Raw genomic sequence first — 57,671 nt, forward strand, 5'->3', positions numbered from 1 at the left:
GCCGCTGCGGATCCTGGGCGCCCGGATGCTCGATCTGGAAGAGGTTCTCGCATCCGGTGGGTCGGGCCGGCAGCCGCATGCGATCGCCGTCGCGGCCGCGATGGTCGAGCGGGACTCACGGATGAGTCAGGGCTTGCACGCGGCGCTGGACGACGGAGGTCTGCAGGTCGTCGGGTGGGGCGAGGGCTGGCCGAAGGGACCGGGGTATCGGGTGGATCCGGTATGGCATCGGCTCAGTGCCGCGGCCCGCGCGTTCAAAGCCCAGGCACTGGCCGCGACCGGTATCGCGGCGGCGGGCGACGACGTCGGCAGCGTGGAGTTCCTCTGTACCGGCGCCGCGTGGTGGCCGCCGGTGGTTGCCGACCTCAGTCCGGTCAACTGATCGATCAGGTCCTCGCCATCGGTGTGCGGGTAGCGGGCTCCCCTGGTGAACCTGCTGTCCGCGCCGGCGGAGATCCGAAAGATATCAGCGGACGGTTGGTTCCGGCGGATCTGCCGGGCCGCCGGAAGTCAACTGCCCGAATCGCTCCCGCGACGTCTCCGCGTGCGCGACCCGGCGCAGGGTCGCCATCAGTGCGTCGCCGAGAACCGTGCCGACCACCGCGCCCTCCACCAGGTCTTCCGTGGACGGTGCGGCCGCGAGCGCGTCGATATCGGCCCGGGCGATGCGCTGGGCCGCCGCCGCGTAGACCGGCAGCGCCTCGACCGCCCACTCGTGCCCCAGTGCGCGATACATACAGACCGTCTCGATCAAGGCCGCGACCAACGGCGACCCCGGGGGTGGCCGCCAGCCGAGCTCGGCGACCACCTCTGCCACCCGGCCGGCGGCCCAGGAGCGAGCGGTATCGTCGGCGGCTGCCGGCGGTGCCTGTGGCAATCCGTGCTGGGCGACCCCGAGGATGTCATGGGGGGCGGTATCCGGTTCGCCCATCGCGGCAAGCACGTCGCGAATACCGGAGACCGAGAGTCCGCCGATATTTATGAGTGCCCGGACCAGGGCGAGGCGCCGGAGGTGCGCGGGGCCGTAGCGGGCCTGGTTGGGGCTGGTGAGTTCACCGGGTGGCAGCAGTCCCTCGCGCTGGTAGAACTTGATGGTCGCGATCGGAATCCCGGATTCCCGGCTCAGCTCCGCCATCCGCATACGTTGTGGCCTTTCGTTCGTGCCCGTCGCTGCATCATGCCGGGTTCGCGGGTCGGGGCGTGGGCCGGGAGCGGGCCCGGGCGACCGCGAATGCGGCGGTGAAAGCCAGATGGACCACGAGGAAGACCGCGGCGAGGTCGCGCGCATCCCCGCTGAGCACGCCCCAGACATCGTTGAGCGCCACGACGCCGAATCCGATCAGGTTCGCCAGGACGACCGTGTTCGCGATCGAGGCAGGCTCCGCGCGCCGCGCCATCCAGTTCAGGACCGCGATCCCCAGGAACGGCCCGCCCAGCAGCCGCAAAAGTGCGATCAGTTCGGGGGAGGCGTCGTCGGGGACCGCGCCGATACCGAATTGCGCGGGAACGAGCAGAAGGGCGAGGCCGATGGCAGCGAGGTAGGCCGCGGCGAGGGTGAGCAGTGTTCTGAGCATTCGGATAGGTCCTGTTTCGTGACGGAACCCTGATTTATGGATAGCTACTCTAGCCATAATGGAAAGATACGCTATCCACTTCGCGGCGTCCAGATCTCGGAGGGGCGGAGGCGGGATCGACAGGGCCGACCGGTGGCGGCTTGCGCTGTGGCGGTATTGGATTCAGCGTGATCGAGACCGGCGACGGGTTCCCGGGCTCTCCTTAGTGTCGTCCCTACCAGCCGGGTTTCGGCACGATCCCGCCCGGCCCGACGATGCCGTACCTCACCGTGCGGCGCGATCCGGAGAGCTCGATGAGAAAACGCGTAGCCCTGTCCGGGGTGTTCGCCGTGTTGCTCGCCCTGACGGCATGCGGTAACCAGGGACCACACGGTGGCGCGGCGGGTCCGCCGCAGCCCGGTGGCACGCTGCGCTACGGACTTTCCCAGGCGCCCACCTGCTCCGACCCCGCGCAGGCGGGTACCAACCAGACGATCTACGTCGCACGCCAGGTCGTGGATTCGCTGACCGACCAGGATCCGGCGAGCGGTGAGATCAGGCCCTGGCTCGCCGAGCGGTGGGAAGTGAGCCCGGACGCGCGAACCTTCACATTCCATCTGCGTGCGGGCGTGACATTCAGCGACGGCAGCGCACTGACCGCGGATTCGGTGCGTGCCACGTTCGATTCGATCGTGCACACCCTCGGCGGCGTCAAGGCGCCGCTGGGGGCGACCTATCTGGCGAACTACACCGGCACCCGGGTGCTGGATCCGCGCACCGCCCGGGTGGAATTCGGCACGCCGAATGCCCAGTTCCTGCAGGCGACCTCCACCCCGCAGCTCGGGATCCTGGCCGCCTCGACCACCGCGCGTCCCGCCGAGGAGCGCTGCCTCGGCGAGGTGGTGGGCAGCGGTCCGTTCACCTATGCGGAGTACCGCCAGGGCGATAAGGCAACGCTGGCCAGACGTGCCGGATACCGTTGGGGCTCCGCGGTATTCGCACATCAGGGCGAGGCATACCTCGACCGCATCGAGTTCACGGTGGTACCGGAATCCGGGGTGCGCACCGGCAGTCTCGTCTCCGGGCAGCTCGATACCATCAGTGACGCGCTACCACAGGACGCGCCCCAGATCGAGGCCACCGGTGGTCGGGTGGCGACCGCGTCCAATCCCGGTATCACCTTCGGTCTGCAGCCCAATGTGACCCGCGGCCCGCTGCGCGACCGGGCGGTCCGGACGGCGCTGCTCGCGGCGATCAACCGCCAGGAGCTCGTCGATACCGTGCTGGGCCCGCAGTTCCGCACCGCCAGCAGCCCCCTCGCGCACACCACACCCGGCTACGCGGATCTCTCGGCCGATCTCGGGTTCGACCCGGACAAGGCGAAACAGATCCTGGACCGAGCGGGCTGGGTGCCCGGTCCCGACGGCATCCGCGTGCGCGACGGAGCGCGGTTGTCCTTCGCGGTGCTGTTCAGTCAGGTGTTCGCGGGCAACCAGGCCGTCCTCGAACTGGTCCAGCAGCAGGTGCGCGCCACGGGTATCGATCTGCGCCTCGACCTGGTCAGCGGCCCCGAGTACACGGCGCGGCAGAACGCCAAGGATTTCGACACGGTGTACTACAACAGCACCCGCGCCGACGGCGATATCCTGCGCACCGGGTTCGGCCTGGGCGGGCGCAACCTCAATGCCCGTGGCCCGATTCCGGAGCTCGACGGGGTGCTCGACGCCCAGCTGGCCGAGACCGACGGCCCGGCCCGCGCCCGGCTGATCGGTACCGCGCAGCGGCTGCTGCTCACCGAGGGGCTCTGGGTCCCGACCGTCGAACTCTCCCAGGCGATCGGGGTTTCCCCGGTGGTGCAGGGACTGACATTCGAGGCGTCGGCTCGGTTGCAGTTCTTCGATACCTGGCTGAGCGGCCGGTGACGCCGATGATCCGGTACGTGCTGATCCGGGTCCTGCAGGCGGCGGGCGTCCTGTGGGCGGCGTTCACCGTGACCTTCGGGGTGCTGTATCTGCTCCCGGCGGATCCGGTGCAGCTGGCGGTGGACGCCACTCCGGGAACTCCGGTCGACGCGGCCGCGGTGGCCGAACTCCAGGCCCGGTACGGCCTGGACCGGCCGGTATGGGAACAGTACTGGACCGCGCTCACGCACGCGGTGCGCGGGGATCTGGGCTTTTCGCTGACCACCGGGCAGACGGTGGTCGCGGCCATCGGCGAAGCGGTGCCCTCGACGCTCGCGCTGGCGGGTACGACCCTCGTGTCGGCCGTCGTCTTCGGTGGTGGGCTGGCCCTGGCCGCGGCCTACACCGAACGCGGGTGGTTACGAGAGCTGCTCACCGCGCTACCGCCCATCGGTACCGCGATGCCCACGTTCTGGGTCGGGCTGATCCTGCTGCACCTGTTCTCGTTCCAGTTGCGGTTGGTGCCCGCTTTCGGCGGCACGGGGTTCACGGGGACGATCCTGCCGGCGGTCACCCTCGCCGTGCCGGTGGGCGCGGTGATCGCGCAGGTGCTCCACAGCAATCTGGTCGACACCTGGCGACAGCCGTTCGTTGCCGTCGCCTACGCCAAAGGGGCCTCGCGGATGTGGGTGCAGTGGCGGCACGTCCTGCGCGCCGCGATCGGTCCGGCGCTTACCGTCGCGGGCGTCTGGGTGGGCACGGTGCTGGCCGGATCGGTGATCGTGGAGACGGTTTTCGCGCGGGCGGGGATCGGCCGGCTGACCCAGACCTCGGTGCTGAACCAGGACATCCCGGTGGTGCAGGGCATCGTGGTCTTCTCCGCCGCGGTGTATGTGCTGGTCAACCTCGTAGTCGACCTGGTGTATCCGCTACTGGACGCACGGGTGACGGACAGTTCACGCGGTAAGGCGGTCGCGTATGCCTGAGTCGAGCACCGTGCGGAAGCCGCGCCTCGCGAGCCCGGCGCGATGGCGGACCGGAGCAGGCGTCGCACTCTCGGCCGGGGTCCTGGTACTCGTGCTCGGCTGGGCGGCGGCGCCGGGATGGTTCGCCGGCGGCGATCCGCTCACCGGCGTGCCGGCCGAGAAGTTCCGCGGACCCGGTCCGGGACATTGGTTCGGCACCGACAATCTGGGACGCGACCTCTACACCCGGGTCGTCCACGCGGCGGCCTTGTCGCTGACGGCCACCGTGCTCGCGGTGGCGATCGGCCTGGTCGCCGGTTCGCTGCTCGGGCTGCTGTCGGGTGCGGTCGGCGGCCGTTTCGACGGCGCGGTCATGCGGGGTGTGGATGTGCTGCTGTCGATCCCGGAGCTGCTGCTGGCGCTGGCCCTGGTGACGGTGCTCGGTTTCGGCACCGGCAATGTCGCGCTGGCGGTGGGAGTGGCGCTCATCGCGCGCTTCACCCGGGTGATGCGGGCCGAGGTACTGCGGGTGCGGCGCGCACCGTACGTGGAGGCGGCCTTCGCCTCCGGGGTGCGCTGGTACACCGTCCTGTTACGGCACGTCCTGCGTAATGCCTACGCCCCGGTGGCGGCGCTGGCCGCGGTGGAATTCGGGATGGCGGTGCTCGCGGTGTCCTCACTGAGCTTCCTCGGCTACGGCGCGACTCCACCCACCCCGGAATGGGGTTCGCTGATCTCCGAGGGACGTAACTATCTGGCCACCGCCTGGTGGCTCACCACCCTGCCCGGTCTGGTCATCGTCGCGGTGGTGCTGGCCACCCAACGGCTCGGACGGGTCCTCGCACAGGAGGGATTGCGGTGACAGCACCCGAATATCACGGGGTTCGATTCGGTGACCGGCCGCAGGACCGGCGTCGGCGACCGGACAGCGGGCCGGCCGCGGCCGTGCGCCGGCTCGGCCGATTCCTGGGCGCGGGCTGGTCCTTCCACGCCGATCAGGCCGGGCGGATGCCCGGACTGTTTCTCACGGGCGGGCAGCTGTGAGCGGATCGCGGGGCGAGCAGAGGCCGATCGATACCGGTGATGTTCTGCTGCGGGTCGACCGGCTCGCCGTCGCCTACCGGGCCGGCGATATCGTGACCGAGGCCGTCGACGAGGTGTCGCTCACCGTGCGGGCCGGCGAAACCGTTGCCGTGGTCGGTGAATCCGGATCGGGGAAGTCCACCCTCGCGCACGCGATCATCGGACTGCTCGGCGGCGGCGGTGAGATCACCTCGGGCAGTATCGAATTCGCCGGGGAACGGATAGACCGTCTGTCGCCGAAGGCGTGGCGGCGGATACGCGGAGCCGGGATCGGACTGGTGCCGCAGGACCCGGCGATCTCGTTGAACCCGGTACTGCGGGTCGGTGACCAGGTGGCGGAGACGCTGCGCATCCACGGCCGCGCCGACCGGCGCACCGCCGGGGCCCAGGCGGTCCGGATCCTGACCGACGCCGGACTGGATCGGCCGGAACTGCGGGCGCGGCAGTTCCCGCAGGACCTCTCCGGTGGTCAGCGGCAGCGGGTGCTCATCGGTATCGCGCTGGCCTGCGGCCCCCGGCTGATCATCGCGGACGAACCGACCAGCGCCCTCGACGTCACCGTGCAGCGCCGGATCCTCGACCACCTCGCCGGACGCACCGCCGAAGCCGGCGCGTCGGTCCTGCTGATCACCCACGACCTCGGCGTGGCGGCCGATCGCGCGGACCGGATCGTGGTGATGCATCGCGGCCGGATCGTGGAAACCGGGACCGCCGAAGAGGTTTTCACCCGGCCTCGGCACGAATACACCCGCCGCCTGCTGGCCGCGGTGCCCAAGACCGATGGTCCGGCGCGCCCCACACGATCGCCTGCCACACCCGCACCGCTGCTTTCGGCACACGGGCTGTACAAGACCTTCCGGATCACCCGCGGTACGAGCCTGGCGGCGGTGGCCGATGTCTCGGTGACCGTGCGGCGCGGCGAAACCCTGGCGCTCGTCGGGGAATCCGGGTCCGGCAAGTCGACCACCGCCCGGATGATCGCCCGGCTGGAGCGGCCCGACCGCGGCAGTGTCGAATTCGACGGCACCGATATCGCCGCCCTGCGCGGTGCGCGATTGCGGGAGTGGCGGCGGCGTATCCAGATCGTGTACCAGAACCCCTACGCCTCGCTCAATCCCAAACTGAGCGTCGAGGCGATCGTCGCCGAACCGCTGCGGGCGTTCGGTCTCGGGGACCGGGCGGGCCGCCGGGCCAGGGTGGCCGAACTGCTGGACCAGGTGGCGTTACCGCCGGACAGCGCCGCCCGGCGTCCGGCGGAACTGTCCGGTGGCCAGCGGCAACGGGTGGCCATCGCCCGCGCCCTGGCGCTGCGCCCGGAGCTGGTCATTCTCGACGAACCGGTTTCGGCCCTGGATGTTTCGGTGCAGGCCCAGATCCTGGGCCTGCTCGACGATCTGCAATCCGAGCTGGCGTTGAGCTATCTGCTGATCTCCCACGACCTCGCCGTCGTGCGCGGCACCAGCGACCGGGTCGCGGTGATGCGGGCGGGCCGGATCGTCGAAACCGGCCGGACGGCAGAGATCTTCGAGGCTCCCCAGCACGAGTACACCCGGGAGCTGCTGCTCGCCGTGCCCGGTGCCGCGGGCCGGCACCGGCCGAGAGAAAGGACCGCGTGATGCCACAGGGGTCTCCGCTGCTGACCGCCGTGGAATTGGCGGGCACCGGTGTTCATCCCGCGTCCTGGCGGCGTGCCGATTCGCGGGCGGAGGAGTTGTTCACCGCCGGGTACTGGGTGGATCTCGTCGGCGCCGCCGAACGGGCCGGCCTGGACCTGGCCTTCCTGCCGGATTCCTTCGCGCTGCAGGCCGAGGGTGTGCGGGGCCGTCCGGAGGCAGCCGGGATCGCGGCCCGGGTCGCCCCGGCGACCGGGCGCATCGGGTTGATTCCGCAGGTCCCGGTCACTCATACCGAACCGTTCCATGTATCCAAGGCGGTCGCCTCGCTGGACTACGCAACCTCCGGCCGGGCCGGTTGGGAGGTCACCGTCTCGCCCGGTGTGCAACAGGCACGGCTGTTCGGCCGCAAATCCGAACAGCCGGAGGTGTCCCTGTGGCACGAGGCCGATGAGGCGATCGAGGTGGTCACCCGCCTGTGGGACAGCTGGGAAGACGACGCCGAGATCCGGGATGTCCCGACCGGCCGGTTCATCGACCGCGACAAACTGCACTACATCGATTTCGTGGGCGACCATTTCACGGTCAAGGGCCCGTCCATCACGCCCCGGTCCCCGCAGGGGCAGCCGCTGGTCGCGGTGCGGGCTTCCGGAGCCGACGCCACCCGGGTGGCGGTGCGCCGCGCCGACCTGATCCGTATCCGCGCCGATGATCCGGCCGCGGCCGCCGAAACCCGGGCGGCGCTGCGGACCGCCGTCGCGGCCGCGGGCCGGGACCCCGACCTGATCCGCGTCCTGCTCGATATCGAGGTGCATATCGCGGCGACCGCGGAAGTCGCGGCCGACGAGGTCGCGCAGCTGGAACAGTGGATCCCCACCCCGGCCGCCGGGACACTGCGGCATATCGGGACGTCCGGCTCGCTGCGTGCCCTGCTCGATACCGCGCACCGGCAGGAGAGCGCCGACGGAGTGGTCCTGCGACCCCTGGCGTTGCCCGCTTTCCTGGAACGACTTTCGGCTCCGCTCACCACACTGCGCGGTCGCCTGGGGCTGCCGCGCCCCCTCAACCGGTACACGACCGAACGGGTATGACATGGCGATATCGAGACCAGGCAGACAGGTTCACCTCGCCGCCCACTTCCCGGGCGTCAACAACACCACGGTATGGAACGACCCCGAATCCGGCAGCCAGATAGATTTCGATTCATTCGTACATCTGGCCCGCACTGCCGAACGCGGACTCTTCGATTTCTTCTTCCTCGCCGAAGGACTGCGGCTGCGCGAACATCGCGGCCGTATCCACGATCTGGACGTGGTCGGGCGACCCGATACGTTCACAGTGCTCAACGCGCTGGCCGGGGTCACCACCCGACTCGGTCTGGCGGGCACCATCAACACCACCTACAACGAACCGTTCGAACTGGCGCGCCAATTCGCCACACTGGATCACCTGTCCGGCGGCCGGGCCGCCTGGAATGCCGTCACCTCCTCCGACGCGTTCACCGGGGAGAATTTCCGCCGGGGCGGCTACCTTCCGCACGCCCAGCGCTACACCCGGGCCGCCGAGGTGATCGCGGCGACCCGGGCGCTGTGGGACAGCTGGCCCGACGACACGGTGATCATCGACCGGGAGCGCGGGGTGTTCACCGGCCCGATACCGGAGTTCCGGTATACGGGAGAACAATTCGATATCTCGGGCCACTACGTGCTTCCGCGCAGCCCGCAGGGTCATCCGGTGCAGATCCAGGCGGGAGATTCCGACGAAGGCCGGGAATTCGGGGCCGCCACCGCCGACGCCATTTTCAGCCGGCACGGCGAACTGGCGGCCGGACAGCGCTTCTACACCGATATGAAGAGCCGCCTCGCCCGTTACGGCCGGCAACGCGATGATCTGCTCATCCTCCCGGCCGCCACCTTCGTCCTCGGTGACAACCGTGCCGACGCCGAGGAGCGCGCCCGGCATATCCGGCGGCAACAGGTCGGGCCGCAGACCGCGATCTCCTTCCTCGAACAGGTGTGGGGCCGCGACCTGTCCGGCTACGATCCCGACGGCCCGCTGCCAGATCTGGACCCTGTCGACGACGCGAACATCACCCGTGGCCGGGTGCGGCACGCGAAGGACCCCCTCGCGGTGGCACGGGATTGGCGCGCGCGGGCGGAGGCACAGAAACTCAGCATCCGTGAGTTGATCATCGAGGTCACCGCCCGCCAGCAGTTCGTCGGCTCGCCCGCCCAGGTGGCCGCCGATATCGACCACTATGTCCAGCAGGACGCGGCCGACGGGTTCATTCTCGTACCGCGCCTCACTCCACACGGCCTGGACGAATTCGTCGACAGAGTGATCCCGGAACTCCAGGAGCGCGGCAGTTTCCGCACCGAGTACACCGGCACCACCCTGCGCGACCATCTCGGCCTGCGGCATCCCCATCGGAGCGGCGAACAGGTGAAAGCGTCATGACGATACCGCTGTCGGTGCTGGACCTTTCCCCGATCAGCACCGGATCCGATGCCCGGCAGGCGATCCGCAACACGATCGATCTGGCCCGGCAGGCCGAAGCATGGGGATACCGGCGCTTCTGGGTCGCCGAACATCATTTCGTGGCGGTGGCGTCCTCGTCACCGACCGAACTCATCGCGCTCATCGCCGCCGCCACCGAGACGATCCGGGTGGGATCGGCCGCGGTCCAGGCGGGGTTCCGGACCTCGGCTTCGGTGGTGGAGGCGTTCGGCACCGTCGACGCGCTCTACCCGGGCCGTCTGGATCTCGGACTGGGCCGTTCGGCGCACCGGATTCCGTCCGGACCCGCCGCGGCCGCACCGCCGCCCGCGCGGCCGACCGTGGTCCGCGACGGCGTCGTGGTACCGCCGCCGTTTCCGCCGGGGCAGATCCGCGATACCCGCCGGCTCGCGGCGTCCCTGGAAGTCCTACGGCTTCCGGGTGCCGAACCGCTGGACTACGGCCGGCAGGTCGCGGAGATCCGCGCCTTACTCGACGGCACCTACACCACCTCCGACGGCGTGCACCTGCGGGCCGTGCCGGGGGAGGGCGCGGATGTGCAGCTGTGGCTGTTCGGGAGCAGCGGCGGTGAGAGCGCGCAGCTGGCGGGGCGGCTCGGTCTGCCGTTCGTCGCCAGCTATCACGTCTCACCGGGAACAGTGCTGGAAACCGTCGAGGCCTATCGGGCCGCGTTCCGGCCGTCCCCGCGCTTCCCGCGGCCCTACCTGGTGGTCTCCGCGGATGTCGTGGTCGCCGAGGACGAGGCCCGGGCCCGCCACCTCGCCTCCACCTACGGGCACTGGGTGGCCGGTATCCGCAGTGGGGCCGGGGCGGGCGAATTCCTGGACCCCGATACCGCCCCGCCGCTCACCGATGATCAGCGACAGCTGGTGGACGACCGGTTGCGCACCCAGTTCGTGGGAACCCCCGGTGCCGTGGTGGCGCGGCTGTCCGCACTGCGGGATCTGACCGGCGCCGACGAACTGGTGGTCACCAGTGTGACCCACCGGCACGAGGACCGGCTCACCTCGCATCGGCTGCTCGCCCGGGAATGGGGCCTGTCCGGGGCGCGCGCCGCCTGACACGGCACCGGGAAACGGGACGGCGGACCTGCCCTGACAGGTCCGCCGTCCCGTTTCCGTTGCCGCCCGGCGAGAGTCAGACGCCCGCGGGGGCCGGCGCGAATCGGCTCGCCGGTGTGGGCAGACCGAAATGATCGCGCAGGGTGGTGCCGGTGTACTCGGTGCGGAACAGGCCGCGCTCCCGCAGGATCGGCACCACGGTCTCGGTGAAGATCTCCAGCCCGCCGGGATAGTAGGGCGGCATCACATTGAAACCGTCGGCCGCCCCGGACCGGAACCATTCCTCGATGGTGTCGGCGACCTGCTCCGGCGCTCCGGCGAACACCCGGTGCCCGCGGGCGCCGGCCAGCCGGTGCAGCAGACCGCGCAGCGTCGGGCGTTCGCGGCGGACGATACCCGCGACGACCTGGCGGCGGCTCGCCGCGTTATCGGTGACGTCGCCGGCGTCGGCGAACAATTCCACCGGCACCGGTTCGTCGAGCGGCAACCGCCGCAGGGAGGCACCGGCCAGCGATTCGAGCTGTCCGAGACCGTATTCGGGCACCGTGAGTTCGTTGAACTCCCGTTCCAGCCGCTTCGCCTCGGCCTCGGTGCCGGCGATGAACGGGCTGATCCCGGGCAGGATCTTCACCTGTTCGGGCGCACGGCCGAATTCCCGGGCCCGGCGTTTGATATCGGTGTAGAAGGCCTGGGCGTCGGTGAGTTGCTGATGCGCGGTGAAGATCGCCTCGGCATAGCGGCCGGCGAAGGCGCGACCGTCGTTGGACGCTCCGGCCTGAACCAGGACCGGACGGCCCTGCGGAGTGCGGGCCGCGTTGAACGGGCCCCGGACCCGCAGATGCTCACCGGCGAAATGGATGGGATGGATCTTGTCCGGATCGGCGTAGCGGCCCGCTTCGCGATCGAGCAGGATCGCGTCGTCCTCCCAGCTGTCCCACAACGCGGTGACCACGTCGACGAATTCGCGGGCCCGGGCATAGCGTTCGGCATGATCGGGATGCCGGTCGAGCCCGAAATTCGCGGCGGCCAGGTCGGTTCCGGTGGTCACGATATTCCAGCCCGCCCGGCCACCGGAGATATGGTCGAGCGAGGAGAAGAGCCGGGCCAGATTGTAGGGCTCGTAATAGGTGGTCGAGGCGGTGGCGATCAGGCCCAGATGCGTTGTCGCCGCGGCGATGGCGGTGAGCAGGGTGATCGGCTCCAGGCCGGGAGCGGCGTTGTAGGCGACATTGGTGCGCAGCGCCGGTCCGTCGGCGAAGAACACCGCGTCGAAAGTGGCGGCCTCCGCGGTGCGGGCGATCTCCTGGTAATAGGTGACGTCGTAGATGCGGTCGGGGCGGCTGGCGGGATGCCGCCAGGCCGCTTCGTGGTGGCCGGCCGGATAGATGAAGGCGTTCAGGCTGAGCCGGCGGGGTTCGGTCATCGGTTGGTGTCCTCTTGCTGGTTGCGGTCGGTGTCCACGCCGAGCGCGGTCAGGAGTCGTTCGCGGTGGTGGAGGAAGGCGGGATCGCCGTGCCGGCGGGGCCGGGTCTGCTCGATCGGGATATCGACAGCGATCCGGCCCTCGTCGAGCACCAGGACGCGGTCGGCGAGCAGGATGGCCTCGTCGACGTCGTGCGTGACCAGCAGCACCGCGGGCCGGTGCCGGGCGCACAGATCCTGCAGCAGCCGGTGCATCCGGAGCCGGGTCAACGCGTCCAGCGCACCGAAGGGTTCGTCGGCGAGCAGCAGTGCGGGTTCCCGGACCAGCGAGCGGGCCAGCGCCACACGCTGCTGTTCGCCGCCCGACAGCTCGCGCGGCCAGGCCTTCTCCCGGCCGGCGAGACCGACTTCGTCCAGCGCCTCCCGGCCGCGGCGGGCGGCGCCGGGGCCGGTGAGCCCGAGGGTGACGTTGTCCAGGACCTTGGTCCACGGCAGCAGCCGGGAGTCCTGGAACACCACGGCGCGTTCGCGCGGAACGTGGATCTCGCCGCCTCCGGTGACATCGGGGTCGAGTTCGCCGAGGGCCCGCAGCAGGGTGCTCTTACCCGAACCGCTACGCCCGAGCAGCGCCACGAACTCACCACGGGCGATATCGAGATCCACGCCGTCCAGCACCGTCCGTTCGCCGAAGGACCGGGTGAGATCCCGCACGCGAACGGTGAGTCCGGTGTCCGCCGGGGCGGTCAGTCCGCGAGTGTCTGCCGCCATGCCAGCGCTCTCCTCTCCAGTGTCCGGACGGCCAGGTCGCCGAACAGTCCCAGTAGTCCGTAGATCACGAGCCCGACCACGATCACGTCGATCTGCCCGTATGTGCGCGCCTGGGTCATCAGATAGCCGATACCGCTGGTGGCGTTGACCTGCTCGACCACGACCAGCGCCAGCCACGAGATGGTGACCGCCAGCCGCAGGCCGGTGAAGAACCCAGGCAGCGAACCGGGCAGCGCGACCCGGCGGATGAAACCCCACCGCGACAGCCCCACCGTCTGCGCCAGTTCCACATAGCGGGCGTCGACACCGCGCAACTGGGCGTGAGTGTTGATGTAGACCGGCACCAGAACCGCGGCGGTGATGACGATGAGCTTCATCTCCTCGCCGATGCCGAACCACACGATGAACAGCGGGATCAGGGCCAGCGTCGGGATCGACCGTTTGATCTGCACCGGTCCGTCGACCACCGCCTCTCCCAGCCGGCTCAGGCCGGAGACCAGAGCGAGCACCAGCCCGATCGAGACCCCCAGCGCCAGGCCGATCGCGGCGCGCTGCAAGGAGGTGAGCAGATTGGACTGCAGGGTCCCCTCGGCTGCCAGATCCGCCGCGGTGCGGAGCACATCCCACGGCGCCGGCAGCGTTTCCGGATCGAGGGCGCCGGATACGGATCCGAGTACCCAGGCGAGCACCAGCAGGGCCGGTCCGATCGCGAAGCCGAACGGTATGGGCCTGCCCGGGCCGAGGCGTACGGGCCGGCGGACGGGACGAGGGGTCGCGGTCCGGGACCTTGTACCGGATCTGGTCCCGGCGGGGAGGTCGATGGTCGCCACTAGCGTTTCTCCTGTTGTTCGAACCGGGCGCCGGCCGCGGTCACGGCCTGCGTGATCACCTCGTCGAAACGCAGATCGAATCCGTCGGCGGCATCGATATCGCGGGGCAGTTCACCGGCCGCGTCGATCACATCGATCGTGGCCTGCTGCTGGTCGACCAACTGCTGATTCAGGTGGGGGAAGGTGAACTCGCCGAGTGAGTCCACGATCCGCCCGGCATCCTCGGCGCTGATCTTCTGGTTCTCGATGTAGTAGGTACGCGCCCATTCGTCGCGATGGGTGTTTGTCCAGTGGAACGAGCGCACGAAAGCCCCGACCAGGGCCCGCAGCGCGGCGGCCTTCGCGGGCTCGGCCGTCGCTTCCCGGCGCGCGTAGAGGTAGCCGAGCCCGAAATAGATGCCCTGGGTCTTCTCGGCCGGAATCACCGTGGCGCCCGGTGTCCGGAGGAACCGGGTGAGCCGCGGCTCGTTCAGCGGGGCGATATCGACCTGACCGGTGCGGACCGCGTCGTTGAAATCCGACAGCTGCAACCGCACCAGTTCGACATCGGAGGTGGTGAGTCCGGCCAGGTCCAGGGCGCGCAGCACAGCGGCCTGCTGTGCGGTGCCCTCCGCGTAGGCGATCTTCTTTCCCCGGAGATCCGCGACCGATGTCGCGGTGACACCCGGTGCGACGGCGAGCTGGATACCGTCGGGATCGGTCTGGTAGGCGGCCACGATCGGCACATCCTGTTTCGCGGCCAGGGCATGGATCGGCGGGACATCACCGACCGGCGCCACATCGGCCGCGCCCGCCCGGAAGGCCTCCAGAATCTCCGGGCCGCCGATGAAGTTGGCGAATTCCACCTTGAACGGCAGTTTCTCCAGCTCACCGGAAGCCCGCAACGCGGTTTGGAACCGTTCCTGCTGATCGGCGACCACCAGGGTGGTGCCCGGCGGGATCTCGGTGGGCAGGGGAGTGCCGAGGGATACCGCGCCCGGTTCGTCGCCGGCCGCGCAGCCGGTGACCATGACCCCCGCCGTCGCGACCGCGAGGATCATCGCGACGGTCCGGTGACGGAAACGCGTGGCGAGACAACGAAACTGTGGCATTCCGGAATTGAACCAACGCCCCGGTGACACCGGAATGATTAAAGCGGCCGCGATTCGAATTATGCGCCGGTCCGGCGCCGGCGGTGGTGGCCTGGTTCGGTCCGGGCGGGCGTATGGGATCATGGGGATTCACGACGGAGGGAATCGACCGTGGTCATGGGCATGGTGCCGGGTGATCGGTGCCCGCGCTTCGACGCGGGAGCGTTCCGTCCTGCCCTCGTGCCGATCGCCGGGTAGTTCCTGCCGTACTCCTGCATCGAAGCGATGCCGATCCGAGGCACCTTCGTCCCCACAGGAGTTCAACATGAGCACGATCAGCTGGAACGAAAACGGATCGGCGTTCTCGGCCCGGTGGCATTCCGAGAACGCGTCCCCGGCGCCCGCCCGCGTTGTCGTGGTCGACGACCGCACCACCGCGAACGCTGCCCACCGGCTCGCCAGGGCCGAGACGGGTCTGCTGTGGCGGGGGGATTTCCACAACGCTCGCCAGCTCATCCGGGCCCTGGAACGCCGTCACCAACGGGGTCCGCGCGCCGGGGCCGGCGGAAGCGATGTGGCGTCCCTCTTCGAGGGGCATCGCGCGCGGCGGGCCGCGCGAGCCGAACTGCTCGGCAGGCTGCTGGTCGTACTGGAGCCCGGCTATTCCCTCGGATTGCGGCGAGCGCCGGATGTGCGAAAAGCCTGCGATCACGCGTACGGCGCCCCTGCCGAGGACCCGGCCGGTAGTGGGACCGGGCGGACCTGTGTCTCGCTGCCGGAACTGCTCGGTGTGCTCAGCGCCTATCAGTGGCACCTGAAGGGCGTCCATATTCCCGCGCTGGATGCGCACATCTACCCGGACTACGGGGTCTTCTCTCCGGTCCGGGGCGAATACGTCGATCTGGTCGCCCGAGCGCCACTGCCCTCCGGTGCCGAGCAACCACTGGTGTTCGATCTCGGTACCGGCACCGGAGTCCTCGCCGCGGTTCTCGCCCGACGCGGCGCCCAGGTGGTGGCCACCGATATCAACCGGCGGGCGGTGACGTGCGCACGCGCGAACCTGCGCCGGCTCGGCGTCGCCGATCGCGCGCGGGTCGTCGAGGCGGACCTGTGGCCGGACGGCCGAGCCGACCTGGTGGTGTGCAACCCACCCTGGCTCCCCGCGCAGCCGACCTCGGCTCTCGAGCTGGGCATCTACGATCCCGGCTCCGATATGCTCCGCCGCTTCCTGAACGGGCTTCCGGACCACCTCACTCCCGGCGGTGAAGGCTGGCTCGTCCTGTCCGACCTCGCCGAACGGCTCGGCCTGCGGACCCGCGACGAACTACTCACACGTATTGCCGATGCCGGACTTCGCGTCGCCGCCCGCTACGACACCTCGCCGCGGCACCCACGGGCTTCCGACCCCGCCGACCCGCTCCATGAAGCCCGGCGGCACGAGGTCACCTCGCTGTGGCGATTGGTGCCGATCGGCCCGCCCGGCGTTCTCAGGATTTCGTGAACACGGCGGTGTACCTCCCGGGCTGCCTCGTCCAGTAGCCCGCAACGGTTCCCGGAACGGGACGTCGATATCACCCGGGCGCGGATGTCCTCGATATCCACTGTGCGCGCAGGGGATTCGATGCCTGCGACTCTGCGCCGACCACCTGTCCCGGTGGCGACGTCGATCTCGCCGCGGAAGCGATCCGGCCGGCCCGGCGGCGGACTGCCGGCTCGGAGGCGTGCCGACGGCAGCCCGCGACCGCTCGCGCCGGTGACACCGGAATGATGCGGGGCGCCCACGATGCCGGATTACGCACCGATCCGGCCCTCGCGGTGGCGGCCTGCCGTCCGGGTTCGGCCCACCGCGTGGGCCCGGAAGGCGTCGAGTAGCGCGATTTTGGCGTCGGTGGGCTGGCCCGCGGCGTGCATGATGAAGTCGCCGGGCCGGTGCTCGTTCCAGAAACTGTTCATCGATCGCTTCGCCACCACCTTGACGCGGAGTTCGGGATGCAGCGCGATCGCGCGGGTCATCGCGGTCTGCTCGTAGAAGAGGCCCGATACTTCGTGCCGCCAGGTGCTGCGCAGCAGCTGGATACCACGGGCGTTGTTGCGCAACAGGAAACTGCCCGAGTTCAGTCCGAGCTCGTCGTGGGTGACGATCAAGTCGTAGTCGTCGTCGCACAGATCACGCAGATCCACATCGAAGTTCGTGATGGCAGCGTCGGCATCGGTCCAGTAGATCCAGTCGTGATCGCCCAGATGCCGTTGTACGGCCGGAATCTTCGACCAGTGCGGCGCCCGTGCGGTGGTGAAGACTCCGGCGTATCCGTAGAACGCGAAGCCGTGGCGGGCGCAGTAGGCGTATTTGTCCTCCGCGTGCGGACGTGCCCAGTGCGCGATCTCCGGTGTCCACAGCGTCACGACCCCGATCGGCGCGGAGCCGTCGGGGAGACTCCACAGCGGCGGATCGCCCGGCCGCGCGATTCGCTCGCGGGCCGGGGGCGGGCTATCGGGAAGGGCCGGGACCGGGCGGACACCTCCCGTCCGAGCGGCCGCACCGCCGGAACGCAGCGATCGCCGGGTCCGGCGGTGCTCCTCGACCACCGCCAGCACCTCGGGGCCGCAACGCCGGATATCGCGGTGTTCACGGACCCAGCGCGCCGCGGCGCGGCCCAGATCCACCGCCTCCAAGCGGTGCCCGGCCACCCAGCGGAGGCGTGCGGCGATATCGTCGACGTCCGGGATCGCCACCGCGCCGTGCGAGGTCTCGCCGAACGGATGCCGGTACGGGCGCCAGGTCGCCGGTTCGACGGGCAGGATCAGGTCGGCGGCATCACGGCAGAGGTCGGCGTGACCTTCGGAATCCAAGGCGATCACCGGCAGGCCGGTGGCCATCGCCTCCAGCGCGGTGGTCGGCGCACCCTCGTTGCCCAGCGCCAGTACGACATCGGCCGTGGCATACCACCGCGAGTCGCTGCGGGCGCGCCCGGTCACCGTTTCGATCTGGATTCGCGGGTCGGCGGCCGTATGACAGTCCGGCCAGCCGCGCCACGACTTGATCACCAGCCGCGCGGCGGGATCGTGTCGAAAGGCCTCCTGCCAGGCGGCGATACCTTCGCGATAATTCTCGGACCGGGTTTCCATCATGCCCACCATCAAGGTGGTGAGCCCCCGGCGCACCGGGCGTTCGCGCAACGCGTGGCGTTGCGTATCCACTCCGGCCGCGACGATGTGCACGGGCGCCGTGACGCCGCAGGCGCGAAAGACATTCGCGACATAGCGGCTCGGCACGATGACGGCGCGGGCCCGATCGAGTTGCCGCACCCAGTGTTCGGGGATCCGGGAGCTCTCGCAGGTGGTCCGGATGAACAGGTCGGTGCCCAGCAGGCAGTCCGCTTCGGGTGCGCCGGGCCATCCGCAGTAGAGCACCGGACCGTCCACGCGGGCCGACGACTTCTCGACCAGCGCCAGGAACTCCGCGGAACAGCCGGCGGGATCCAGACCGAGCGGCGCCACATTGACCCGGACACCCGCGTCGTGCAGGCCGAGCGCCAGGTATTCGTTGGCGCCCCGGTCTCCGCCGTCGGCGGCGAACTCCCCGATGATCGTGAGCGGCGCGGTGCCGAAGCGCCGCCGAGCGCTCGACGCGTGCCGTGCGGCGCGACGGGTCTGCCCGGTCCCGCCCGCGTGAATGCGGGCCACGCTACCGGGGCCCGAAACTGTCAGGGGCCGCCCTGTATCCGTACTCGCCGTACCCGGACGTCTGGTAGCCGTAGCCGTCGTCACCATAGCTGCGGCGCCTGTCACCGCGGTCCGGATGTCCGGGCCGCGGGACCTCGGCGCGGGCGAATTCCGGGAAAACCGCCGTGGCGAGCGCGGCCAGCGCGCCTGCGCCGGAATTACGGAACATGCTGCGGCGCGAAAACATGGAAATTCCTTTCGCTCAGGCGGTGGCGGCAGCGAGCCGTGGGCGCTGCCGGCGCACGCGATGGATGAGGGTGATCGCGATCGCGGCCACCGATATCGCCGTGACCGTGGCGGTTTGGAGCCAGACGTCCCGGGCGGCGAGCGCCGGGGCAGCTGTGCCCCGGAATCCGACGAGGACGACGGCGACCAGGAAGAGAGCGTTACGCAGTACGGCGTAACGGGACAGCAGTGGCCGGAGCCGGTACAGGCCACCGCCGGTGAGGGTCAGGCCACGTCCATGGGCCACGACCGGCGCCACAACAACTGCCGTGAGTACCGTGCCGGCGGTGATCGTCGCGATGATCGCGAATGCACCGGACAGCAGCAGGATCCCGGCGAGCAGTGTCACCGGGGGAATCAGCAGGGCGACCGGTCGCACCAGCCGAGCGGGAATCAGCTGGTATGCGGCGAACCAGACTTCGCGCCGGGTCGCGGTGGAATGCAGCATGGCGACACCCCAGGCGATCAGCACACCGCCCACGAACAACCGGGTTCCCATTTCGAATACAGCCCAGGGCACCGGCAGAACCATGAGGACTCCTTCGGAGTGGGTCTACATGAACTATCGGCAGACTCGCCGGGGCCGGGAACCGCCGGCCTCCGTCGCGTCCGCTGTGGCACTGCGCTTTCGTACCTGTTGTATAGCGTTGGGCAGCTGTTCCGCAAACCGGCCCCTCTTCGCTCATTCGATCCGAGAGCGCGCAGGTCCGGAGATTTCCGGTGTTGGTCCCGTTCGGTCCGGCGTGTTTCCACGCGGGCCGCACACGACGACCGGCAATGGTGTGGCATCCGCGCTTTTCGCTGTCCGACGCGGGCGGCGTGAGTAGGAACGCCGCACCCGGTTGCGTCAGTCCGCTCCGAACCGGAGCCGGCCGCCGTGCGATACCGCGGCGCGGGCGGCGAGCCGGATCCCCGTGCGGGCATCGGTGACATCGCCGACGTAGTACCACTCCATGAGCGCGCGATCGGCGGAGATATCGAGGAGTCCGTAACCGTGGGAGTCGAGTTCGGCGTAATGGATATGCCGGTTGAGTGCTTTGACCGATTCCTCGAGCGCGACGGTGGCGGTGCGCGGGGGTGCGTGGAGCAGATCCCCGATCCCCGCGGACGTCACCGACGGCACCACGAATTCGGTTCCCGCGGTGGGGCCGCCGGGATAGCGTGCCGCGTCGAGTGGTACGTCGGCGGCCCATGAGCTGTGGATATCGCCGGTCAGATAGACGATATCGGCGACCCCGTGGTCGACGAGGGTGGTGAGCAGCCGGTACCGGTCGGCGGTGTAGCCGTCCCATTGGTCGGTGTTGGGTGCGATACCGGAGCGCGGGATGCCGAGGGCTTCGGTGACTGCCGCGGTGGTCCCGGGGTCGAGCGGCGGGAACAGCAACGGGGAGAGCATCACCGAATTCCCCACCAGTTGCCAGCGCGCCGAACCCGAGGTCAGTCCGGTGGTGAGCCACTGCATCTGGGCGGCGCCGGTGATCGTGCGGCCCGGATCGTCGCTGTCCCGGGAGCCCGGCCGCGGCGGGGCGTCCCGGTAGCTGCGCAGATCCAGCATCGACAGCTCCGCCGCGGTGCCGAACCGCAGGCGCCGGTAGAGCTGCACCGCGCCGCCGGAGGTGCGGGCGCGCACCGGCATCCATTCCAGGTAGGCCCGCACGGACGCGGCGCGGCGATCCGCCCAGGAACCCTCGCCGGGATCGTGGTTCTCGGCCCCGCCCGCCCAGGAGTTGTTGGCGGATTCGTGATCGTCCCAGGTGCAGATGAACGGGACCGCGGCGTGCAGGGCCATGAGGTCGGGGTCGGTCTTGTACTGGGCGTGCCGGATCCGGTAGTCGGCGAGGGAGACGATCTCGTGCGCCGGTTCGTGCCGCCGCACCGGGCCACCCGGGCCGCCGAACTGTCCGGCCGCGTATTCGTACAGGTAGTCACCCAGATGGATGACGGCGTCCAGATCGCCGTGGCCGGCGAGGTGGCGGTACGCGGCGAAGTATCCGGCCTCCCAATTCGAGCAGGACACGACGCCGAAGCGGAGGCGGCCGGGGGAGGCGTCATCGGCCGGGGCGGTGCGTGTGCGCCCGGCCGGTGAGGTCTCACCCAGGGCGAGGAACCGGTAGAAGTACTCGCGTCCCGGCGCCAGCCCTCGGACGTCGATCTTCACCGTATGGTCCGATTCGCTGGTCGTGGTGACCGTTGCGCCGGCCACCACGACGGCGAACCGGTCGTCGGCGGCGATTTCCCACCGCACGGTGACCGCCGGTCCGGTCCCCGAACCCGGTGCCGCATCGGGGCTCACGGTGACCCGCGTCCAGATGATCACACCGTCGGGCAAGGGATCACCCGAGGCGATGCCGTGGCCGAACACCGGAACCCCCGCGCGAGCGACCGGTGCCGCGACGGCGGGGACCGCGGCGGCCAGGGCCCCGGCCTGTAGCAGTGCGCGCCGCCCCAGCATTCCGGGGCCGGCGGTTCTCGTCACCGTATTGTCTCCGCTCACGTGCACCGATCCCAGCCGACGGGATCGCATTCGGCAAGTCGAACCGCCCGCCCGCTGCGGTTCTTCCGGATCCCGGAGGTCGCAGCTCCCGGAGATATCAGCGCAGTGGTGACCCCGGGTGCCGGGCGGGGTCGACGACGGCCGTGCCGAGATCGCGTTCGTCGCCGACCTCGACACCGAGATGCCGATCGAGGTCTGTGGTGTGCCGCGGCGCCTGAGGACGTGCGCGGAAATGCCCCAGACCTTCGCCACCGCCTCGCCCGGGTGGCCGCGTATCCACGGCCGCGCGCGGCCCCGGCCTCCGGCCGGTCGCCCGGTGCGGGAGGGAGCGCCGCCGGCATGACCCGGTCGGCCGAGACATGGTCGATCGGGTGGACGTGACCGGCCGCCGCGACAACCGGGCGACACGGCCGCCGCAACAGCGAACTGCCCCGGCTCCGCAGGTAGGCTGCCGCCTATGGGCAGTGCCGAATGCGCCGAATCACCGCCACCACCACCCACCACTCGTCTCCGCACCGCCGCCCGGCTGCTGCTCGCCGGGGCGCTGATCTTCGCGGGGCTGAGCCATCTGTTCTGGGCGCGGCGGGATTTCCAGGCCCAGGTGCCCGACTGGGTGCCACTGGACAAGGACGGCGTCGTCATGGCGTCGGGCGGGGTGGAGATCATGCTCGGCGCGGGGCTGGCCGTGCTCACCCGGGACCGGGTGCGGCTGGGCCGGCTCACCGCGCTGTTCTTCGTCGCGGTGTTCCCGGGCAATATCGCCCAATGGCAGGGTAAGCGGCCGGCATTCCGGCTCGACACCGATGAGTTGCGGTTCGCCCGCCTGCTGTTCCAGCCGTTGCTGGTCCTGTGGGCGCTCTGGTCGACGGCGATCCCGCGCCGCTGACATCACGACTCGCCCGGCCGTGTGTGCGCCGGTGTCACCGTGCGGTTCCCCGCCCGGTTCGTTCCTCGACCGAGAGCGACGCACTATGCCCAGCCCCACTCCCGCGAGATTCCTCCGCGTTCTCATCGCCGGCCTGCTGTGTGCCGTCGGCGCGACGCTCGCGCCGGCCGCCGCGGCCGCCCGCGAAGCCGGTAGCGCCTGCGGCGCCCCGATATCGGCCGAATCCGCCGCCGAGATCGTCGCATTGTCCGACACCTCGGCACTGGCCGACGAGGGTTCCGGCCCGGCCGCGGCCCGGCTGGAACGCGCGGTCGAACAGAACCGGCGGATCACCGAGATCCTGGTGGAAAACCGCGACCGGCGCGGCCTGTTCGCGGTGGGACTCGACGCGGTCGAACACGCGGCGGTGATGCCGCTCCAGCGCGATCCGGCCGCGTTCGCCGACCCCGAATGGGCCCATCGCGTCAGTCTCGACCTGCTGCTGCGATTCCTGCGCAATGTGCACGCCGAGTTCACCGGGACTCCGGCGGCACCGCACTGGAACCACTACTTCCGGCTCGCCCGGCAGTGTGAACTCTCCCCGGCCCGGGTGGCGATGGCCGGTTACAACGCCCACCTCACGATCGATCTCTCCGAATCCGTGGCCGCCACCCGCGCCGTCGCGGCGAACGCGATCGACCATTTCCGGATCGTGGACGCCATCGCGAGTCACGGATTCCTCATCGTCGATATCACCGACCAGGTGTACGGCGCCGATCTGGGGCCGCTGTGGCGGTTCTATTTCCTCGGTGCGGGGCTGGATGCGGTACTCGGCGCTGGGGTGGCCACCGGTCCGCTGTTGCGGCTGGCCGACGCGGGCGCCAATGTGGTCATCTTCGGCAACGGGCTCGCGTTGCAGGACCCCGCCGCCGCACCCGCGGTGCGGGCGGAGATGGACGCGCTGTGGCGCAGCGCCGATACCGCGTTCGAGGTTCTCGCGGCGAACGGCGGGTTGTGACCGCCGGTCGGACCTCGCCCTGACCGGTGGCACGAGCGTGGTGGCGGTGAGGAACCGTCGCCACGGGCCTGTTCATGCGCGGAAAAGTGGGTATATCCGGTCTGCCGACCGTGACCCGATCCGGCTGGAAGGAGCGCCGACCTGCAGATGAGCTCGCACGCCCACGGTTGTGCGAGGTAGCCGATCCGGCCGGTCTTCCCACCGGAAGCGGCTTCCGACGTCACCGTGCGGGCCCGACCCGTTCGAGGTGCCGGAAGCAGAGGAGAAGACCATGAGCTACCGGACCGTGGTCATGGCGACTCTGGTCGCCGCGGCCTGCAGTGGGGCGGTCGCGGTGCCGGTGGCGGCCGCCCCGGGCTCCGAACCGGGCGCGGTGGTCGTCCCGGCCGAGAGCATGCCGGAACGGACATCGCTGGCGCTACGAGGTCCCGGGGGCACCCGATGGGGTACCGCGAACGCGGACGAACCGCGTAGTGCGTTGTCGATGTCGAAGCTGTACCTGGCGGACTATGCCTTGCGCCACGGTGACGGTTCCGCCGCGGACCGCGCGGCCGCCGAACGAATGATCCGGGTATCCGATGATGCGGCCGCCGACGCGATCGGGGCGAAGTATCCGCAGGCGATCGGTGCGGTCGCCGCCGAGTACGGACTGGACCGGACCGCGCCCGGCCCCGGGTGGCAGATGTCCACCACCAGCAGCGCCGACCTGGCCGATTTCCTCGCGGCCAAGCAGGCCACCGACCCCGGGTCGCCCATCCTGGAGTGGATGGCCACGGCCCCGCCGATGGCCGCCGACGGGACCGCGCAGAACTGGGGCACCGCGACCCTGCCCGGCGTGCAGGGCAGCAAATGGGGCTGGTCCGATCTACCGCCGCCGGAGGTGGCCTCGGCGTCCTTCGGCCCGGGCTTCACGGTGGCGGCCCATACGCGCGGCGGTCCGGACGACCAGACCGCCGATGTCCTGCGGGCGCTGACCGAGATATTCGGGCCGGGGCCCGGCCCCGCGGCCCGGGTCTCGGGGCCGTAGGTCGCGGCCACCCGCCGTCCCGGACGCTCTCGTCACCGGCACCCGGCAGCGAGGGCGCTCCGGAACAGCGGACCGACGACTCCGGCCAGATGGCCGGTATCGGGCACCGTGACATGCGCCGCGCTCCCGAAGACCGCGGCCAGCTCGGCGTCCCCGGTGGCCGCCCCGACGGTCAGGCAGACGCAGCCGATTCCGTCGCCGCGTGCCTCCGCCAGCGCTCGATGCGCGTCGGCGGCGCCATAGCCGCGGTCGTAGCCGGTGTCGTAGGCGAGACCGTCGGACAGGACGAGCAGGAGCCGCCGGGAGGTCCCGCCCCCGGTGCGCAGCACCGAGGTGCCGTGCCGGATCGCCGCGCCCAGACGCGAGTAGGCGCCGGGCTGGAGGCCGTGCAGACGCTGCCGCGCCCGCAGCGCGAACGGGTCGTCGAACCGTTTGACCGGCAGCAGGTGCACGGCGCCGCGGCCCTGGGACCGGAAACCGTACAGGGCGACGCGGTCACCGAGTTCGTGCAGTGTCACGGCCAACGCCGCGGCGGCGCAGCGTTGATGTTCGTGGACCGGGCGCCCGTCGCCACCCGGTTCGGCGGCCGAACCCGAGATGTCCAGCAGGATCAGCACGGACAGATCACGCCGGCGTCTCGGGGTATCGAGATAGACGGCTTCTTCCGGTGCCGATCCGGTACGGATCTGTACCCGCGATTCCACGACCGCGTCGATATCGAGCTCATCGCCCTGCCGCTGTCTGCGGAGTGGGGCGGGGGTGGTGTCCAGACGGGCGAGGGGCTGTCGCAGGGTCTGCCGGTCCCAGTGCGGCAGCCGTGGATCCGGCGCCGGATCGGGTTCCGTTTCGAGGACCGTGCACCAGTGGTGGCGGTAGCGCCGCCGGTGGATATCCCATTCGGGATAGGTGGGCGCACCGGACCGGTGGCCGCCGGGCCGGGTGGTGCCGGCCGGGGCGGTGGCGCTCGACGTCACCGCACCCGCGCCCCGGGGCCCGGAACGGCCGCGGTATCCGGCCGAGTCGGCTCCGGGGTGCCCGTTGCGGCCGCCACCCCGGCTCGCGCCGAGCAGTTTGCGCAACAGCCCACCCAGGAGCCCACCGCCCCCGATCGGACTGGAGAACTTATCGGGGACATTGTCATCGGCGCCCGTATCGTCGGGTTCGTCCAGCTCACGCGATGACCGGGACCGGGGTCGGTGACTCCCGGTGCCGAGAGAACCGGGCGGATCGTCCGGAACCACCGACCGGGCGCGGAGGATCCCGAAACAGCCTGGCGGAGCGGGTAACCGGGTACGGCCGCTCGCCACGGCGAGCGAGTCGGCTGTGCCGACGGCCATCGCGGCCACCTCGTGGTCGACCAGGTCCAGCATGTCGCGGGGTAGCACGGCCGCGTGAGCGAGCAGCGCGCGGTGACCTTCGACCGTGAGATACCGGGCCGCCGTTCCGGTTCGGCGGCCGAGCGCGCGCAGCACATTCGGATCGAGCCCGCCCGCACCGATCAGACAGGAGTGCAGGGCGAGCGACCGCCGCTGTTCCCGCCGACTCTCGGTGGGGTCCAGGTAGACACATCGGCCGTCGGTCCAACTCGGCTCGCCGGGGCCGGTCTGTCCTATCGTGACAGCCCGCCCGGCCAGTGCGGAGGCAAGCATTGCCAGCCCGGCCGATTCGTCCCAGTCTTCTGAGTGCTCGCTCACGAAAACTCCCGCCGTTCGTCCGCGGACCTCGCCGGTTCGCGTTGACCAAATATCTGTTCCACGATATTGTTCGTACCCGCACTGGTCAACGCGGTTGCCGGATGGAGAATTATGGATTTCTCGTATCCACCCGATACCGAACGCTTCCGGGCCGGACTCCGGTCCTGGCTGGCGGCGAACCTGACGGCCGAGGTGGTCGACAGCAGTTCCCGGCGCGGTACCGACGACACGGCGTTCGAAACTCTCCGGAGATGGAACGCGACCATGGCCGACGCCGGCTGGGGTGCGGTGGCCTGGCCCGAGCGCTACGGCGGCCGCGGCGCGACGGTCCTCGAACAACTCGTATACGCCGAGGAGACCACGCGCGCCCGGGTTCCCATGCCGCTCAATGTGATCGGCATCAACAATATCGCCCCCGCGCTCATGCGGTACGGCACCGGCGATCAGAAGGACCGATTCCTGCGCCGGATGCTGTGCGCGGACGATATCTGGTGCCAGGGTATGTCGGAGCCGGAGGCCGGATCGGATCTGGCCGCGCTGCGCACCAGAGCGGTACCCGACGGCGACGATTTCGTCATCGACGGGCAGAAGATCTGGACCTCGCTGGGGCACCGTGCGGATTGGTGCCAGCTCTACACCCGCACCGATCCGCGGGCGCCGAAACATCGTGGTATCACCTGTTTCCTGGTGGATATGTCGCTACCCGGTATCGAGGCGCGGCCTTTGATCACGCTGACCGGTGCGGCGGATTTCGCCGAGATCTTCTTCGACGCCGTGCGGGTTCCGGCGACGGCGATGCTGGGCCCGCGCGACGGTGGGTGGCAGGTGGCGACCACGACGCTGTCCCACGAACGGGCCGGTGCCGCGCGACTGTACGCCGAACAGCAGGTCCTGCTGGACGATCTCGTCGCGGCGTTGGCGCCGGTGCGCAAGAACGGGCGGCCGATACTGGAGGATCCCGTCACCCGGTGCAGGCTCGGCGGTCTGTCGGTGCGGATCACCTATCTCGAAATGCTCTGCCGCCGGGCCATTTCCGCCGAGCTGCACGGCGGGGACGCGATGGCCTCGGCCAGTCTCGCGAAAACGGTGTGGGGTGAAGTCGGCCAGGAGCTCGCGGATACCGCCTACGACCTGCTCGGTGACGACGCAGACCCGAGGTGGGGCCGGCATCGCCTCGCGACCCGCTCGCTGACGATCGCCGGCGGTACCACGCAGATCAACAAGAACGTCACCGCCGGCCGAGTGTTGGGACTGCCACGGTCATGAATCTCGAACTCACCGAAGAGCAGCTCGCGTTACGCGATACCCTTCACGCCTTTCTCGCCAAGAATGTGAGCGTATCCGGGCATCTGCGTCCGCTACTGGATGATCCGCGCGGAACCACCGACGAGGTCTGGCAGGGGCTGGCCCGGCTGGGTGTCACCGGGCTGCTGGTGCCGGAGGAGTTCGGCGGCGCCGGGCTACCGCTGGCCGATACGGCCGTGGTGCTCGCGGAACTGGGAGCCGCCCTGTATTCCGGACCCTGGTTGTCGACGGCGGTGGCCGCACCACGCGCCTTGATCCGGTTCGGCGCCGGAGAATCCGCTGCCGCCCTGTTCCGGGGTATGGCCGACGGGTCGGTCATCGCCACCGTGGGCCCGCTCGACCCCGCGCAGCCACGTCCGCGGGTGGACACCGGCAGCTCCGGCACGCCGGTGCTGCGCGGGCGGCTGGAGGCGGTACCGGACGCCTGCGCGGCCGACGTTCTGCTGGTGTTCGCGGAGGGCCCAGAAGGAAACAACACAGAAGGAAACAACACAGAAGGAAACAACACAGAAGGAATCAGCCCAGCAGGAATCGGCACACCAGGAATCAGTACAGAGGGCATAGGGCTGTACGCGGTGCGCACCGTGGACCCCGCCGTCACCGTGCGCGGGCGCCCGACCGTCGACCTCACTCGCCGTTGCTTCGATGTAGAGCTCGCGGGCGCTCCGGGGGCGCTGCTGGCAACCGGTGCGCTGCGGGACCTCGAATCGGTGCGCGACGATGTTCTCGCGGCGCGCGCCACCGATGCGGTCGGTGCCGCGCGCGCGGTTACCGGCCTCGTCGTGGAATACGCGAAATCGCGGCAGCAGTTCGGCCGGCCGATCGGGTCGTTCCAGGCCGTTCAGCATCTGTGCGTGGATATGTTCGAGATCGTCGAACTGGCCTACGGTGGCGCCCTGTACGCACTGTGGGCCGCCGACAGCGCCGACGACCGGTCCCGGACCGGGGCCGTCCTGCATGCCAAGGCGTATTCGGGCTGCCTGGCATCGGTGGGCGACCGGGCCATCCAGGTACTCGGCGGTATCGGCTATACCAGCGAACACAACGCCCACCTGTATCTGCGCCGGCTGCTCGGCTGGAGCGCCTATCTCGGCGGTGCGGACCGGTATCTCGAGCAGGTGGGGGAGCGGCTCGTTGCTCCCTACACCGCGATCACACCCTGATCCGGGCCGCTCCCGGTGCGCGCCGGAGTCGTGCCGGGGCACGGCTCCGCGCCGGGATCACCGCACCGGGTCGAACTCCACATACAGTTTCGACAGCCCCCGCATGACGAAGGTGGGCTCGTAGTCGTAGTTGCGCGCGTCCCGCGACCCGTGCTGTGCCTCGTCGATTCGCAGGCCCGTCAGCCGGTCGAGTAGCCGGTTGATCGAGATACGGGCTTCGGCGCGGGCCAGCGGCGCGCCGGGGCAGCTGTGGGCGCCCCGGCCGAATGCGATGTGCTCGCGGGCATTCCGGCGGTCCACGTCGAGCCGGCCGGGATCGGGAAACTTCCGCGGATCGCGGTTGCTCGCGCCCGGCAGCAGCATGACCGTCGTCCCCGCCTCGATCGGGCATCCGGAGATCTCGGTACTCGTTCGTGCCATCCGGAAGTGGCTCTTGACCGGGCTCTCCAGTCGCAGCGTTTCTTCCAGGAAGGTGGGAACCAGGTGCCGGTCGGCGCGAACCTGCGCCTGGGTATCGGGGTACTCGGCGAGATTGCGGACCGCCGCGCTGAGCAATTTCGTGGTCGTCTCCTGGCCGGCCGCGAAAAGGAAGGTGGCGAGTTTGACCACTTCCTCCACCGTCGGAATCGTTGCGTCGGAGTACTTTGCCTGGGCAAGTGCGGTCAGCACATCGGGACGGGGCTCGTCGCGACGTTCGGAGATATAGCCGCGGAACTTGTCGTCCAGCCACTCCAGTGGATTGTGCGCGAGTTCGCCGTCGAGTTCGCCGACGAGCTGATCGCCCAGCACCGCACGGAATTCGCGGTGGTCGTCGGCGGGTACCCCGAGCAGGTCGGCGATGACGAGCATGGAGAACGGTTTCGCGTACCCGGACAGGAATTCGACCCGCCCGGCGCCGAGGAACGTGTCGATCTGCTCGTCGGCGAGTTTCCACATGAAACCCTCATTCTCGCTCAACCGTTTCGGGGTGAGCAGCGTGCTCAGCAGTCCTCTGGTGCGTAGATGCCGGTCGGCGTCCATGGTGACCACGTGCTCGGCCATCGGGATACCGTCGCGGTGCAGTTCGATCAGTTCGGTGATGTCATCGCCCTCCGGGGTGAACGGCAACGGTGCGAACGGACCCACCACCGCGTTACAGGACGAGAACGCGGTGTCGCGGTAGGCGGCCAGCGCTTCCGCGTGGCCGGTGATCGTGACGACCCCGCCCGGCCCGTCGGGCAGGACCGGCGCGCGGTCGCGCAGGTGGTCGAAATAGGGATAGGGATCGGGAATCAATGCGGGGTCGGTGAAATAGTCGACCGACTCGTATTCGGACATGTGTGCTCCTGAGATCTATCGGAAAACGGCTCGGCCGAAGGCGATCTCGGTCCTCACGCCGCTCCCGGATCGGCGGTGAACCGCACGGGCAGCGCGGTCGGGGAACGGAACACCTGCCCCCTGATATGCGGATCCGCCGCGGCCGGATCCGGTCGCAGATCGGGCAGCCGGTCGAGCAGTAGCTCGATCGCGACCCGCATCTCCAGCCGGGCCAGATGCATACCCAGGCAGACATGCGCGCCGTGACCCCAGGAGACGTTCGCCTGGGGCGGGCGGAAGATATCGAAGGAGTCCGGGTCGTCGTAGCGGTCCTCCTCCCGGTTCGCCGCACCCAGCATCGGCATCACCGACGACCCCGCGGGGATGGCCACACCGCCGAGCTCGGTTTCCCGGGTCGCCACCCGGGTGATGGTGAGCAACGGCGGCTCCCACCGGACCGCCTCCTCGATCGCCTGCGGAATCAGCGACCGATCCGCCTGGATCGCCTCGAACTGGTCCGGGTGGGAGAACAGTCCGAACAACAGGTTCCCCAGCGATCGGTAGGTCGTTTCCACGCCCGCGGGTAGCAGCAGCCGGAGGAAGGAGAAGATCTCCGGATCGGTGAGCCGTTCGCCGTCGATCTCGGCGCCGGCGAGCCGGCTGATCAGGTCGTCGCGGGGAACGGCGCGCCGGGCCGCCAGTATCGGGGCGAAATACTCCTCGAGCGCCGCGGACGCGGCCCGCCCGCGTTCCGGGTTGATCGTGAAGCTCAGCAGCGAGATCGACCATTTCTGGAACTGCAGGAAATCCTCGCGCGGCAGTCCGAGCAGTCCGGCGATGATCTGGGTCGGGAAGGGAAAGGTGAACTGCCTGACCAGATCCGCGCTACCCGCGCCCGCGAAGCGGTCGATCAGCTGGTTGCCCACCTCCCGGACCAACCCGTCCTCCCATTTCGCCAGCGCTTTCTGGGTGAACGCCTTCGATACCAGTGCCCGGTGGCGGCCGTGTTCCGGTTCGTCCATACCCAGCATGACGTGGCGGCCGAGCACATCACCGAATGCCTGGATGATGATCGCGGACGAGAAGGTCTCGTTGTCCCGCAGCAGTTGGCGGATATCGTCGTGGCGGTAGGCGATGAACAGGGGCAGCGTGTTGTCGCCGGGCATGGTGGACAACTCGATGCGCTGGATCGGTTGTTCGCGGCGCAACCGCGCGAGTTCGGTATACGGGTCGCGCACATCGCCGGACACCACATCGTCGAAAGAACCGAAATCGTCGAGGTCGTCGAACAATTGCATGGGAATCACTCCTGAGTAGCGGGGTAGGCGAGGGATTTGATCTCGGTGTACTGATCGAAACCCGCGCTACCGTTCTGCCGGCCGATACCGCTGGCCTTGTAGCCGCCGAACGGCACGTCCGCGCCGTAGCCGGTGGTGCCGTTGAGCCCGACGAATCCCGCCCGTAGCCGGCGGCCGAGCGCGAGCGCGCGGTCGAGCGATCCGGACATCACATTGCCCGCCAGGCCGTAGGCGCTGTCGTTGGCGATCCGGACGGCGTCGTCGTCATCGTCGTAGGGGATGACCGAGAGCACCGGCCCGAAGATTTCCTCCTGGGCGATCGTCATCGAATTGCCGACGTCGGTGAACAGGGTCGGCCGCACCCAGAACCCTGTGCCCAGGCCCTCGGGTTGTTCGGTGCCGCCCACGAGCAGGGTCGCCCCCTCGTCGATGCCCTGCTGGATGTAGCCGAGGACGCGATCGCGCTGTTTCGCCGAGATCACCGGCCCGCAGAGGGTCGCCGGATCCTGCGGATCGCCGGGTGCCACGCCCTCGTACATGGCTTTCAGCAGCGCCACCCCCTCCTCGTAGCGCGAGCGGGGCAGCAGCATCCGGGTCGGATTCGCACAGCCCTGCCCGGCGTGCATACAGGGTGCGATGCCGATCGCGCAGGCGAAACCCAGATCCGCGTCATCGCAGACGATGGTGGCGGATTTACCGCCGAGTTCGAGGAAGAGCCGCTTCATGGTGGCGGCGCCCTTTTCCATGATCCGGCGCCCGACGGCGGTCGAACCGGTGAAGGAGATCAGATCGACCCTCGGGGCGAGGACGAGTTCCTCGGCCACGAGGTTGTCGGAGGTGGTCACGATATTGACCACGCCCGCCGGGATATCGGTCTGCTCCGCGATCAGCCGGCCGATGCGGGTCGCGTTGAACGGGGTATCCGGGGCCGGTTTGAGAACGACGGTGTTCCCGGTGGCCAGGGCCTGCCCCAGCTTGTGCGCGGTGACCTCGAACGGGAAATTCCACGGCACGATGGCGCCCACCACGCCCACCGGTTCGCGCAGCACCTTCCGTCTGGTCAGCACACCGGTGAGGGCCACGAACGCGTCGCCCAGATCCGTTTCCCACGGGTAGGTACCGATCAGGTCGGCCGGGTAGGTGAAGGCGTCCGAGAGCGGTGCGTCCAGCTGCGGGCCGTAGGTGATCGCGCGCGGGCACCCCGCCTCGCGGATGAGTTCTTCGCGCAGGGCTTCCTGTTCACCGACCAGCGCCTCGTGCAACTGCCGGAGGCATCGCGCGCGGAACGCGCGGTCGGCCGCCCAGGTGGTGTCGTCGAACGCGCGCCGCGCGGCGTCGACGGCCCGGCGCATATCGCGGGCCGAGGCATCGGCCACCGCGCCGATGACCTCCTCGGTGGCCGGGTCGAAAGCGGCGAATGTTCCGTTCTCGCCGTCGACCAGCCGGCCGTCGATCAGCATCCGCGATTCGGGCGGAGGTGTCTCACCCATGGTTCGAACTCGCTTCCTTGTGCGTACGTGACGCCGCCATCGCGCGGAATCGGGGCAGCCCCATCGCGAGGCGCGCTATCTGGTGCATGGCGCGGGCCGGTAGCAGCCGGTTCGACACCAGTAGCGATACCGCGTCCGCGCCCACCGCACGGCGGAGGTAGGGGCCGCGGTCGTCGAGTGCCGCGGCCAGTGCCGCGGCGAACTTCTCCGGCGCGTTCGCGATTTTCATGGCCGCGCGTCCGCGCCGGTCGATACTCGTATGCAGATGCCGGTAGGGTCCGGTGAAATCGCGGAAACTGGTGGTGCCGCTGTCGGTGATGATCTCGGTGTCGAATACGCCCGTCACCAGGACCGTGACCCCGATCCCGAACGGCGCGACCTCGCCCGCCAGGGCCTCGCCCCAGCGTTCCAGGGCGCCTTTGGCGGCGGAATAGGCCGCGATCGCGGGCATTCCGCGGACACCCCCCGCGCTCGAGATCAGCACGATACGTCCCGCACCGGCGGCGCGCATACCCGGCAGCAGGGCGCGGGTCAGGGCCACGGGGCCGAAGAGATGGGTGGCGAACATCTTCTGCCACAGGTCCATCGGGGTTTCCTCGACCATGCCCGCCGCGGCGATACCGGCATTGTGTACGAGGACCTCCGGGGTGCCGGTCAGGTCCCGTACGGTCGCGGCGGCCGTCTCGACGGACCGCTGGTCGAGGAGATCCAGCCGCACGCCGACCAGTCGGGGGTCGTCGTCGGCGGCGCCGGTGGCTTCGCGCAACGCCGCGAGCGCTGCCTCCACATTGCGCACTGCCGCGACCACCCGCCAGCCCCGCGCGTACAGATAACTCGCGGAAGCCAATCCCAGCCCCCGCCCGGCCCCGGTGATGACGACCGTCCGGTACCCGGTCATTTCGCCTCCCCGCACCGTCCGCCGTCGGCCGGCGGTGTGGCATCGGGCCGCCCGTCGGGCTGGGCGCTCATCCAGGTCGACCAGATACCGACCGAATAGGGCCCCGGCGCGCCGTTCTGCTCGTAGAAACCCTGGGGGTCGTACACCTTCGCCTCGGGATAGGGCCACGGGCAGGCGACGGAGGTGGCCGACCGCGTCCATTTGATGACCGCGAACCATCCGCCGTAGGTGAAATAGGACAGGTTCATGACCACGAACATCATCAGGACCATGCCCGCGAACGGACGCCCGGTGAATATTCGGGCGCGCAGCGCGAGCTTCTCGGCCACGGTGCGGCCGGTATCGTCGCGATAGATCAGCACCCCGGCCGGAATCATCACGAAGGTCACCGACAGCGACTCCCAGAGCAGCGGGAACTGGTATGTCGACCCGGCGAACAACGTGCCGAACGGGATGGCCTGCGAATAGATGTACATCCCGGTGCGCACCAGCGACACCTCGAGGATCATGTCGAAGAGGAAGCCGATCGGCAGGATGAGCAGCGCCAGGGCGATCAGCGGATGCTTCCAGACGAACGAGTCCGGGGCGCGGCGGGCCTGGAACCGGCGCAGCAGCCATATCGCGGGGAAGTACGGGCCCAGATAGAACAGCACATAGCCGAAGACCACGAACGGTTCGACCGTCGGCGACAGCGATACCAGCGGCCAGTCCTCGGGCCAGTGCCACAGTTCGGGGTTGTACACCGCGAACGGCGCCCAGTTCATGATCGGGTCCTGCCAGACGATCATGGTCGTCATGAACCCCATGAGCAGGACGGGGTCGCGTGGGTTGCGCCGGAACATGCGTACCCACACCACGATCACCACCAGCACCGCGCACACGGTGCCGATATGGATGACATCGATCCAGTGGTCGAATCCGAACAGCGGCTCCACCGGCCGTGGCACGCCGGTCACTTCGGGATTGCGGATACGGTCGGAGACCGCGCCGCGCCGGGCGTGCGCGGCGACCAGCCCGATGATGAGCAGTGCGAGTGCGAGCAGGCCCCAGCCGAAATAGTTGCGCCGAGTGGGTGCCGGGACCGTCGTCGCCGCCGGACCGTCTGCCGGTGTCGCGGGGGCGGATTCGCGCGCCGTCACGGGGTTTCCGATCCGAAGCGGTCGACCAGGTGGGACGTCACGCCGTCGGGGTCGAGCCGTCGCGCCACGAGATACCCCGCGCCCATCCATCCGCGTCGCGTCCATTTCCCGAGCGATACGCGGGTACCCGGCGCGCCCGCCGCGGCGGGCAACATCTTCACCCGTTCGAGGGCTTCCTTGACCCCGCGCGGACTCAGCGGCCGCGCGTCGGTGAGCGCCCGCAACAGCGTCTGCGCGACATCGTGGTTGACCACCGGGACGCAATATTGCGGCCGCCGCCCGTAGCGTTTCTCGAAGCGATCGAGATAGGCCTGCCCGACGGGGTTGTGCTCGTCGTACTGGTCGACCCCGATCCACCCGGTGAAGGCCTTCCACATGATCGGATTCACCCAGGCGTTCTGGAAAGCCGTACCGGTGTATCTGGGGGGATCCCAGCCGAGCGCTTCGAGCGCGGGATTGATGAAGACGATGCCGAATCCGAAACCGCAGTGGATGATCGCGTCGGGGCGTGCATCGTGCAGGGTCTTCACCGCGACGGAGATATCCCGCGCGGTCTGGGCTATCGGTGCCTCGGCGACGACCCGGATTCCTTTCGCGGCGGCGGCCCGGCGGAAATTCCGCGAATAAGTTTCGCCGATCAGCGAATCCTCGATGAGAAGTCCGGCGGTGGAATATCCGGCCTTCGCCAGCAGGTCGGCCCAGAAGAGGGGTTCGTCGGTCATCGACCCCTGCGGGAACGAGAAGGTCCATTCGCCGAGCCAGTCGTCGGTTCCGGTGACCGAGATCGCCGGTACCCGGAAGCGTTCCTCGATGGCTTCCTTGACCGCGACGCAATTATCGGTGATGTTCGGGCCGAAGACGAGAAGGCAGCCCTCGTCGACCAGTTCACCGAATCCGTCGATCACGGCCTTGACCGAGCCCTTCGGCAAGCCTTCGACTTCTTTGTAGACGATCCGGACCGGGCGGTCGATGATTCCTGCCGCCAATGCCTCGTCGAAGACAAGCTCGAACGGTAGGGACAGATCGTCGAGCATTTCCCCGGGAAATGACTCGGGGAGCCGGAAATCCATCAGATACCCGATTTTGATCGGCTCCGCGGTGCTCTCGTAGGCCATGGCGCCTTCCTCCGGTCGCTCGCAGCATCCCTGCGCGAGGAAACCTAATATTTGTTCTGATATTGCCCCGGGGTGATCGCCGGCACCCAGCGGCGGTCCGCTACACCTCCGAATCGCCGAGATAGACGTCGATCAATTCGCGTAACCCGCGACCGGCCACCGGATCGTCGGTGAGTGGACCCGCCAGCGCGGCCCGGGCCGCCTCGCGCGGTGACAGACCTTCGGTGATCAGCCGGGCGGTCGAGATCAGCACCCGGGTCGAGGCGACCTCGCGCACGGTCGCGGTGTCGAGGCGCCGCACGGCCCCGGCCAGCCGTACCAGTTGCGCGGCCTCCGGCGAGCCGACTCCGGATTCCGTGACCACGATCGATTCCTCGAGTTCTGGTCCCGGATAGTCGAATTCGATCGCGATCATGCGCTGGCGGGTGGAGTCCTTGAGATCTTTGAGCACGCTCTGGTAACCCGGGTTGTACGAGACGATCAGCCCGAAACCCGGATCCGCGTCGAGCGTGATGCCCAGGCGCTCGATCGGCAACTGGCGGCGATGGTCGGCCAGCGGGTGCAGAACCACCGTGGTGTCCTGCCGTGCCTCCACGACTTCGTCGAGATAGCAGAGCGCGCCTTCACGTACGGCGCGGGTGAGCGGCCCGTCGACCCATTCGGTATCGCCGCCGCGCAACAGATACCGGCCCACCAGGTCGGCGGCCGTCAGATCGTCGTGGCAGGACACGGTGATCAGCGGACGGTCCAACGCGTGCGCCATCGCCTCGACGAAACGCGTCTTCCCGCAACCGGTCGGCCCTTTCAGCAGGACCGGCAACCGTTGCCGATAGGCCGCCCGGAACACCGTCACTTCGTTGGCCACCGGCTGGTAATACGGCCGCTCGGTATCCAGCGCCATCGTCGCGCTCACGATTCGCCCCTGGTTGTCGAGGTCATCGCTGCCGGCCCTGTTCGACTCCCCGGCGTCCGGTCCCAGACCACCGGGAGATGCGGCGGCGACCGGAAGTAGGTGCCCGCGATATGCGGTGGCGGGGCGCCGGGATCCAGGCGCAGCCCGGGAAGCCGGTCGAACAGGGTCTCGAAGATGATCGAGCTCTCCATCCGGGCCAGATGCATACCCAGGCAGACATGGGCGCCGTGACCGAACCCGATATGCGGCCTGCGTTCCCGGAAGATATCGAACCGCCCCGGGTCCTCCCACCGTCGTTCGTCGTGGTTGGCGCTGCCGAGGTTCACCGCAACCGTCGAACCGGCCGGAATCCGCAACCCGTGGAACTCGATATCGCGGGTGGTCTCCCGCATGAAGTTCAGCAGGGGCGTCTCCCAGCGGATGCCCTCTTCGATCGCTTGCGGAAGCAGGCTCCGGTCGGCGACAACCGCGGCGAGCTGCCCAGGATGGGTGAGTAGCCCGAAAGCCAGGCTCGCGGTGGACCGGGAGGTGGTCTCGGCACCCGCGGGCAGCAGATTGCGCATGAATCCGTAGATCTGCTCGTCGGACATGCGGACGCCGTCGATCTCGGCCCCGGCGAGCACGGTGACCATATCGTCGCGCGGGGTGCGGCGGCGGTCGGCGAGGATGCCGGCGAAGTAGTCGCGGAGCCGGGCCGAGGCCCGCAACGCCCGGTCCATATCGGAATGGAATCCGAGCAGATCGATGGCGAGACGGTGGAATTCGGAGATATCCGATTCGGGCAGCCCGATGAGCGCGGCGATCACGCGGACCGGAATCGGCATGAACACCTCTTCCACCAGGTCGGCCCGGCCGGCATCACGGATCCTGTTCACGGTTCGTTCCACGAGTGGGCGGACCAGTTCGGCCTCCCAGTGCCGCATGGACGAGCGGGCGAACGCGAATTCGTGGAGTTTCCGATAGGTCTGGTGCTCCGGCTCCTGCATCTCGAGAATCGTCGGCCCCTGCAGGGGACGCACGATCGCCTCGTAGCACCGCGTGCTGAATGTCCGGTGGTCGGTGAATACGGCCTTTACCGCGTCGAAGGTGTACGCGGAGAAGATCTGCGGGCCGGCGGGCGGGTTCTCGGCTATCGACATCTCGGGCCATCCGGCGTGTACGGGCGCGGTGGCCCGGAGTTCGGCCAGCATCGGATAAGGGGAGGCGGCACCATGGGCGCCCATACCGGTATCGAACCGGGCCTGCGCGTCTTTGACGTCCTGGGACAGTTCGCCGATAGCGGTGGGCTCGGTCATGGAACGCCTCCTCGAACCGCGCACCCGCCCGGATGGCCGTGCCCTGCGGGCAGCGGTCCGATCGGAGGTGGCGTGGTGGGCACAACGCCCGGGCGTCGTCGGCGCCGAGCGCGAGAACCTAACTTTTGTTCAGAGGGTAGCCAGCGCGCCCGCGACCCGTCAATGGCGGATCTGCGCAACGGGCCGTGGGAGGAGGAGTGCGGGCGCGGGGCGAGTGAGACGATCTGCGGTGCAGCGGGATGCGCTGCTGGTCGGCGGTATTTCGTTTGTGTGCTCGGTCTCGACGATCCGTTGACCAAATATCTGTTCCCCGGTTACAGTTCGAGGTGTCCCGGCAGTCAACGGGAGACGAGTCCCCGGCCGATCGGATCCCGGATCCCGGTCCTGGTATGGCTCAGGGAGAGCACCCGAAGAGTCGCCCCATTACCGGCTCTTCGATCGGCGCGCCGGGCGCGATCGGCGGATCGCGGGACACCGTCGATGTGTCCACGCCGACCGCGCTCGTGCGCGCAGCGGACGACCGCGGACGGGAACTCCGACGGCCCGCAACGACAACGGCCAAGAACAAGGAGCGCCGTATGGATATGAACGATTTCGTACTTGTCTCGGTCGACGACCACCTCGTCGAGCCGCCGGATATGTTCGACAACCACATCCCGGCGAAATACAAGGACGAGGTGCCCAAGCTGGTGCAACGTGCCGACGGGACCGATGCGTGGGTCTTCGAGGGGCAGGAGGCCACCAACGTCGGTCTCAACGCCGTCGCCGGCCGGCCGCCGGACGAATACGGCGCCGAGCCGACCAAACTCAGCGAGATCCGCGAGGGGTGCTACAACATCCACGAGCGGATCCGGGATATGGACGTCAACGGGGTGGCGGCGGCACTGAACTTCCCGTCCTATCCGCAGTTCTGCGGTCAGTACTTCGCCCGCGCCCAGGACAAAGACCTGGGTCTGGCGGTGTTGCGGGCCTACAACGACTGGCATATCGACGAATGGTGCGGTGCCTATCCGGGCCGGATGATCCCGCAGGCGCTACCCCCGATCTGGGATCCGGAACTCATGGGCGCGGAAGTGCGCCGGGTCGCGGCGAAGGGCTGCCATGCGGTCACCTTCTCGGAGAACCCCACCAAGCTGAACTATCCGTCGCTGCACGATCCGCACTGGGACCCCTTCTGGCAGGCGTGCAGTGAGACGAACACGGTGGTCAATCTGCATATAGGGTCGTCCTCGAGTGTGGTCATCACCTCGATCGACGCGCCGGTCGACACCATGATCACCCTGCAGCCCATGAGTATCGTGCAGGCTGCCGCCGACCTCATCTGGTCGCCCACGCTGCGCCGTTTCCCGGATCTCACCTTCGCGTTGTCCGAAGGCGGGATCGGCTGGGTCCCGTATTTCCTCGAGCGGGTGGATCGGGTGTACAAGATGCACCGGGCCTGGACACATCAGGATTTCGGCGGCAAACTGCCCAGCGAGGTCTTCCTGGAGCGCGTGGCGCTGTGCTTCATCGATGACGGTTTCGGTGTCGAGACCCGGCACAAACTGAATCTCGATATGGTCGCGTGGGAATGCGACTACCCACATTCGGATTCGACCTGGCCGCTGGCGCCGGAATCACTGGCCGGATACTTCGACGGTGTACCGGATTCCGAGGTGAACAAGATCACCCACGAGAACGCGTTGCGGCTGTATTCCTTCGATATGTTCAAACATCTGAAGAAGGAAGACGCGACCGTGGGCGCACTGCGTGCCCGGGCCGGTGACGTAGACCTGGGATTCCGTTCTTCCGAACGCCTGAAGAAGACCGGCACCGATACAGTGACCGTCCTCGACCTGGCCCAGCAGTTGCCCACCTCCGCACCGTAGGAGTCCACCCGGTGTGGTGCCGGCCGCCGTCGCCGCACCGGGGCGGACTGCCGCGCGGGGCCGCGACCGGCAGTTCCACCGGCCGGTGCGCGCCCCGTCGGGGCAGGCCCCTTCTGGTACTTTTGAACAAATATTGGGTATCCGGATATCGGGTGGTCGCAGCCTCGGACGAGGCCGATCGGCCGGGACAACGGATCGGTCCCCGGTCGCGACGGGGCAGTGTGGTGGAGGAGTTGTGGGGCGTGCGCAGGTGACACTCGAGCAGGGGGATGGGGGATCGGCGAACCCGGCTCTCGCTGCCGAAACCGGACACTCCTACGATGACGGCACCCGGCGCACCGAGATCCTGCGGACCGCGGCGACCCTGATCGCCGAATCCGGCCTGCGCACCTCACTCCAGGAGATCGCCGACGCGTGCGGAATCCTTCCCGGAAGTTTGTACCACCACTTCGCGTCCAAGGAAGCGATTCTCGTCGAATTGCTCCGTCGCTACCACGACGATATGGATCACGTCGCGACGCGTGCCCAGGAGAAACTGAACGGACCCGATCCGCGTTCCGCGTTCGAGCGGGTGGCCGATCTCGGTGCGGCGATCGCGCGTTGCGCCGTCGCGCATCGCGCCGCCCTGCAGATGTCGTTCTACGAGGGTCCCAGCGCGAATCCCGAACTCATCGCCATGACCCGGCGGCAGCCGACGGCCATCTTCGAGGCGATGCTGCAAACCCTGCGCGCCGCGAAATGGGGCGGCTACCTGCGGCCGGATGTCGATCTGCCGGTGCTGGCCGATCGGATCTGCCAATCGATGCTGCAGGTGGGTCTGGACGTGATCCGGCACAACGGCTCGCCCGACCGGGTGGCGACCCTGCTGTGCCGGATTCTGCTGGAAGGTCTGGCCACCCGGCCGCCCACCGACGCGGAGCTGGACGGTTCGGCCGCCTTCCACGCAGCCGACGAGGTCGTGCGGTCCTGGGCCGATACCGGCACCGAACCCGACGACAAGGCCGCCCATATCCGGGCGATCGCCCGGGCGGAGTTCGGGCGCAGAGGGTATGAGAGCACGACGGTGCGCGATATCGCCTCGGCCGCCGGCCTGGGCACCGGCACCGTGTACCGGCTGATCGGCTCCAAGGAGGAGCTGCTGGCCACGATCATGCGCTCGTTCGGCGAGAAGGTCGCCGTGGGCTGGACGAACGTGCTGCGGTCGGAGGGTTCGGTGCTCGAGAAACTCGACGCGTTGAGCTGGGTCAACACCAACGCGCTGGACCGGTTCGGCGACGAGTTCCGGATCCAGCTGGCGTGGATGCGGCAGTCGCCACCCGATACCCCCAATCCGGGATGGCTGTTCGCTACCCGGGTCCGGCAGATGAAAACCCTGCTCTCCGAGGGTATCCGGGCCGGCGAGATCCGCGGTGACAGTCCGTCGAACGAGATGCTGGCGCGCTGCGTGATCGGTCTGGGCTGGTTCCCGGAGAACATCGTGCGCGATCTCGGCACCCGGGCTTCGCAGCTGCATGTACGTGATACGACGCTTCGCGGGGTGGTCCGGCGCCCGGTGTGATCTCGCGGGCCGCGGCGCCGGACCGTCCCGGGCGATCAGCCGACCGCGTATCGCGGCAGCGTGACCGGTAGGTCCAGCGAGCTGAGCAGGCCGGCCGGTGCATCGACCACATACGGAATGGCGTTCACGACCCGCATGGCGGTGGCCGTCATCGCGGCGCGTCCCGCCCCGTGTCCTTCCGCTGCACCCAGGTTCATCGCGCAGTGGATATCGGGATCGCCGTCGATATCGACTCGATAGGTGGCGTCGAACTCCGAGGCCGGCCAGTCGGGAGCGGTATCGCGGGCCATCCGGATGATGTGCTCGATGACGATCACGTCGCGGCCGCCGACCACGCCGGCTGCCCGGGTCCGGACCGCACCGCACGTTCCCGCCGGAATGGTGCCGAAGGCCACCTCGATATCCCGGTCGGTGTGGCGCCGGTCGAGTGTCCCGTGGATCCGTTCTATCTCGACGCCCAGTCCGTCGGCGATCAGGTGGATCGGTGCCTTCCAGGCCATCTCGATGAAACCGGGGGTCTGCAGCATCGGTGTGAAGTCCAACGGCCGGGCGAACCCCATTCCGTCCATCATCACGTCGGCCACTGGATAGTGGTCGTTCAGCGCGATTTCGGTTGCCGTGACCCGGGTGATCCGAGCCGACTGGGTGGTCAGTAGCAGAGCGAGTTCATCGGAGCCGAACCCGGGAAAGATGCCGGAGGCGTAGAAGGACGAGTTCCCGCTCTTCGCGGCGAGTTCGAGCTGCGCACGCCATTCGGGGGAGTAGAAGGCGGGTGGATAGACCAGTGCGGTCGACGTCGTCGAGACGATATTGATACCGGCTTCGAGCAGTCGTACGTAGTCGGGGACGGCCGCGCCGTCACGTTCGGGCCCGCTGGCCGCGTAGACGACACAGTCGGGCCGCAGCGCGATGAGTGCGTCGGCGTCGTCGGTGGCGATGACACCGATCGGATTCCCGCCCGCCAGTTCGCCGGCGTCCCGGCCGGCCTTCTCGGCGGAATGGACCCAGACTCCGACGAGTTCGAGATCCGATCGTCGTCCGATGGCGGCGATGGCGTTGGAGCCGACCCCGCCGGTGGACCACACGACGGTACGTAGGGGTGCGGACATGGAATCTCCTTGCTGCCTGCGGTCGGATGCCCACGGGCGGGTATCGCATCGCCACCGGAGCGGCCGTGCCGGCGATCCGGGGCCGGTGAGGCCCGGATCCGTTGTGGGACAACGCGTAGCGAGAGAACCGGAATTCGACGCCTGATCTTCCTATCGAGTGTAACCTAATATTTGTTCAGCAATCGAAGATGTGACACCGCCGGCGGTTCCGGGTGCCCTGCGGGTGGTGGGCCACCCGGAACCGAAAGTTCGTGGATCTTTTCTAGCCGATCGACTAGTGAAAGGCTGGCGGATCGGTTAGCCTCCCCGGGAATGCTTCGCACGCGGAGTGGGTGAATCGGTCGAGTGTCTCGGATTCTCGACGGGTCAGCATCCATTTCCGTTGTCTCGTGGGAAGTGTTGAAGAATGCTCCGACGCGATAAAGGGGGTGGCGATGAAGTTCGCCGTCCGCCATCGACGATCCTGCCGGTCGGTTCTCCCGGTCGATACGGCCCACTCGCACATTCGGTCCCGGGTGATTGTGCTACCTCGTTCTGGAACCTGATATTTGTTCTACTCCACCTTGTGGTTGACCACGAGCGCTGAACGACCCGTCCACCGCGGCGGTACTCGATCACCGGTCGGATGGTGCGAGGAGTTTCGTGAAGAGAATCCATACGATCGAGGACGGCCGACGCGCCCCCTCGGCCACCGAGGAAATCGCCGGCTGGTTTCGCGGCTACCTGGACCGGCACCCCGTCGCCGCATTGGAAACGCTGGGCCGCCAGCTCCTGATGGGCGCGCGGGCGATCCGGTATCTGGTGCAGGACCTGGTCCGCGGCCGGTTCCCGGTCGGCGAATTCATCCAGCAGGCGGCCTTCATGGTCAAAACCTCCTGGATTCCGACCGTCGCGGTCGCGCTCCCGGTGAGCGCCACTCTCTCCATCCAATTCGGCCTGCTCGCCGGGCAGATGGGCGCTGCCTCGCTGGCCGGCGCCGCCAGCGGACTGGCGGTGATCCGGCAATCCGCGCCCATGGTCACGGCCATCCTGCTGGCCGCCGCGGTGGGCTCGGCGATCTGTGCGGATCTGGGGGCGCGGACGATTCGCGACGAAATCGCCGCCTTGGAGGTGATGGGCGTTTCGGTGCTGCGCAGGCTGGTGGTGCCGCGGATGGCCGCTGGCATCGTGGTGGCGGTGGCGCTGACCGGTCTGAGCTGCTTCATCGGATTCCTGGCCGGGTATCTGTTCAACGTCTACGCCCAGGACGGCACACCCGGCAGTTTCATGGCCACGTTCTCGTCGTTCGCCACGGCGAGCGATCTCTACCTCGCCATGGTGAAGGCGGTGGTGTTCGGCATGATCGTGACCGTGGTGGCCTGTGAGAAGGGGCTGGCCACCAAGGGTGGCCCGGGAGGGGTGGCGAACTCGGTCAATGCCGCGGTCGTGGCGTCGATGATCCTGCTCATGGTCGTGAATGTCGGTTTCACCGAGATGTACACGATCCTGTTTCCGCGGACGACGCTGTAATGGCAGCGCCCTACCGGTACCCGGGCGCACGGGCGATGATCGCCGCCGGCCGCGGCCCACTGCGCATCTTCATCGGTCTCGGCCATATGATCACGTTCTTCTTCCGGGCGGTGGTCTCGATCCCGCTGGCGGTTCGCCACTACAGCCGGGAATCGCTGCGCATCCTGTCCGACGTCACCTGGGGTAACGGCTCCCTGGTGGTCGGGGGCGGCACGGCCGGGGTGATCATCGTGCTCGGCGCGGCTGCAGGGGCCATCGTGGGTATCGAGGGCTACAGCGCGTTGAAGCTGCTCGGTATGGAACCGGCCACGGGGATGATCGCGGCCACCGCCGCCACCCGCGAACTGGCTCCGATCATGGCCTCGATCGCGTTCGCGTCGCAGGCCGGCTGCCGGTTCACCGCACAACTGGGCGCCATGCGGATCGGTGAGGAGATCGACGCACTGCACTCGGTGGCCATCCGGCCGATTCCCTATCTCGTCTCCACTCGTCTACTGGCTTCGATGGTGGCGGTGGTCCCGCTCTATCTCGCGGCGCTGGCGGCCGACTACCTGGCGGTCGACCTGTTCGTCCGGTTGTCCGGCGGCGATTCGACGGGCACGTACCAGCACTACTTCACGCTGGTGCTCAGCGGCACCGATGTGCTGTATTCGCTGGTGAAAGCTCTTGTCTTCGTGGTGATCACCACCACGATCCAGTGCTACTACGGGTACTACGCGACCGGCGGACCGCAGGGAGTGGGGGTATCGGCCGGGCGGGCCATGCGCGCGAGTCTCACCGTGATGATCTCGGTGAATCTGCTGTTGACGCTGGTGTTCTGGGGATTCGATTCGGGTTCGAGGATAAGCGGGTAGACCATGACGACCGCATTCGAAGCAGACGACCGCAACCTCGCCACCTGGAAACTGCTGGTTCGCGGTATCGCGTTCGCCGTGGTGGTGGCCGCGGCGGTCGCGGCGGGGATCGCCCGCTCGCAAGGGTCCTTCGAGGACACCGTGGGTGTTACCGCGATCATGACCGATATCGGCGACGGCCTGCCGGTGAAATCGGATGTCAAATACCGGGGTGTGCTGGTCGGCACGGTCACCGGGATCGACCTGACCGATCTGGGAACGAGCCGGGTCCGAATCGACCTCGAGCCGTGGCACGCCTCGGGAATACCGGCGACAGTGACGGCGCGGGTCGTGCCGAGCAATGTCTTCGCGGTGCCGTCGGTTCAGCTGGTCGACAACGGGCCCGCGCCGGCGCTGCGTGCCGGCGCGCAGCTCTCCCAGGACCGGAGTCTGGACACGGTCCGGCTGCAGACCTCGCTCACCGCGCTGAGCACGATCGCCGCGGCGGCCGGTCGTTCCCCGTCCGACCCCACCGTCGGCATTCTGGAAACGGTGCGCGCGGCCACCAGCGGCCGGGGCGAGGAGATGCTGCGAGGGGCCGCGCAGCTCGAACGAATCGTCGCGGCGCTCAACGAGGTCGCGGCACCGGACGGCACCGGGTCCACCCTGGACGCGCTCGCCGCCGCCCTCACCGGGCTGCGCGGTTCGGCACCCGACCTGCTGAACGCGGTCAACCGCGCCATCGTGCCGATGCAGACCCTGGCGCAGCAACGCACCGCCTTCGCCGATCTGCTGTCCGGCGGGCTGGTGACCTCCACCCGGGTGGGTACGGCGCTGCAGAACCAGACCGGCACCGTCACCGATATCACCGCCCGGATGGCGCCGGTCCTCGACGTCCTGGCCCGGGGCAGCCCGAACTTCGTCCAGATGACGACCTCGCAGCGCCGCCTCTCACACCGGTTCGCCACCGAGTTCTGGGATCCGCAGACGCAGAGCGCCACCGGAAAGATCATCCTCGAACTGACCCCGCACAAGCAGTACTCCCGTGCCGACTGCCCGCGATACGGCGACCTCGCCGGACCGAGCTGCACCACCGCACCCGTGGGGCCGGCGGCGTTGCCCGGCGCCGGTCAGGCGGTGCCGGCCGCCGCCGTGGACGGCCCGACCGGCGGTCCGGGCGAACGTGACCGCATCGCCACCGTTCTCGGCCGGCCACCCGACTCCCTGTCGCAGCTGCTGCTCGGTCCGCTGTTGCGGGGGAACGATATCCACATCACACCGGCCGGCGCGGACGGCGGGGGCGGAGGTCCACGATGAGCAAACGGCGGCCGTTGATCGGACTGTCACTGTTCCTGGTCGTTTCGGTGGTACTGACCTGGATGGTCCACACGACCCTGCAGCGCGGGGTTCCGGGGCCCACCGACACCTACTCCGCGACCTTCACCGATGTCTCCGGCCTCCGGGTCGGTGACGACGTCCGAATGGCGGGTGTGCAGGTGGGGCGGGTGGAGGCGGTGGAGATCGAGGGCACCCACGCGGTGGTGACCTTCGACGTGGCCGGTGAGCATTCGATCTACGGGAACACCGTGGTCTCGGTCACCTATCAGAACGTGATCGGGCAGCGCTATCTGGGCCTGTCGCTGGCCGATTTCGGGGATCCCGGCGTGCTGGAGCCGGGATCCCGGATACCGGTCGACCACACGGAACCGTCGTTCGACCTGTCGGGCCTGCTCAACGGGTTCCAGCCGCTGTTCGGCCTGCTGGACCCACAGGACGTGGACAATCTCACCGGCGCGCTGATCCGGGCGCTACAGGGCGAGAACGGCGCCATTCCCGCCTTGATCGCCGAAACCGCGCGACTGGCGGAAGCGTTCGCGGGGCCCGACGAGGTACTCGGCTCGGTGATCGACAACCTCGGTACCGTGGTCACCGAACTCGCGCGGCAGAGCAGCGGTCTCGGGACCACGATCACCCAGGCCCGCCGGATCTTCGACGGGCTGTCGGCCCGGCGCGACACCCTGTTCGCCCAGACCGAGCAGATCGCGGTCGTTCTCGACCGGGCCGCCCAGGTGGTTCAGGGCGCGGCGCTGTCGCTGGATCGGTTCATCGATCGCCAACCGGGGTTCGCCCGGCATTTCATCGAGAACAAAGAACAATTCGCGTACTTGGGTTTCAACCTGCCGCTGCTGCTGAAATCGCTGGCGCGGATCACCGACCACGGCGCGTACCTGAACGCCTACGTCTGCGATATCGGGTTCGGCATTCTGCCCGGCGTGGATCCGCTGGTGGACCAGATACTCGCGCTCGCCTCCCCGGGCGGGCAGACCGAACATTCCGCGATGTGCAGGTGAGGTGATGAAAATGCCCCGACGGCTACCGCGCGCGCCGCGAATACGCAGTCCGCTGCAACTCGGGATCCTCGCCGTCTGCGTTGCCACGGTGTTGTTGCTGACGACGGTGTTCGTCAATTCGCTCCAATTGGGCAAGGCGACGTATCGAGCGGATTTCGCGCAGGCGGCGGGGATCGGACCCGGGGACGCGATCACCTATGCCGGAGTTCCGGTCGGGTCGGTCTCCGGCACCCGGCTGGCCGGAGACCATGTCGTCGTCACCATGAAGATCGACCGGGGCCTGCGCCTGGGCGCCGATACCCGCGCCGCGATCAAACTGACCACTATGCTGGGTTCCCGCTATATCGAATTGCGTTCCGACGGCGCGGGTTCCCTACCGGGCCGTGCGATTCCTCTGGACCGGACCGAAGTCCCCTACAGTCTGGAGACCGCACTGCAGGACGCTACCCGGACCTTCGCCGCGGTCGACGCCGACCGGATCGCCGAGTCGATGACCACGCTGTCCGAGCAACTGCACGGCCTGCCGGCGCTGGTGCCACAGGTCCTCGACGACGTGCAGGCACTCTCGGCGGTGATCGCGCAGCGCAGAGATCAGATCGGCACGCTGCTCACCAGCACGGAGCAGGTGACCACGGTACTGCGCACGCAGCAGGGCGACCTCGCGTCGCTGGTCGGTGAGGGCCGCACCGTGCTCCAGGAACTGGCCACCCGGCAAGCGGCCTTGCGCGGACTGCTCGGAGCCGTCACGACTCTGGTCCGGCAGCTCGAGCCCATCGTCGTGGGTGACAGCGCCCAGATCCAGGCCCTGCTGGACGATCTGAACGAAATGTCGGGAATGATCGCCCGGCACGACGATCTGCTCCGCAACCTGCTGCAGATTCTGCCGGTGCCCTGGCGGTTGTTCGCCAACGCGACCGGTACCGGTCCGGAACTGGCGGCGAACGCGCCCGACGGCGCCTTCGTCGATGCGTTCATGTGTGCGCTCAGCGCCCGTGCCGTCGAAGTGGGAAAGGCGCCGTACCGGGAGGATTGCCGATGAACCGTTTCGTGCGCCGGGTCGTTCTCGTGATCGTCGTATTCGCCGCAGCGGTGGTGGCCGGATGCTCCGGCGGTCCGCTGCGGCCCGACGATACGGTGATCACCGCGCGTTTCGCGAACGCCAACGGGTTGTTCCAGGGGAACGCCGTGTCGGTGCTGGGGATGCGGGTCGGCGAGATCGTCCGGGTCGAGCCCCGCGGATCCGGAGTCGATATCGAACTACGCGTCGACGGGTCGATATCCCTGCCCGCCGACGTCCGGGCGGTCGCGGTCTCCGATTCCGTGCTCACCGACCGCCGGATCGAACTGACCCCGGCCTACCGGGGCGGGCCCGAGCTGCCCGAGCGCGCCACCCTCGGTCCCGGCCGCACCGCGACACCGGTGGAATTCGACAGCCTGCTGGCGATGGTCGACAAACTGACGACCGCACTCGGCGGCGACGGTAGGGGCAGCGGCCCGGTTGCCGATCTGATGGGCCTGAGCACCGCGGTCACCGCGGGCAACGGCGACCGCATGCGGTCTGCGCTGGGCGATCTCGCCGCGGCGTTACGGCTCGGCGGCGACGGGGGAGCGGCCACCCGGGCGGCGGTCACCACCGTGGTGACCGACCTCGACGCACTCACCGCGATGGCCGCCCGCAACGACGGCACACTTCGCGAATTCGGGGCGGGGATCCACCAGCTGGCCGACCTCCTGGCCGGAGAAGGGCTGGGCACCGGCGATACCGGCGCCCGGCTGAACCGCATCATCGACGCGGTCACCCTGCTCCTGCAACGGAACCAGGACGCCCTCGCCTCGCTCGCGGGCAATTCCGGGACGATCACCGCCGCACTGTCGGACTACCAGCGCAATATCGCCGAATTCCTGGATGTGTTCCCGCTGGTCACCGATAACACCTATCACGCGATCGACCAGAACGTGGGCGCCGTGCGCGCGGTCGTGGACGTGAACCGATTCCTGCTGGACGGCCAGATGGTCAAAGAAGTCTGCAATCTGTTGCATCTCACCAACCTCGGCTGCGATACCGGAACCATGCGGGATATGGGCCCGGATTTCGGCCTGACCATGATCCTGCAAGCGCTGGCGGAGGCGAACCACCGATGACTCCCATTTCACGAATCGGTTGTGCCACGACGATATTCGCGGTGGTGGTCGCGCTCGGCGGATGCGCGGTCAGCCTGGACCGGCTACCGCTGCCCGCACCCGGTCTGGGGGACGGCTCCTATTCGCTGACCGTCACTTTCGGCAACGCGCTGAATCTGCCGACCAAGGCGAAGGTCAAACTCAACGGGGCCGATATCGGGCAGGTGGAGTCGATGGCGGCGAAGGACTACACCGCCGTGGTGCAGCTGCGTATCCGTGACGGCGTGGCGTTGCCGGTGGGGACCGGCGCCGAACTGCGTTCGGCCACCCCGATGGGGGATGTGTTCGTCGCGATGAAACCCCCGGCGGAACCACCTGCGGACGGCGCGGTCCTGCGTGACGGCGCGGCGATACCCGTCGAATCCACTTCCGCCGCGGCCACCATCGAGGAGGTGCTGAGCCGAGCCTCGCTGCTGGTGGGCGGTGGTGCCATCGAGAACATCACGCAGGTGATCACCGCGCTCGGCGAGTACACCGACGGCCGCGGTGACCGGCTCGCCGCGCTGCTCACCCGAACCCGCGAACTGCTCACCACCCTGGCCGGGCGATCGGACCGGATCCACACGGTCCTCACCGATACTGCCGCGCTGAGCGCGACCGTGGCCGCGCAGCAACCGGCGATCGGCGACGCGGTGGCGTCCGCCGCGCCCGCGCTGGGCGTGGTCGGCGACAATATCGACGCCCTACTGGATCTGGTGGACCGGGTGCACGCGATCTCGATGCAGCTTTCGCGGTTTCCGTCGATCCAGGGCACGAACCACGGCAGCATGATCGCCGATCTCGACGCGCTGGCAGCGGGGATGAACGCCGCCGCGCTCAATCCCGAAGCCGATCTGGCCACGCTGAACAGTGTTCTGCCGATCGTATTGAAGGTGACCACCGCCTCGTCGGCGAATGTGCGTGCCGATATCGTCCAACTCGCCCTCGGCGCGGCGCCGGATCCGAATTTTCCCGGTGACCCCGCGGCCCGGCCCCCCGATATCACGGATTGGCACGCGTTCGTGGGTTCGCTGGGTTATATGCTCCAACGGCTGGGTGGGCGCGTCCACGGAGCGCCGCGATGACCGGCCCGGTACGTGGCTCGCTGGACGGCCCGGCCCGGATCCTGGTGGGGTCGGTGCGGGGAATGCATCGGCATCGGACGCCGGTCTCGTTTGTCGGGCTGCTGCTGATCTTCCTGACCGGTGGTGGTTATCTGCTGGTGGGCGCACTGGAGATCGATCCATTCGCCGACCCGTACCGAGTACGCGTGGAGCTGGTGGAATCCGGTGGGCTGCTCCCCGGCCAGGATGTCACCTTGCGCGGCGCCCGTATCGGGAAGGTCGTCTCCGTGGAGGTGGCGGGCGACAAGGTGGTGGCGGAAGCCGCGATCGACGGGTCTGTGCGTATCCCGGTGTCGGGAACGGTGCGGACCGCCGCACTCTCGGCCGCCGGCGAACAGTATCTGGATTTCCTGCCGGCCGGTGACGACGGCCCGTACCTCGCCGCCGGCGATACGGTGACCGCCGATCGCACCTCCAGCCCGATCCCTCTGTCGCGGATGCTGGAAAGTCTCAGCGGAACCCTGGCACAGGTGGATCCCGATCGGCTCGCCGCGATCAGCCGGGAACTCGGCGTCGGCCGGGAGGGACCCGAAAAACTCGCCGCCATCATCGACGGCGGCCTGTTCATGATCTCCACCCTCGACGGAATGCTGCCCGAAACGGTCTCGCTGCTGCGTAACAGCAAGGTGGTGCTCACCACCCTCGCCGATTCCGAAGCGGGCCTGCGTGATACGGCCGCCGATCTGTCGACGACCATGGGCGGGGTCGCCGAGAGGAGCGGCGGGTTCACCCGGCTTGTCGGCCGCACCCCGGAATCGCTGACCGCCATGGATGCCATCATCGAACGGAACTCACCGACGATGGTGCAGCTACTGGGAAATCTGACCACCGTGGCACAGATGACGCAGCTACGGGTACCCGCCTTCAACGAGTTCTTCTTCCCGCAGCAGCGCGGGGGTTCGGCGCTCGACGCGATCACCTCGGCATTCCACGACGGATATGTCTGGGCGCTGGTCAGCATCTATCCGCGCCGCCAGTGTGACTACACCGTGCCGCGCCGACCCGGGACGGTCCCCGATTTCCCCGAGCCCTATCTGCACGCGGACTGCACCGACCCCAACCCGTCGCTGCTGCCACGCGGAGCGCGCAACGCCCCCCGCCCACCCGGATCCGAAACCCTGTACCCCCCGCCCGAGGCCGACCCGCTGCAGACCGCGGATCCGACTCCGGTGGGTCCCCAGTCCATTCCCACTCCGTACGGCGGCGCACCGGCGTACGTGCCGGCCGGATGAGGAGACCGTGATGACCCGATCGACCACCCAGGCCCCGCCGACCGAGCGGACCGTCGATACCGACCCGGCCACCGGCGAACCCGCCGCGGACGCCGCGCTTCCCGATGCGGATACGGAAATGACTGCTGCGGAAGTGGATTCGGCCGGTCCGGGGCGATCTGGCCGAAGGCTGCGCAACCGCCTGCTGTCCGGCGCTGTCGTGGTCGCGCTGGTGCTCACCTCTGGTCTTTCCGCGATCCTCGGCTGGCAATGGCTCGACCGGCGCGCGATCGACGGTGCGGCGCAGGCCGCGCTCGCGGCGGCTCAGCAGTACGCCGTCACACTGACCAGCATCGACGCCGCGCGTATCGACGCGGATTTCGCGGCCATCGACGCCGGTGCCACCGGCGAGTTCAAGAAGATGTACGCCGAGTCGGCGCAGAATCTGCGCCCACTGCTGGTGGAGGCGCGGTCGGTCAGCAAAGGACGGGTCACTGCCGCCAGTATCCGGTCCGCGTCCCGGGACCGGGTGGTGATCATGCTGTTCGTCGACGCCGAGGTCGGCAACACCACCACCGCGGTGCCCCGGATCGACCGCAACCGCATCATCATGACCATGTACGAGGTCGATGGGCGCTGGCTCGCCGGCGAAGTGGAACTCCTGTGAACGACCCCGGCGCTGTCAGCCGGCTGCGGTCGATCGCAGCCGGCGCACCGCCTCGTCGAGCGTCTCGGGTCGTTTGCAGAAGGTGAACCGGACCAGATGCCGCCACGGTGCGGGATCGTCGGTGAACACGCTCATCGGTACCGCCGCCACCCCCACCCGCCCCGGCAGTTCGCGGCAGAACCGCATTCCGTCCGTCGCGCCGAACGGCCGGATATCGGCGCAGAAGAAATAACTGCCGGCACTGGGGTGGACCCCGAAACCCGTCTCGGCCAGCGCGGCGGACAGACGTAGCCGTTCGGCGGACAAGCGGTCGCGCAGCCCCGTGACCCACTCCATCTCGTGCGTCAGGGCGTGTGCGACAGCGGGCTGGAACGGTCCGCCACCGACGAAGGTGAGGAACTGTTTGGCGGCGAGTGCGCCGGCGATCAGCTCGGCGGGCCCGCATATCCAGCCGATCTTCCAGCCGGTGACGCTGAACGTCTTGGCGGCGCTGGACACCACGAGGGTCCGCTCGGCCATCCCGGGCAGGGTCGCGATACTGATGTGCTCGGCATCGTCGTACACCAGATGCTCGTACACCTCGTCGGTCAGCACCAGCAGATCGTGTTCCCGGGCGATATCGGCGATCGCCGTCAGATCCGCGCGGTCCAGGACCGTGCCGGTGGGGTTGTGCGGTGAGTTGAGCACGATCATCCGCGTCGCCGGGGTCACCGCGTCGCGCAGGCTGTCGTGGTCGAGGACGAAACGGTCGCCCTCGGCGACCAGTCGCGCCGTCCGGCGGTGGGCGCCGGCGAGCGCGATCGCGGCGGGGTAGGAATCGTAGAACGGCTCGATCAGGACCACCTCCGCGCCCGGCTCCACCAGCCCGAGCACCGCGGCGCTGACCGCCTCGGTGGCCCCCACGGTGACCAGCACCTCGGTCTCGGGGTCGTAGGCGGTGCCGTATCGGCGTGCGCGGTCCGCGGCGATCGCCCGCCGCAGTACCGGCATCCCGCGACCCGGCGGGTACTGATTGAGTCCGTCCGCGATCGCCTTCCGTGCCACCTCGAGCATTCCGGCGGGTCCGTCGCTGTCCGGGAATCCCTGGCCGAGGTTGACCGCCTCGTGCCGGACGGCCAATTCGGTCATCTCGGCGAATACGGTGGAGGCGAACGGCCGCAATCGGGCGACGGTGGGAGGGTCGGCGGGCATGGGCACGAGCCTAGACGCGCCGGTCCGGGGTCTATGGGCTCGGTCCGGTGGCGTCGTTCGGGTCGCGACGTATCGGGTGGCACCGGTCCGCCGTCCGGGGCATCGACCGGCTGTCGTCGGAATACGCTGTCGACGAAGGCGACGAACCGACGGGCATGGTGAGGAGTGAGGTGACCCCTGGATGTGTTGCCGGGCGCGGGCCCGGTGATCCGCCCGACGCGGCGACGCCTGTGGACCGCGCCCGGCCGTCGCGGGTACCGGATGGCCGCCGGTGAGCGGGTGGTCGCGGCGCCGGGGAGTCCGGCCGGCCGCGGTGCTCCTGCTGCTGGTGGTGGTGCTGTGCGCCGGATACCTGGCCGTCGTCGGGGTACTGCGTTACCGGGTCCTGGAGCTCCCGCGGCCGGATGGCGGTCATCCCGTCGGGCGGGCTTTGACCGATGTGCCCGCGGGCACACCGGACCCGGACGAGCCGCGCCGGGCGGTATGGCTCTGGTATCCGGCCGATCCCGCCGGGCATCAGGGCCCCGCCGTGGCGTACGCCCCCGCGGGCTGGCGTGCGGGCGCTCTCCCGCCGGCCCTCGGACGTGGATGGTTCGTGCAGGATATGGATCGGGTCCGCTCGTGGGCTCGTGACGAGTCCGCGCCGGCGCCCGGAATCCGGCCGCTGATCGCGCTGGCTCCCGGATACGGCACCGCGCCCTGGATGTACACGACACTCGGCGAAGACCTGGCGAGTCGCGGGTATATCGTCGCGCTGCTGGTGCCCACGACGACGCCGTCGCGCGTGGTCGACGGTGAACAGCGGACGACTCCGCCCGGCGGGCAGCCCGAACCCGAGGAGATCGATCGGCTGTCGGTGGATCAGGCCGCCGATATGACCGCGATGGTTGCCGCGCTGACGGCCGAACGAGTCGGCCCGATCGGCGGGCACATCGACCCCGGCCGCGTGGTCCTGGGCGGCCATTCGCTGGGTGGAATGGCGGCGGCCCTCGCCTGCGAACAGATGGATCGGTGCGCCGGATCCGTCAATCTGGACGGTCCGCAACCCGCACCACCGGCCGGAGACCGGGCGCCGCGGTTGCTCATCGCCTCGGATCACAGCTGCGCCGTCGCCGTACCCTGTGACGCCCAGGGTGCCTCCGCCGCCCGGGTGGACTGGCTGGTCGAACGGCACCGGCGTTCGATCCCGGACTGGGAGGTCGGGGTGGCCGGGGCGGGCCACAATTCCTTCGGCGACACCCCGTTCTACTTCACGGCGCCCCCGGTGAACGACCTGGCCGGTACGGGCGATATTCCGGCGGACCGGATGCGGACCGTCACGACCACCGTGCTGGCCGCGGCCGCCGCCGATCTCCTGGCCACCGGCGCGCCGCCCCCGCTCCCGGATCTGCTGGCCGAGCTCCCCGAGCTGGAACCACTTCCGGAGGCCCCGGCCTCCTAGCTCGAGTTCTAACCTCTGAGCTGCTGTTTTGTGGAGTTTCTGCGGGGACCTTTCGACGCGACGACGCCCGGTGATGCGCCCATTTCGGTCGCCACACCGCCGGGGCGGGAGTATGCATGCCGAGGAACCCCGGTCTGGTTGACCTCGATGGCGCGCCGGTAGCGCTCCACCGAGGTCTCGGTAATGGTTTCCGCGCGGCCGGACTTCCCACACTCGGCAACGTGAGCCGTGGCAGCGGGGGCAGTTTTACGCGAGTCTGATGCGGCAGTCGCCGGATATGAACAGTTCCCGGCCGGCAGTGCCGAAGACAGGAGTCGCACGTGAATACGAGCCGAGAGCAGACGGTCGCCGACTCGGCGGAATTCCTGGCTGCTCACCCCGACTACGAGACCACCGGCACCTTGGATCTGCTGCGCAGCACCGAGTACCGGTACCTGGACGACGGTGGCGTGGTGTATCTCGACTTCGCCGGCGCCGGGCTCGCCGCGACCGCCCAGCACCGGGCCCACGAAGCCAGGCTGGCCGAACAGTGCTTCGGCAACCCGCATTCGGAGAATCCGACCTCCCGGGCGGCCACCGATTCGGTCGAGCAGGCCCGCCGCGCGGTGCTGGCGCATCTCAATGCCGACCCCGGGGAATACTGTGCGATCTTCACCGCCAACGCCTCCGCGGCCTGCCGCCTGGTGGGCGAGGCGTATCCGTTCGCCCGCGGTTCGCGATACATCGTGACCGCCGATAATCACAACTCCGTGGTCGGCGTCCGCGAATTCGCCCGTGCACGCGGTGGGCGGGTGGTGTACGTGCCAATCGACACACCCGACTTGCGTACAACCGACGAAGCGGTCGACGCTGCGCTGCGCCCTCGCCGCTTCACCGCCACCGGACGTCGCGGATTGTTCGCGTATCCGGCACAGAGCAATTTCACCGGCGTGCAGCACCCCCTGGACTGGGTGGAACTCGCGCACCGACGCGGCTACGACGTACTACTGGACGCCGCCGCCTACCTCCCGGCCAACGCACTCGACCTGAGCGTGGTGAAGCCGGATTTCGTCCCGATCAGCTGGTACAAGCTGTTCGGCTACCCCACCGGCGTCGGCTGCCTCGTCGCGCGCCGGTCCGCGCTGGCCGGGCTGCGCCGGCCGTGGTTCGCGGGCGGCACGATAGCCGCGGCGAGCCTGCAGGGCAACTGGCACGTCGGGGCCGACGACGAGTCGGCGTTCGAGGACGGGACGCTGAACTTCCTGTCCATCCCGGACGTGACATTCGGTCTCGGCTGGCTGCGCGACATCGGCATCGATACGGTGCGCCGCCGCGTCACCTGCCTCACAGGCCGGCTGCTGGACCGACTGAGCTCGCTGCAACACGACAACGGGGCGCCGATGATCCGCATCTACGGTCCGGTGGACACCGCGCGCCGCGGGGGCACCGTCACGTTCAACTTCCTCGACCCGGAAGGCGTCGTCGTCGATGAGCGCCTGATCGCCGCCGAATCGGCGGCAGCCGGTATCTCCTTGCGTACCGGCTGTTTCTGTAACCCCGGGGCGGGTGAGGCCGCCTTCGGGATCAGCCTGCCGGTCCTGAGCCGCCTCTTCCGGACGCGCATGGCCACGATGGAGGAATACATCGCGGCACTGGGTCTGCCCAGCGGCGGTGCGATCCGGGTCTCCTTCGGTCCTGTCTCCAACTTCGCGGATCTGCAGTACTTTCTGCGGTTCGCGGAGAACACGTACCGCAACCGCTTCGCCACGCAGCAAGGACTGCGGCCACGGGAACGCTGCTGACCGGGTAGTACGGCCGGCCCGCTCGGGCGATCGGCCCCTTGTTCCGCGCTGGAACAGGTCGCAACGGTCAGGTCGCATGATCGGCGATGTTGTTGTGCAGTGGGGACAAATAAGCCATTCCGAAATGTGGCGTGCGCACCAACTTCGGAAAATGTCCGGTGAATTCGTCGTCGAGAACAAGTCGCGCCAGTAGGAATACTCGCCTCGAGGCGCATCCGACAAGACATTTCGCCGACAGCTCGCCCCTGATACGTGATCAAAGGCGCCACGTATCAGTCGAACGGAATGCCGCTTTGCGCGTATTGATGTCCATCCGCCGCCCCGGGTCTCGGCCCGCAAACTACGCCACCACCGATAACACCCGGATCGCGAACAAATTCGAGTGCTTCGGTGACGGCCTGGTATTGCCCGACTCCCGGTATCTGTGTGCCTGCGCCGGCCGCGGGGGCGGTCGACCGCCCCCGCATCCCCGCCGCGGGAACGGAACCTCAGCCCGCCGTATGGAGAACGAAGCCCTCGAGGGTGGTCAGCGTCTCCGCGCGGTTGTCCCGGTGCCGCAGGCAATATCTGGTGGGATACCAGCCCGGTTTCTGCCAGGCCTGCGGCTGCTTGATATCGACGCAGGTATCCGCCATACGGTTGGTGCGCAGGGCCTCGTACTGAGACAGGTCCACCATCGGCTCGAGGAAGGTGACCTCGCCGTTCCAGCTTCCGTAGATGAACGTGCTGGTGAAAGGGGCACCGTTCAGTTCCGGAGTGGCCGAGTCGATCAGGTGCTGACCCATACCCGGCTCGATCGCGTCGAGGTCGACGTAGTCCGGGTGCCGGTACTTCGGGTCGGGCAGCGCCTTGCCGAGCCGGTAGTCGTCGCAGTGGGTGAGCTGCAGGCACGACCCGGGCCGGATCGCCAGCCGCTCGGCATTGTCGTTCAGGTAGAAGTGGACATCGAAATGCGGTGTGTCCCAGATACCGGCCGGGACGTGCCCGTGCGGATTCCAGTTGGCCAGCACGTAGGTGTACGGAATGTCCGCACGCGCGGCGAACGAGTCGTTCAGCGGCAACACCGTCTCGTGCCCACCGGCGCATTCGCCGTGGTCTGCCACCTCCCCGTCTTCGTCCTTGTCGTG

General features: G+C 68.7%; 50 protein-coding genes (2 of these 50 running past the window's edge). 28 read left to right on the forward strand and 22 right to left on the reverse strand.

Features of this window, described 5'->3' with window-relative positions; genetic code table 11:
- On the forward strand, positions 1 to 382 hold the 3' portion of the coding sequence (locus AB0F41_RS05675; protein ID WP_357421535.1) for a hypothetical protein. The gene continues 221 nt to the left of window position 1, outside the view; only the last 382 of its 603 coding nucleotides appear in the window; the start codon falls outside the window, past its left edge; the stop codon is at positions 380 to 382.
- 84 nt (positions 383 to 466) lie between these two features.
- On the opposite strand, the gene AB0F41_RS05680 is transcribed toward AB0F41_RS05675, so the two are convergent.
- Complete coding sequence (locus tag AB0F41_RS05680; protein ID WP_357421536.1) at positions 467 to 1,135, reverse strand: MerR family transcriptional regulator; 669 nt, start codon at positions 1,133 to 1,135, stop codon at positions 467 to 469.
- Positions 1,136 to 1,175: 40 nt separating this feature from the next.
- The gene (locus AB0F41_RS05685; protein ID WP_357421537.1) at positions 1,176 to 1,574 is read right to left on the reverse strand and encodes a hypothetical protein; all 399 of its coding nucleotides are present in this window, start codon (positions 1,572 to 1,574) and stop codon (positions 1,176 to 1,178) included.
- 293 nt (positions 1,575 to 1,867) lie between these two features.
- Between AB0F41_RS05685 and AB0F41_RS05690 the strand changes: the two genes are divergently transcribed.
- Genes AB0F41_RS05690 through AB0F41_RS05725 form a run of 8 tightly spaced genes read left to right on the forward strand, consistent with a single transcriptional unit; the run spans position 1,868 to position 10,693 of the window.
- Complete coding sequence (locus AB0F41_RS05690) at positions 1,868 to 3,475, forward strand: ABC transporter substrate-binding protein (RefSeq protein WP_357421538.1); 1,608 nt, start codon at positions 1,868 to 1,870, stop codon at positions 3,473 to 3,475.
- 5 nt (positions 3,476 to 3,480) lie between these two features.
- A complete protein-coding gene (locus tag AB0F41_RS05695; protein WP_357421823.1) occupies positions 3,481 to 4,440 on the forward strand; it encodes an ABC transporter permease in 960 nt (319 codons plus the stop codon).
- Complete coding sequence (locus tag AB0F41_RS05700) at positions 4,433 to 5,281, forward strand: ABC transporter permease (RefSeq protein WP_357421539.1); 849 nt, start codon at positions 4,433 to 4,435, stop codon at positions 5,279 to 5,281. Before AB0F41_RS05695 ends, AB0F41_RS05700 begins: the two co-directional genes overlap by 8 nt.
- Complete coding sequence (locus AB0F41_RS05705; protein WP_357421540.1) at positions 5,278 to 5,463, forward strand: hypothetical protein; 186 nt, start codon at positions 5,278 to 5,280, stop codon at positions 5,461 to 5,463. Before AB0F41_RS05700 ends, AB0F41_RS05705 begins: the two co-directional genes overlap by 4 nt.
- 44 nt (positions 5,464 to 5,507) lie before the next feature.
- Entirely contained in the window at positions 5,508 to 7,118 is a 1,611-nt protein-coding gene (locus AB0F41_RS05710) for an ABC transporter ATP-binding protein (protein WP_357421825.1), read from the forward strand.
- Complete coding sequence (locus AB0F41_RS05715) at positions 7,118 to 8,206, forward strand: LLM class flavin-dependent oxidoreductase (protein ID WP_357421541.1); 1,089 nt, start codon at positions 7,118 to 7,120, stop codon at positions 8,204 to 8,206. Before AB0F41_RS05710 ends, AB0F41_RS05715 begins: the two co-directional genes overlap by 1 nt.
- 1 nt (position 8,207) lies before the next feature.
- On the forward strand, positions 8,208 to 9,572 hold the full coding sequence (locus tag AB0F41_RS05720; protein WP_357421542.1) for an NtaA/DmoA family FMN-dependent monooxygenase: 1,365 nt from the start codon (positions 8,208 to 8,210) through the stop codon (positions 9,570 to 9,572).
- Entirely contained in the window at positions 9,569 to 10,693 is a 1,125-nt protein-coding gene (locus tag AB0F41_RS05725; RefSeq protein ID WP_357421543.1) for an LLM class flavin-dependent oxidoreductase, read from the forward strand. The genes AB0F41_RS05720 and AB0F41_RS05725 overlap by 4 nt, the downstream gene beginning before the upstream one ends.
- Positions 10,694 to 10,769: 76 nt before the next feature.
- On the opposite strand, the gene AB0F41_RS05730 is transcribed toward AB0F41_RS05725, so the two are convergent.
- Genes AB0F41_RS05730 through AB0F41_RS05745 form a run of 4 tightly spaced genes read right to left on the reverse strand, consistent with a single transcriptional unit; the run spans position 10,770 to position 14,804 of the window.
- A complete protein-coding gene (locus AB0F41_RS05730; RefSeq protein WP_357421544.1) occupies positions 10,770 to 12,116 on the reverse strand; it encodes an LLM class flavin-dependent oxidoreductase in 1,347 nt (448 codons plus the stop codon).
- Positions 12,113 to 12,883, reverse strand: coding sequence for an ABC transporter ATP-binding protein (locus AB0F41_RS05735; RefSeq protein WP_357421545.1), 771 nt, complete (start codon positions 12,881 to 12,883; stop codon positions 12,113 to 12,115). Before AB0F41_RS05735 ends, AB0F41_RS05730 begins: the two co-directional genes overlap by 4 nt.
- Entirely contained in the window at positions 12,859 to 13,713 is an 855-nt protein-coding gene (locus tag AB0F41_RS05740; RefSeq protein ID WP_357421546.1) for an ABC transporter permease, read from the reverse strand. The genes AB0F41_RS05735 and AB0F41_RS05740 overlap by 25 nt, the downstream gene beginning before the upstream one ends.
- Complete coding sequence (locus AB0F41_RS05745; protein ID WP_357421547.1) at positions 13,713 to 14,804, reverse strand: ABC transporter substrate-binding protein; 1,092 nt, start codon at positions 14,802 to 14,804, stop codon at positions 13,713 to 13,715. The genes AB0F41_RS05740 and AB0F41_RS05745 overlap by 1 nt, the downstream gene beginning before the upstream one ends.
- Before the next feature lie 304 nt (positions 14,805 to 15,108).
- Here AB0F41_RS05745 and AB0F41_RS05750 point away from each other — a divergent pair, with 304 nt between their 5' ends.
- Positions 15,109 to 16,284, forward strand: a complete 1,176-nt coding sequence (locus AB0F41_RS05750) for a class I SAM-dependent methyltransferase (RefSeq protein ID WP_357421548.1) — start codon at positions 15,109 to 15,111, stop codon at positions 16,282 to 16,284.
- A gap of 290 nt (positions 16,285 to 16,574) precedes the next feature.
- On the opposite strand, the gene AB0F41_RS05755 is transcribed toward AB0F41_RS05750, so the two are convergent.
- The 4 genes from AB0F41_RS05755 to AB0F41_RS05770 form a co-directional block, all read right to left on the reverse strand.
- Positions 16,575 to 18,467 (reverse strand): glycosyltransferase, encoded by a 1,893-nt coding sequence (locus AB0F41_RS05755; RefSeq protein ID WP_357421549.1) that lies wholly within the window; start codon positions 18,465 to 18,467, stop codon positions 16,575 to 16,577.
- Position 18,468: 1 nt separating this feature from the next.
- Positions 18,469 to 18,693 (reverse strand): hypothetical protein, encoded by a 225-nt coding sequence (locus AB0F41_RS05760; protein WP_357421550.1) that lies wholly within the window; start codon positions 18,691 to 18,693, stop codon positions 18,469 to 18,471.
- 15 nt (positions 18,694 to 18,708) lie between these two features.
- Complete coding sequence (locus AB0F41_RS05765; protein WP_357421551.1) at positions 18,709 to 19,263, reverse strand: MauE/DoxX family redox-associated membrane protein; 555 nt, start codon at positions 19,261 to 19,263, stop codon at positions 18,709 to 18,711.
- A gap of 315 nt (positions 19,264 to 19,578) precedes the next feature.
- On the reverse strand, positions 19,579 to 21,183 hold the full coding sequence (locus tag AB0F41_RS05770) for an alkaline phosphatase D family protein (RefSeq protein ID WP_357421826.1): 1,605 nt from the start codon (positions 21,181 to 21,183) through the stop codon (positions 19,579 to 19,581).
- A gap of 499 nt (positions 21,184 to 21,682) precedes the next feature.
- Here AB0F41_RS05770 and AB0F41_RS05775 point away from each other — a divergent pair, with 499 nt between their 5' ends.
- From AB0F41_RS05775 to AB0F41_RS05785, 3 genes are all read left to right on the forward strand, one after another.
- A complete protein-coding gene (locus AB0F41_RS05775) occupies positions 21,683 to 22,111 on the forward strand; it encodes a hypothetical protein (protein ID WP_357421552.1) in 429 nt (142 codons plus the stop codon).
- Positions 22,112 to 22,196: 85 nt separating this feature from the next.
- Positions 22,197 to 23,108, forward strand: coding sequence for a DUF5995 family protein (locus tag AB0F41_RS05780; protein WP_357421553.1), 912 nt, complete (start codon positions 22,197 to 22,199; stop codon positions 23,106 to 23,108).
- 271 nt (positions 23,109 to 23,379) lie between these two features.
- Positions 23,380 to 24,135, forward strand: a complete 756-nt coding sequence (locus tag AB0F41_RS05785; RefSeq protein ID WP_357421554.1) for a hypothetical protein — start codon at positions 23,380 to 23,382, stop codon at positions 24,133 to 24,135.
- 32 nt (positions 24,136 to 24,167) lie between these two features.
- Here the strand turns inward: AB0F41_RS05785 and AB0F41_RS05790 are convergent, their stop codons facing one another.
- Positions 24,168 to 25,829, reverse strand: coding sequence for a nitric oxide reductase activation protein (locus AB0F41_RS05790; protein ID WP_357421555.1), 1,662 nt, complete (start codon positions 25,827 to 25,829; stop codon positions 24,168 to 24,170).
- 111 nt (positions 25,830 to 25,940) lie between these two features.
- On the opposite strand from AB0F41_RS05790, the gene AB0F41_RS05795 reads away from it, so the two are divergent.
- On the forward strand, positions 25,941 to 27,095 hold the full coding sequence (locus AB0F41_RS05795; protein ID WP_357421556.1) for an acyl-CoA dehydrogenase family protein: 1,155 nt from the start codon (positions 25,941 to 25,943) through the stop codon (positions 27,093 to 27,095).
- Positions 27,092 to 28,297: an acyl-CoA dehydrogenase family protein gene (locus tag AB0F41_RS05800; protein WP_357421557.1), complete on the forward strand. Its 1,206-nt coding sequence runs from the start codon at positions 27,092 to 27,094 to the stop codon at positions 28,295 to 28,297. The genes AB0F41_RS05795 and AB0F41_RS05800 overlap by 4 nt, the downstream gene beginning before the upstream one ends.
- Positions 28,298 to 28,354: 57 nt before the next feature.
- On the opposite strand, the gene AB0F41_RS05805 is transcribed toward AB0F41_RS05800, so the two are convergent.
- From AB0F41_RS05805 to AB0F41_RS05840, 8 genes are all read right to left on the reverse strand, one after another.
- Complete coding sequence (locus AB0F41_RS05805; protein ID WP_357421558.1) at positions 28,355 to 29,614, reverse strand: cytochrome P450; 1,260 nt, start codon at positions 29,612 to 29,614, stop codon at positions 28,355 to 28,357.
- 53 nt (positions 29,615 to 29,667) lie between these two features.
- Complete coding sequence (locus AB0F41_RS05810; protein ID WP_357421559.1) at positions 29,668 to 30,891, reverse strand: cytochrome P450; 1,224 nt, start codon at positions 30,889 to 30,891, stop codon at positions 29,668 to 29,670.
- A gap of 5 nt (positions 30,892 to 30,896) precedes the next feature.
- Positions 30,897 to 32,381, reverse strand: coding sequence for an aldehyde dehydrogenase family protein (locus AB0F41_RS05815; protein WP_357421560.1), 1,485 nt, complete (start codon positions 32,379 to 32,381; stop codon positions 30,897 to 30,899).
- A complete protein-coding gene (locus AB0F41_RS05820) occupies positions 32,374 to 33,279 on the reverse strand; it encodes an SDR family oxidoreductase (RefSeq protein ID WP_357421561.1) in 906 nt (301 codons plus the stop codon). The genes AB0F41_RS05815 and AB0F41_RS05820 overlap by 8 nt, the downstream gene beginning before the upstream one ends.
- Complete coding sequence (locus AB0F41_RS05825) at positions 33,276 to 34,322, reverse strand: spirocyclase AveC family protein (RefSeq protein ID WP_357421827.1); 1,047 nt, start codon at positions 34,320 to 34,322, stop codon at positions 33,276 to 33,278. The genes AB0F41_RS05820 and AB0F41_RS05825 overlap by 4 nt, the downstream gene beginning before the upstream one ends.
- A gap of 92 nt (positions 34,323 to 34,414) precedes the next feature.
- Positions 34,415 to 35,533, reverse strand: coding sequence for an ABC transporter substrate-binding protein (locus AB0F41_RS05830; RefSeq protein WP_357421562.1), 1,119 nt, complete (start codon positions 35,531 to 35,533; stop codon positions 34,415 to 34,417).
- A gap of 100 nt (positions 35,534 to 35,633) precedes the next feature.
- Entirely contained in the window at positions 35,634 to 36,434 is an 801-nt protein-coding gene (locus AB0F41_RS05835) for a CbbQ/NirQ/NorQ/GpvN family protein (RefSeq protein ID WP_357421828.1), read from the reverse strand.
- An 8-nt stretch (positions 36,435 to 36,442) separates the two neighbouring features.
- Positions 36,443 to 37,741, reverse strand: coding sequence for a cytochrome P450 (locus AB0F41_RS05840; protein ID WP_357421563.1), 1,299 nt, complete (start codon positions 37,739 to 37,741; stop codon positions 36,443 to 36,445).
- Between the two features lie 578 nt (positions 37,742 to 38,319).
- Between AB0F41_RS05840 and AB0F41_RS05845 the strand changes: the two genes are divergently transcribed.
- Positions 38,320 to 39,609 (forward strand): amidohydrolase family protein, encoded by a 1,290-nt coding sequence (locus tag AB0F41_RS05845; protein ID WP_357421564.1) that lies wholly within the window; start codon positions 38,320 to 38,322, stop codon positions 39,607 to 39,609.
- Positions 39,610 to 39,952: 343 nt separating this feature from the next.
- A complete protein-coding gene (locus AB0F41_RS05850; protein WP_357421829.1) occupies positions 39,953 to 41,167 on the forward strand; it encodes a TetR/AcrR family transcriptional regulator in 1,215 nt (404 codons plus the stop codon).
- A 35-nt stretch (positions 41,168 to 41,202) separates the two neighbouring features.
- On the opposite strand, the gene AB0F41_RS05855 is transcribed toward AB0F41_RS05850, so the two are convergent.
- Positions 41,203 to 42,276 (reverse strand): dihydrodipicolinate reductase, encoded by a 1,074-nt coding sequence (locus AB0F41_RS05855; protein WP_357421565.1) that lies wholly within the window; start codon positions 42,274 to 42,276, stop codon positions 41,203 to 41,205.
- A gap of 651 nt (positions 42,277 to 42,927) precedes the next feature.
- Between AB0F41_RS05855 and AB0F41_RS05860 the strand changes: the two genes are divergently transcribed.
- The 9 genes from AB0F41_RS05860 to AB0F41_RS05900 are packed head-to-tail and all read left to right on the forward strand — an operon-like array spanning position 42,928 to position 52,131.
- The gene (locus AB0F41_RS05860) at positions 42,928 to 43,785 is read left to right on the forward strand and encodes an ABC transporter permease (RefSeq protein WP_357421830.1); all 858 of its coding nucleotides are present in this window, start codon (positions 42,928 to 42,930) and stop codon (positions 43,783 to 43,785) included.
- On the forward strand, positions 43,785 to 44,639 hold the full coding sequence (locus AB0F41_RS05865; protein ID WP_357421566.1) for an ABC transporter permease: 855 nt from the start codon (positions 43,785 to 43,787) through the stop codon (positions 44,637 to 44,639). Before AB0F41_RS05860 ends, AB0F41_RS05865 begins: the two co-directional genes overlap by 1 nt.
- A gap of 3 nt (positions 44,640 to 44,642) precedes the next feature.
- The gene (locus tag AB0F41_RS05870) at positions 44,643 to 45,935 is read left to right on the forward strand and encodes an MCE family protein (protein WP_357421567.1); all 1,293 of its coding nucleotides are present in this window, start codon (positions 44,643 to 44,645) and stop codon (positions 45,933 to 45,935) included.
- Positions 45,932 to 46,969 (forward strand): MlaD family protein, encoded by a 1,038-nt coding sequence (locus tag AB0F41_RS05875; protein ID WP_357421568.1) that lies wholly within the window; start codon positions 45,932 to 45,934, stop codon positions 46,967 to 46,969. Before AB0F41_RS05870 ends, AB0F41_RS05875 begins: the two co-directional genes overlap by 4 nt.
- Before the next feature lie 4 nt (positions 46,970 to 46,973).
- Positions 46,974 to 48,008, forward strand: coding sequence for an MCE family protein (locus AB0F41_RS05880; RefSeq protein WP_357421569.1), 1,035 nt, complete (start codon positions 46,974 to 46,976; stop codon positions 48,006 to 48,008).
- The gene (locus AB0F41_RS05885) at positions 48,005 to 49,111 is read left to right on the forward strand and encodes an MlaD family protein (RefSeq protein WP_357421570.1); all 1,107 of its coding nucleotides are present in this window, start codon (positions 48,005 to 48,007) and stop codon (positions 49,109 to 49,111) included. The genes AB0F41_RS05880 and AB0F41_RS05885 overlap by 4 nt, the downstream gene beginning before the upstream one ends.
- On the forward strand, positions 49,108 to 50,214 hold the full coding sequence (locus tag AB0F41_RS05890) for an MlaD family protein (protein WP_357421571.1): 1,107 nt from the start codon (positions 49,108 to 49,110) through the stop codon (positions 50,212 to 50,214). The genes AB0F41_RS05885 and AB0F41_RS05890 overlap by 4 nt, the downstream gene beginning before the upstream one ends.
- Positions 50,211 to 51,485 carry an MlaD family protein gene (locus tag AB0F41_RS05895; protein ID WP_357421572.1) on the forward strand — a complete coding sequence of 425 codons (1,275 nt, stop codon included), beginning with the start codon at positions 50,211 to 50,213 and terminating at the stop codon, positions 51,483 to 51,485. Before AB0F41_RS05890 ends, AB0F41_RS05895 begins: the two co-directional genes overlap by 4 nt.
- Positions 51,486 to 51,495: 10 nt before the next feature.
- Positions 51,496 to 52,131 carry a hypothetical protein gene (locus tag AB0F41_RS05900; protein ID WP_357421573.1) on the forward strand — a complete coding sequence of 212 codons (636 nt, stop codon included), beginning with the start codon at positions 51,496 to 51,498 and terminating at the stop codon, positions 52,129 to 52,131.
- 15 nt (positions 52,132 to 52,146) lie between these two features.
- Here AB0F41_RS05900 and AB0F41_RS05905 read toward each other — a convergent pair whose 3' ends face one another.
- Positions 52,147 to 53,322 carry a pyridoxal phosphate-dependent aminotransferase gene (locus AB0F41_RS05905; protein WP_357421574.1) on the reverse strand — a complete coding sequence of 392 codons (1,176 nt, stop codon included), beginning with the start codon at positions 53,320 to 53,322 and terminating at the stop codon, positions 52,147 to 52,149.
- Positions 53,323 to 53,593: 271 nt separating this feature from the next.
- Between AB0F41_RS05905 and AB0F41_RS05910 the strand changes: the two genes are divergently transcribed.
- Positions 53,594 to 54,763 carry a hypothetical protein gene (locus AB0F41_RS05910; RefSeq protein ID WP_357421575.1) on the forward strand — a complete coding sequence of 390 codons (1,170 nt, stop codon included), beginning with the start codon at positions 53,594 to 53,596 and terminating at the stop codon, positions 54,761 to 54,763.
- Positions 54,764 to 55,083: 320 nt separating this feature from the next.
- Positions 55,084 to 56,544: an aminotransferase class V-fold PLP-dependent enzyme gene (locus AB0F41_RS05915; protein ID WP_357421576.1), complete on the forward strand. Its 1,461-nt coding sequence runs from the start codon at positions 55,084 to 55,086 to the stop codon at positions 56,542 to 56,544.
- Positions 56,545 to 57,032: 488 nt separating this feature from the next.
- Here the strand turns inward: AB0F41_RS05915 and AB0F41_RS05920 are convergent, their stop codons facing one another.
- Positions 57,033 to 57,671, reverse strand: the 3' portion of a protein-coding gene (locus AB0F41_RS05920; protein ID WP_357421577.1) for a hypothetical protein. 363 nt of this gene lie beyond the right edge of the window; only the last 639 of its 1,002 coding nucleotides appear in the window; its start codon lies off the right edge, out of view; its stop codon occupies positions 57,033 to 57,035.

Source organism: Nocardia sp. NPDC024068 (genome assembly GCF_040638875.1).
In the GTDB taxonomy this organism is placed as follows: Bacteria; Actinomycetota; Actinomycetes; order Mycobacteriales; family Mycobacteriaceae; genus Nocardia.

Coding starts and splice junctions, on each gene's coding strand:
- AB0F41_RS05785 (WP_357421554.1), top strand. CDS start 23,380: ATGAGCTACCGGACCGTGGTCATGGCGACTCTGGTCGCCGCGGCCTGC.
- AB0F41_RS05685 (WP_357421537.1), bottom strand. CDS start 1,574: ATGCTCAGAACACTGCTCACCCTCGCCGCGGCCTACCTCGCTGCCATC.
- AB0F41_RS05845 (WP_357421564.1), top strand. CDS start 38,320: ATGGATATGAACGATTTCGTACTTGTCTCGGTCGACGACCACCTCGTC.
- AB0F41_RS05890 (WP_357421571.1), top strand. CDS start 49,108: ATGACTCCCATTTCACGAATCGGTTGTGCCACGACGATATTCGCGGTG.
- AB0F41_RS05805 (WP_357421558.1), bottom strand. CDS start 29,614: ATGTCCGAATACGAGTCGGTCGACTATTTCACCGACCCCGCATTGATT.
- AB0F41_RS05725 (WP_357421543.1), top strand. CDS start 9,569: ATGACGATACCGCTGTCGGTGCTGGACCTTTCCCCGATCAGCACCGGA.
- AB0F41_RS05885 (WP_357421570.1), top strand. CDS start 48,005: ATGAACCGTTTCGTGCGCCGGGTCGTTCTCGTGATCGTCGTATTCGCC.
- AB0F41_RS05770 (WP_357421826.1), bottom strand. CDS start 21,183: ATGCTGGGGCGGCGCGCACTGCTACAGGCCGGGGCCCTGGCCGCCGCG.
- AB0F41_RS05905 (WP_357421574.1), bottom strand. CDS start 53,322: ATGCCCGCCGACCCTCCCACCGTCGCCCGATTGCGGCCGTTCGCCTCC.
- AB0F41_RS05700 (WP_357421539.1), top strand. CDS start 4,433: ATGCCTGAGTCGAGCACCGTGCGGAAGCCGCGCCTCGCGAGCCCGGCG.
- AB0F41_RS05880 (WP_357421569.1), top strand. CDS start 46,974: ATGAAAATGCCCCGACGGCTACCGCGCGCGCCGCGAATACGCAGTCCG.
- AB0F41_RS05800 (WP_357421557.1), top strand. CDS start 27,092: ATGAATCTCGAACTCACCGAAGAGCAGCTCGCGTTACGCGATACCCTT.
- AB0F41_RS05760 (WP_357421550.1), bottom strand. CDS start 18,693: ATGTTTTCGCGCCGCAGCATGTTCCGTAATTCCGGCGCAGGCGCGCTG.
- AB0F41_RS05820 (WP_357421561.1), bottom strand. CDS start 33,279: ATGACCGGGTACCGGACGGTCGTCATCACCGGGGCCGGGCGGGGGCTG.
- AB0F41_RS05855 (WP_357421565.1), bottom strand. CDS start 42,276: ATGTCCGCACCCCTACGTACCGTCGTGTGGTCCACCGGCGGGGTCGGC.
- AB0F41_RS05895 (WP_357421572.1), top strand. CDS start 50,211: ATGACCGGCCCGGTACGTGGCTCGCTGGACGGCCCGGCCCGGATCCTG.
- AB0F41_RS05810 (WP_357421559.1), bottom strand. CDS start 30,891: ATGCAATTGTTCGACGACCTCGACGATTTCGGTTCTTTCGACGATGTG.
- AB0F41_RS05840 (WP_357421563.1), bottom strand. CDS start 37,741: ATGACCGAGCCCACCGCTATCGGCGAACTGTCCCAGGACGTCAAAGAC.
- AB0F41_RS05830 (WP_357421562.1), bottom strand. CDS start 35,533: ATGGCCTACGAGAGCACCGCGGAGCCGATCAAAATCGGGTATCTGATG.
- AB0F41_RS05795 (WP_357421556.1), top strand. CDS start 25,941: ATGGATTTCTCGTATCCACCCGATACCGAACGCTTCCGGGCCGGACTC.
- AB0F41_RS05775 (WP_357421552.1), top strand. CDS start 21,683: ATGGGCAGTGCCGAATGCGCCGAATCACCGCCACCACCACCCACCACT.
- AB0F41_RS05680 (WP_357421536.1), bottom strand. CDS start 1,135: ATGGCGGAGCTGAGCCGGGAATCCGGGATTCCGATCGCGACCATCAAG.
- AB0F41_RS05865 (WP_357421566.1), top strand. CDS start 43,785: ATGGCAGCGCCCTACCGGTACCCGGGCGCACGGGCGATGATCGCCGCC.
- AB0F41_RS05745 (WP_357421547.1), bottom strand. CDS start 14,804: ATGCCACAGTTTCGTTGTCTCGCCACGCGTTTCCGTCACCGGACCGTC.
- AB0F41_RS05900 (WP_357421573.1), top strand. CDS start 51,496: ATGACCCGATCGACCACCCAGGCCCCGCCGACCGAGCGGACCGTCGAT.
- AB0F41_RS05715 (WP_357421541.1), top strand. CDS start 7,118: ATGCCACAGGGGTCTCCGCTGCTGACCGCCGTGGAATTGGCGGGCACC.
- AB0F41_RS05870 (WP_357421567.1), top strand. CDS start 44,643: ATGACGACCGCATTCGAAGCAGACGACCGCAACCTCGCCACCTGGAAA.
- AB0F41_RS05835 (WP_357421828.1), bottom strand. CDS start 36,434: ATGGCGCTGGATACCGAGCGGCCGTATTACCAGCCGGTGGCCAACGAA.
- AB0F41_RS05875 (WP_357421568.1), top strand. CDS start 45,932: ATGAGCAAACGGCGGCCGTTGATCGGACTGTCACTGTTCCTGGTCGTT.
- AB0F41_RS05750 (WP_357421548.1), top strand. CDS start 15,109: ATGAGCACGATCAGCTGGAACGAAAACGGATCGGCGTTCTCGGCCCGG.
- AB0F41_RS05695 (WP_357421823.1), top strand. CDS start 3,481: ATGATCCGGTACGTGCTGATCCGGGTCCTGCAGGCGGCGGGCGTCCTG.
- AB0F41_RS05730 (WP_357421544.1), bottom strand. CDS start 12,116: ATGACCGAACCCCGCCGGCTCAGCCTGAACGCCTTCATCTATCCGGCC.
- AB0F41_RS05735 (WP_357421545.1), bottom strand. CDS start 12,883: ATGGCGGCAGACACTCGCGGACTGACCGCCCCGGCGGACACCGGACTC.
- AB0F41_RS05815 (WP_357421560.1), bottom strand. CDS start 32,381: ATGGGTGAGACACCTCCGCCCGAATCGCGGATGCTGATCGACGGCCGG.
- AB0F41_RS05690 (WP_357421538.1), top strand. CDS start 1,868: ATGAGAAAACGCGTAGCCCTGTCCGGGGTGTTCGCCGTGTTGCTCGCC.
- AB0F41_RS05720 (WP_357421542.1), top strand. CDS start 8,208: ATGGCGATATCGAGACCAGGCAGACAGGTTCACCTCGCCGCCCACTTC.
- AB0F41_RS05765 (WP_357421551.1), bottom strand. CDS start 19,263: ATGGTTCTGCCGGTGCCCTGGGCTGTATTCGAAATGGGAACCCGGTTG.
- AB0F41_RS05780 (WP_357421553.1), top strand. CDS start 22,197: ATGCCCAGCCCCACTCCCGCGAGATTCCTCCGCGTTCTCATCGCCGGC.